Here is a 57,671-nt window from a genome sequence, read left to right as displayed (position 1 = left end):
GCCGCAACCTCGGCATGAATCCTGGTTGGACTTACTGATGCAGGATGAACGTCGCCAGGGTTTTCAGATCTTCCGGGCTTAGCTGTGCGAAAGGCGGCATGGGCATCTCCCCCCATTTGCCGGAACTGCCCTGTTGAATGCTCGCGGTAATCCGGGTCAGTGCCTGCGGGTCACTCCCGTACTTGGCCGCGACATCGTGATACGCCGGGCCTACTACCTTGTGATCAATCGCATGGCAGGCCAGGCACCCGTTGTTCTGCAGCAACGTCTTGGCGTCGACGTTGGCGACCTGTGCCGCCGAGGGCTGGGCCGCCGGCGGATTCGACGCGGTCTGCACCTCGGTGTCGCTGGCCTTGGCGCTGCCATACGTCACCGCAAGGTAAGCGCCGATCATGCTTACGTCCTGATCGCTGATCGGAGCGCCGTACACGTGTTGCATCTTGCTCGCCTCGGCAGTCCATTGTGCGAGGGTCATCCCGGGGGGCTGAAAGTTGATGTAATCGGCAGAGTGACAGGTGGAACATTTCTGCTGGGCCAATGCGTAGCCGGGCAGTTCACTGGGTTTGAATACGGCCGTTTCAGGCGGCAACTTGATCGCCAATGGCGCTGCACTGGCCAGGGTTGCCAGACACACTTGGGCGGCGCAGAGCAGGGTGGTCAAACGTTTCATGCGGGCCTCCTCAAGCGACGGTCAGGTGGTAGGTTTCTACGACGTGGCGGCGGTAGCCTCCAGGGTTCCAGTCGGCTTGCAGCGGTTGCGTCTCGCCGGCACTGTTACTGGCGCGCACCATCAACTGGGTGGCGCCCTTGCTGGAAAAAGTGATCGCCAGCGTCCACTCACGAAAGGAGAAACGGCCCAGGTCCTGCCCGAGTCGGGCTTCGCGCCAGCGCTGGCCACCGTCAATCGACACTTCCACCTTGTTGACCCCTACGCCGCCATCGAACGCTATGCCCTTGAGCTCCACGTTTTTCCCCAGCGGCAGAACGTCACCGTGCTGGACGCTGGTGACGAAGCTGCGCACCGGCAACCTGGATATCGGCAATGTCTTCGCCGCTGCGGTGCCAGGGGCGACGCAAAAGCAATCGTTGTCCGGCACGCGGTAACCCTTGGCCATGAAGAAGCCGTCGAACGTCGTGTCGACGACTTCGATCTCACTCAGGTGCTTGACCCAATACGTGCCGAAATAACCGGGTACCACCAAGCGTATCGGGTAGCCGTTGAGGAAGGGCAAATCAGTGCCGTTCATGGACCAGGCGATCATGGGTTCGCCATCCATGGCATGGCTGATGTCCAGGGCCTTGATGAACTCGGGGGTGCTCGGCAGGACTGGCTTGTCGAGCCCACGGAAGGTCACTTGCGCGGCGCCGGCCTTCACGCCGGCCTTTTCCAGCACCGTCTTCAGCGGCACGCCCACCCAGCGAGCATTGCCCATCGAACCGTTGCCCAATTGGGCACCGAACACGCGGGGCGAAAAATAGCCACGGCTGTTACCCGAGCATTGATTGACGGCTACGACCTCGACCGGTTCGGCAAGGGCTTTGAGCTCTGCAAGGGACAGTGACAGCGGCGTGTCGACCGAACCCTTGATCGCCAATCGATAGCTGTCCGGATCGATGCTCAGCGGAAAATTGGCCAGGTGGTAACGCACGAAAAAGGCGTCATTGGGCGTGATCGGCCCCTCGTTGAAAACAGGGAAGGGCGTCTCCAGGTGCGGCGGGCGGGTGGTCACCAGGGTCAACGGTCGTTTCTGCGGATATTGCACCAGCGGCCGCGGGCCGGCAGCAAAAGTCACTTCATCAGGGTTTGTATCGGTGGTTTCGGTGGCTGCCTTGGCCAGGCTCGCCAGCGGAGAGGCCGCCACTGCCAGGGTCAAGGCATCGCGTAGAACGCGTCGGCGGCTGGGATTGCTGTTTTCTACAAAATTGAACTTCATCCTGCACTCTCTTTGGTTTTATTAATGAGATGCAATTGACCGCTTCCCGTCAGGGCAGCGGAGCGTCGGGTCATTCCCCCTATTGGATATTCATCGGAATTTGAAATCAGGTAACCCGCGCAAGTTTAGGGAAGATCCCCCAGAAAGCTACCTTCGGGTCCCTGTGACTGAATGCATAGAGCCAGTTCATGCCCGGTTGCTGGTCCTCAGCGGCCTCGCTGTAAAAATGCCGGCGTTGGCGTTCGAAGATAATCCATCTGTCCGAACAGGCGCTGCACGGTCAACGTTTTTGCGGTGTCAGCGGGATCGGGTGAGGAGGCTGTATGGCCAATTACATGCTTCACTACGAAATATATTGCAACTTCCAGCCATAAAGAAAACAGGCAAGGATTAGCAAAGAACGGAGATGACTGTCACTATCGCCCGCCCTTCAAAATCCCATTGAGGCTCACCATAAGCGGCTCAAATACTGACATCTGGTTGAGTTTGCGAGCGCCGTTGCTGACAGCCTTTTTTCTCGAAATGACTGAGTTCTGATGCTAAATGAAATTACTCCTTCATCCCGCCAGAGTCGTCGCCTTGGTTTTCCTTGCCGCGATAATGGCGGGCACCGTGATTCTGATGCAGCCGGTATCCCAGGCCGAGGGTCTTGCCACTCCCTGGCTGACTGCGTTCTTTACCTCGGTGTCAGCTGTTTGCGTAACAGGGTTGGTAGTTGTTGATACGGGTACGTATTGGTCTACCTTTGGCCAGGCAGTGATCCTGGTACTTTTCCAGTTGGGTGGGTTCGGCATCATGACGGTGGCAACCTTGCTCGGCCTGATGGTCAATCGCAGCTTTCGTTTACGCTCCAAAATGGTCGCGCAGTTGGAGTCACGATCCTTGGGACTGGGTGACATTGCCAGTGTGGCCAAGCTAGTGCTGGTGGTGACGTTCGCCTTGGAACTCATTACGACTTTATGGCTTGCATCAAGGTTACATTGGGCCTACGACCTACAGTGGTCCGATGCCGCATGGAGCGGTCTGTTCCACGCGGTATCGGCTTTCAATAACGCGGGTTTCTCTCTTTATCCCGACAGCCTGATGCGTTTTTCCTCGGATGCCTGGATCCTGTCGCCAATCATGGCTGCCATCATTATTGGCGGCATAGGCTTTCCCGTGCTGCATGACTTGCGCAACAGGTTCAACCACCCGCAACGGTGGTCTCTGCATACCAAACTGACCTTGTCTGGCACGGCAATCCTGCTACTTGGGGGGTGGGCCACGCTGCTGTTGTTCGAGTGGTCCAACCCGGGCACCCTCGGTCCGATGGCGGTAACGGATAAAATACTCTCGGCGTCATCCGCATCCGTTTCTGCACGCACCGCTGGATTCAACGCCATCGATATTGGCGCTTTGACTCGTGAAAGCTGGGCCGTGCATTACTTTCTGATGTTCGTCGGGGGCGGCAGCGCGGGAACGGCGGGCGGCGTCAAAGTGGGGACTGTCGCCATCCTTGCCTTGTTGGTCATTGCCGAAATTCGTGGACACACTGACACCGAGGCATTTGGCCGACGGGTCGGGGCCCAGGCCCAACGTCAAGCGATCACGGTACTTGTTCTGGGCAGCGTCATGATTGTGCTGGCGACGCTCTTCATCTTGCGTGACACAAACATCCCCACCGACCAGGTGATCTTCGAGGTCATCTCAGCGTTTGGTACCGTCGGCTTGTCCACGGGTATCACCGCCGAACTCCCCACGTCGAGCCAGCTTGTGCTGACGCTGCTGATGTATGTCGGACGAGTCGGCACCATCACCCTGGCGGTGTCACTGGCGATGGGTGAACGTCGCATGCCCTACCGCTATCCAGAGGAGCAACCCATTGTTGGCTAAATTTCTGTTTACCGATCAGTTTGCCTATTCCAAGGGGGATAGCGTGGTCGTGATCGGCCTGGGCCGCTTTGGCGGTTCCGTGGCTCAGTCGCTGATGCGACTGGGTCACGATGTGATGGGTATCGATCGAGACGCTGCTCCTGTTCATGACTGGGCCGATTTATTGACTCATGCGGTACAGGCCGACTCCACCAACCTGATGGTCATGCGCCAATTGGGCGTTGCCGACTTTGCTCACGCCATTGTTGGGATAGGCACCGACATGGCGGCCAGTTTGCTGACCATCATGGCGCTGACCGAACTGGGCATTCCCGATATCTGGGTCAAGGCACGGACTGCCGAGCATGGACAGATAGCCCAGCGTATCGGCGCTCATCATGTGGTCTACCCGGAGAAGGAAATGGGGGAGCGTGTAGCTCATCTAATTACCGGACGGATGATCGATTTCATCGAGTTCGACGACGGCTTTGCCATTGCCAAGATTCACTCCCCCTTGCCAAGCCACAACACCACGCTCGCTGACGCCCAAATCCGTGAGAAATTCGGTGTGACGGTCGTGGGGTTGAAACGCGCCAGTCAAGACTTCCAGCACGCCACCCCTAAAACCCTGATCTTGCCAGGTGATCTGCTCATTGTGTCCGGCCCAACCCACCTGATCCAGAAATTTGCCGGTGTCTCAACATGACCTGAGAGTGAACCTTACCCAACTCAGGATGCCGTTCACCGGGTCCAAAGTTCCCGAGTGAGAGGGGGCGGTTTTATATCAGCGAGCCGACCCTGGTCCTGGACGCGACGACGTCAGGCGATGCGTGCGTTGGTACTGGCCTGCACCGGTATCTCTGTTCCCGCGTTGGCCATTTCCCAGGCATCACGGGGTTCGTCGAGGTCGCGGTTGAGGGTTTCCGGGGTCTTGAACGTGGCGTACAAGGTGATCAAAGTGAGCAGCGCCAGGTAGCAGGCAATGGGCAGCCAGGCGCCGACACCCGCAGCGGGGTCGCCGTCGTGGCTGGCCACCACCAGGGCGATGAGGCCGGCACCGATCATTGGCGCGATGCCCCCCGCGATCACCGCCGACACTTCACGGGCAATAGAAACCCCCATGTAGCGGTGACGCGAGCCGAACAGCTCGGGCAACAACGCTGCCTGGGTGCCGAACATGCCCCAGGTCCCGATGCCCAGTGCGATTGAAATCGCAATGATGCTCGCCACCACATTGCCCTGGCTGAGTACCCACCACACCGGGAACGCCAGTGCGAGCTGCACCAGCGCAAAGGCGCGATAGACCACCACTCGACCGAAGCGATCGCTGAGCTTGCCGGCAATCGGCACGGTCAGCGCGCCGAGGCTGGCGGCGCAGATCAGCGTCAGCACACCCACCGGTCCTTGCAGGCCGACCACCCCCACGATGTAGCTCACTGCCAAGGCCTGGTAAATCGACGAACCGCCGTTTTCCCCGAGGCGCAGACCAATGCCGATCAACAAGGTGGGCCTGGAGTGTTTCATCGCACTTTTCAGCGGGTTGTCGCAGACGCGCTTGAGCGCCTTGAGGCGGATGAAGGTCGGCGATTCCTTGAGCGACAGACGCATGTACAGGCCCAGTGCAACGATCACCACGCTGCTGAAAAACGGTACACGCCACAGCCCGCTTTCGATCACATTGTCATTGCCGCTCACCACCAGGAAATACACCAGCGCCGCGAGGATGGTGCCCAACTGGATACCGAGGAACGGCAGGGCCGCGTAGAAACCACGCCGGCCTTCGGGCGCGTACTCGGTCATCATCACGGCGGCGCCAGCCTGTTCGGCACCCGCGCCCAGCCCCTGGAGCAAACGCAGGATCACCAGCATCACCGGTGCCCAATAGCCCACTTGATGGAAGGTGGGCAGTGCACCGATGAGCGTGCTGGAAATGCCCATCAACAACACCGTCGACGCGAGCACGAACTTGCGTCCGACGCGGTCACCGATCATGCCGAACAGCACGCCGCCCAATGGCCGTATCGCAAAGCCCAGGAAGTAGGTGCCGAAACTGGCGATCAGGCTCATGGCCCGGGTCTGTTCGGGAAAGAACAGCGGCCCGAAAATCAATGCCGCCGCCAGGGTATACAGCGCAAAGTCGTAGTACTCCAGGGCACTGCCCAGAGAGCAGGCCCAGGCGGCGCGGTGCAGGTCTTTCTTGCGCTCTGGCGCGTCGGGGATCAAGGCGATATCGGGTGCTGAATGATCGTGAGTCATGGGGTGCCTCCAGGTGCCTTTATGGCATCTTGTTATTGACGGGTAGTTGGATGGCTTACAACTTCAACCGCTGTATTTCCTGGAGCATGGCCTGCTCCATGATGTCGATGGGTGCCGCCTTTGCGGTGTACAACTCGATTTGTCGACACGCCTGGTGCACCAACATGCGAGTGCCCGCGACGGTGCGACATCCCAGCGCTTTGGCTTGCAGCAGCAGAGCCGTCTGCACCGGCATGAACGCCACATCCATCACGATCAGGTGACTGGCCAGGCGGCCGTCCAGCGGGTTGCTGTCCGGCTGCTTGAAACCCACGGACGTCGCGTTGATGACGATGTCGAACGTCCCGGCCGTGAACGCCTCGACGCTGCCGCCCCAACGAGCGCCCAAATCCTCGGCCAAAGCAGCACCCCGTTCGATGCTGCGGTTGAACACCGTGACCTCGGCCGCTGCTTGCAAACAACCGTAAACCACCGCACGCGCCGCGCCGCCGGCACCGATCACGGCAACACGCTGGCCCTTGAGTTCGGTGACTTCCTCCAGGGCGCGGATGGCGCCCAGATAATCGGTGTTGTAGCCAGTGAGTACGCCGTCGACGTTATTGATGGTGTTGACCGCGCCGATCACCTGGGCCGCTTCGTCGATGGCATCCAGAAGCGCGATCACCGCCGTTTTGTAGGGCATTGAAACGTTCATGCCGCGCACGCCCAGGGCGCGAATCGCGGCCACGGCGGCCACCGGGTCTTCGACGCCAAAACAGACGAAGGTGTAGTCCAGGCCCAGCGCCGCGTAAGCCGCGTTGTGGATCTTTGCCGAGAGCGAAAACGGCGACCCCATGATGGAGCCGCAGAGGGTTGGCAGGGAGTGAGGCATGCTGGAGTCCTTGGCGTGAGAGTTAGACGACGCTGGTCAAGCCACCATCGACGAAAAGGGTCTGGCCGTTTACGAAGTCGGACGCTGAAGAAGCGAGAAAAACAGCGGCGCCGCACAGTTCTTCGACACGGCCCCAGCGCCCGGCGGGGGTGCGTTTCACCAGCCATTCACAGAAGGCCGGGTCGTCGACCAGTGCCTGGTTCAGCTCGGTCTGGAAATAGCCGGGGGCCAGGGCGTTGATCTGCAGGCCATGGCCGGCCCAGTCGGCACACATGCCACGGGTGAGCATGCGCACAGCGCCCTTGCTGGCGGCGTAGGGCGAGATGGAAGGGCGGGCCAGCTCGCTTTGCACCGAGCCGATGTTGATGATCTTGCCGCGCCGGCGAGTAATCATGTGCCGGGCCACCGCCTTCGACACGTTGAACACGCCATCGAGGTTGGTGCTCATCAACCGGTGCCAGTCTTCGGCACTGACGTCCTGGAGTGCCTGACGATGTTGCAACCCGGCGTTGTTGATCAGGATGTCGATGGGCCCCAGGCGGTTTTCCAGCGCTTCGATGGCGGTGGCGACGGCCTGGTGGTCGGTCACATCGAACACCGAGTAATCGACATCCAGGCCCTCATCGCGCAGCAACGCGCAAGCACCTTGGGCGCGTTCGGCATCGCGGCCATTGAGCACCACTTGGGCGCCAGCCTGTGCCAGTCCACGAGCCAGGGCCAGGCCAATGCCGCGTACCGAACCGGTGATCAGCGCTCGATGTCCGTTCAGACGAAAGCTGTCGATCATGGGTGTCTCCCTGTCCTGAATAAATGAATGGGCAATGGAGCCACTTTCAACCGCTATCGTGCTGACACGCCAATCGTTTATGGTGATGCCGTGATCACCCCTCGTGATCACCAGGAAGCGGTACGCAACGGGAGGAAGCATGGAACTCAAGCATTTACGGGCGTTTTCGGTCTTGGCTGAGGAGCTGCACTTCGGCCGTGCGGCGGCGCGACTGCACATTGTCCAGCCGGCCTTGAGTGCGCAGATCCGTGCGCTGGAAGACGATGTTGGTGCGCAGTTGTTCGAGCGTGACCGGCACGGGGTCGAGTTGACCGAGGAGGGCGCGCTGTTTCTGCCCGAAGCTCTCGCAACGTTGCGCCAGGCCGGGCGCGCCCGCGAGGTGCTACAGCAAGCCGCGGCCGGTGAGGTCGGGGTGTTGCGCCTGGCGTTTGTATCGTCGACGCTGTCGCATTTGTTGCCGATGCTTGTGCGCACCCTGGAGGAGCGCTATCCGCGCATCGAACTGGAACTCAAGGACATGCCTTCACTGCCTCAGGCCCGGGCGTTGCTGGACAATGCCCTGGACTTTGGCCTGGTTCGCTTGCCGCTGAACGTGCCCGGCGTGCACACCCGCATGCTCTTCGAAGAATCCCTGGTGGTGGCACTGCCTCAAGAAAACCCGCTGTGCGCCAAGCGTCGCATACAGCCCCAGGACCTGGCCGAATGCCCGGTGCTGGTACTGGCGCGCAAGTTCGCCCCCGGTCTGTACGACCAGATGCTGGCCGGTTTTCAACGACGCAAGATCACCCTGACGATCGCCCGGGAAATGGGCGAGTTCACGACGCAACTGGCCTTGGTGGCGGCCGGCCTCGGCATCGGCATCCTGCCCAGCGGTGCCGCATCGGCGCTCCCGGACGGCGTCGTGACGCGCCCCTTGGCACTGGCCATGAGCGGCGCCGGCATCGGCGTGGCCTGGACCGGCCTGGAAAACCCTCGCAAGCGTGCGCTGATGCAGGTGCTTGATGAGCTCTATCCAGTGAAGGGTACTGACGTCAGTTAGGGCAATGGTGGCAGGTTCAGAGGTGATTCAATCAGGCAGACTGGTCCAGGCAAACTGCCTGTTCACTTGAGCGGTACGCATACATTTGTGGCGAGGGGATTTATCCCCGTTGGGCTGCGCAGCAGCCCCAAAAGCTGCAACAGAGGTGTATCAGGTATGCCGCGTGCGATGGTTTTACGACTGCTGCGCAGCCGAACGGGGATAAATCCCCTCGCCACAGGATTTCGCTCGCCTATCCCCTCACCACAGGATTTCGCTCGCCTGAAGATCGTTTAAGTGAATAACAAGCCCGGCCACTGCGCCGGGCTTGTTCGTTGGGCTAAGGGACTGCTCATTTTCTTGCAAGTCTTGAAATCCCACATTATGGGTTTGTAATTCACATATTGAACTAAATTCGCCTCTGGTTTATGGTCAGCCGTAACCCAGTGACCCGACACCAGTCGGGCACCGAGAATAAAGACAATAAGAGGAATTCCCCCATGACTGGTCCTTCACTGGACGTCCGTCTGCATGCCAGCACCATGAAGAAGCTCAACCTGAAGCTGATTCCGTTCCTGATGCTGTTGTACATGGTGGCGTACATCGACAAGTCGAACATTTCGGTGGCGGCGTTGACGATGAATGCCGACCTTGGCCTCAGCCTGCGCATGTACGGCCTCGGCGTCGGACTGTTCTTCCTCACCTACATCCTGTTTGAAGTGCCGAGCAGCCTGATCCTGACCAAGGTCGGTGCGCGTCGCTGGATTGCGCGGATCATGATCACCTGGGGCATCATTGCTGCCGGCATGAGCCTGATCCAGAGCGCCAACCAGCTGTATGTCATGCGCTTGCTGCTGGGCGCCGCCGAAGCCGGTTTTACCCCCGGGATCATCTACTACCTGTCGCAATGGTTTCCCCGCAGCGACCGCGCCAGGGCCATGTCGTGGTTCTACATTGGCGCGGCATTGGCGTCGGTGATTGGTCTGCCGATGTCCGGCGCCCTGTTGCATCTGGACGGCGTGCTGGGAGTCAACGGCTGGCGCTGGCTGTTCCTGCTCGAAGGCATTCCGGCAGTGGTGCTGGGTGTCGTGGTCTTGCGCTACATGCCTGACTCGCCGACCACCACCCACTGGCTGGACAGCGCGCAGAAAGCCTGGCTCAGCCGCACGTTGCAGGCCGAACAGGCGACCACGGTTATCTCTCACAAAGACGCCTGGCACGTGGCCTTCCGCAGCCGTCAGGTGTGGTTGCTGAGCCTGTTCTGGTTGCTGCAAGCGTTCGGGACCATCGGCGTGACGCTGTTCCTGCCGCTGATCGTGCAGTCGGTCTCGAAACAGGGTTCGTTCGTCGTCAGCCTGTTGTCGGCGATGCCGTTTTTCCTGGCCTGCGTGTTCATGTACATCAACGGCCGTCATTCCGATCGAACCGGCGAGCGAGGCTGGCACCTGGGTGGGCCGCTGTTGCTGGCCGGGGTCATGCTGGGCCTGGCGGTGTTCACCGGCAACCAGTGGCTGGCGTACGTGCTGCTGGTGGTGGCGGTCGGTCTGAACTGGGCGGCGACGCCCGTGTTCTGGGCCACGACCACCGAATACCTGTCCGGCCCGGCGGCCGCCGTGTCGATTGCCTTGATCAACTCCATCGCCAACCTTGCCGGCCTCGGCTTGCCGCCGGTCATGGGTTGGATCAAAGACGCCACCCACAGCTACGACTACGCCTTGCTGATGGTGGCGGCCGCGCTGATTGCAGGCGGTGTGCTGGGCCTTTATCTGGGCGGTCAACGCATCCGCAAAATCACTACCGTTTCTGTCCAGGGGGGCATCGATGAAACCAACCGTGCTTAAAGTCGCGCGTCTGCCAGACATGCTCAGCGAGCGGCTGTATGCCGACTACGACGTGCTGGAAGGCAGTGAAAGCGGCGACGAATTGGAGGCGGACAAGGTCCAGGGTATCCGCGTCTTGATCGCCAATGGCGAGTCACGGGTGCAGGCCGGTTTGATCGAGCGCCTGCCGGATCTGCAAGTGATCGTCGTGTTTGGTGTCGGCTATGACGGCATCGATGTCGAGGCTGCCCGGGCCCGTGGCATTACCGTGACCCACACCCCCGATGTGCTCACCGACGACGTCGCCGATTTCGCCATGACCTTGATGCTGGGCACTGCCCGTCGTATTGCCCAGGCCGATCGCTTTGTGCGTGAGGGCCGCTGGCAACAGGGACCTTTTGCCTTCACGCGCAAGGTCAGCGGCAAGCGACTGGGCATTGTTGGACTGGGGCGGATAGGCCAGGCAATTGCCCGGCGCGCCGCGTCTTTCGACATGCACATCAGCTACCACGGTCGACGTCCGCAGGCGGTGGATTATCCGTACTACGCGTCGGTGACCGAACTGGCTGCGGCGGTGGATTTCCTGCTGATCGCCGTAGGAGGAGGGCTCTCGACCCATCATCTGATCGATGCCGGTGTGCTCGATGCCCTGGGCAGTCAAGGCATCCTCATCAACGTCGGGCGCGGCAGTGTGGTCGATGAAGCGGCGCTGGCACTGGCGTTGGCCGAGGGGCGTCTGCTGGGTGCCGGACTGGACGTGTTCGAAGATGAACCGAGGCCACACGCCGGTTTGCTGGACCTGGACAACGTGCTGCTCGCGCCGCATATGGCCAGTGCCACCTGGGATACGCGGCGGGCGATGTCGGCGTTGACCCTGGCCAACCTGGCCGCGCACTTTGCCGGTGAACCGTTGCCGACGCCGGTACCGGACTGATCGGTTGAGGTGACCGCCCATGCGGTCACCTCAACCCTTTGTCTTTACCGAGTGCCTGTTTTTTGCGTCTTCATCAGCTGTTGTTCGATCGCCTTACCCAATTCAACTGTGTTGCCGGTGCCCCCCAGATCGCGGGTCAAAGGCGCATTTTTCGTTCCCTCGGCCAGCACGGCCTCGATCGCTGCAACCACCGCAGCAGCCGCGTCAGCGTGCCCCAGGTGTTCGAGCATCATGGCGCCACACCAGATCTGTCCCACCGGATTGGCGATGCCTTTTCCAGCGATATCGGGCGCGGAACCATGCACGGGTTCAAACAGGCTGGGGAAATGCCGTTCCGGGTTGATGTTGGCAGACGGCGCTATGCCGATGGTGCCGGTGCAGGCGGGACCCAGATCGGACAGAACGTCGCCGAACAGGTTGCTCGCCACCACAACGTCGAACCAATCCGGGTGCAGGACGAAGTTCGCGGTGAGAATGTCGATGTGATACTTGTCGACGTTGACGTCGGGATACTGCTTGCCCATCTCGGCGACGCGCTCGTCCCAGTAGGGCATGGTAATCGCGATGCCGTTGGACTTGGTGGCAGAGGTCAGGTGCTTCTTCGGACGGCTTTGCGCCAGGTTGTAGGCAAACTTCAAAATACGGTCGACGCCCACGCGGGTCATGACGGTCTCCTGCATGACGATCTCGCGGTCGGTGCCGGGAAACATCTTGCCGCCTACGCTGGAGTACTCGCCTTCGGTGTTCTCTCGTACCACCCAGAAATCGATGTCGCCCGGCTTGCGATCAGCCAGCGGTGCTTTGACGCCGGGCATCAGGCGGCAGGGACGCAGGTTGACGTACTGATCGAACTCGCGACGAAACTGCAACAGCGAATCCCACAATGAAATGTGATCGGGGACAACGTCCGGCCAACCTACCGCGCCGAAGTAGATCGCGTCGTACTGTTTGAGAGTCTCGAACCAGTCATCCGGCATCATTTTGCCGTGGGCCAGATAGTAGTCGGCGCTGGCGAAGTCGAACCAGTCCCACTGCAGTGCGATATCGAATTCATTGGCCGCTGCCTGGATGACGCGCACGCCCTCGGGCATCACTTCCTTGCCGATTCCGTCGCCAGGAATGACCGCGATTTTGTAGGGGGAGGCAGGCATAAAAATACTCCGGTGATTGAAAGGGTCAGGCATATGCTGAATGCCTCGAAAGTCCTGTCAGGTGCTGATACGTGCGCCAGAGCAGGACAATGGGAATGACGATGGTGCAAGTGATCAGCAGCAGGGCGTAGCGCAACGATTCGTCGCCGAACATTGGCATCAGGGCATCACTGAGCAAACCGGTTGCCAGTGGACCAATCCCCACACCACACAAGGTCGAGATAATGGTTTGCAGCGCCACGGCCGTCGCTCGGCGATGCGCGGGCACCAACTGGGTCAACAGCGAGAACGAAGGCCCTACCCACCAGACCGAGAAGAAACTCGCCAGCGCACACCAGAGCATGGCACTGGGCACGGGCACCGCGCCCACCTGCAAGAGAATGTCTTGCGGCCAGAGCAGGTAGGTCAGCAACGCACAACTGCCGAGTACATGGCCGATCACCGGAATGCCGATCTGCCAATGGGCGTTCTTCACGGCCAGTCGGTCGGTCAGCCACCCGCTGAACAAGGCGCCGAGCCCGGCAAAAGTACCGCCCACCAGGCCCGCCAGGATCCCCGCGTACTGCAAGGGCAGGTCATGGGAGCGCACCAGGAAACTGGCGTTCCACATGGCATAAGCGTAGGCGCTGAACGTGGTGAGGCCGCAAGAAAGCACCAGGCAACGGTAAGCCGGTTGGGACAGCAGTTCACGGGCGCTGCCGAGCAGGCTTTGCACCGGGTGTGCGGCGTGCGCGTGGCTCAGGTCAAAACGTCCCCGTGGCGGGTCGCGCATCACAAAGGCGAACACGGCACTGAATACCAGGGCGGGCACGGCGACGGCGAAAAACGCGCTGCGCCAGCCATACTCGTCCACCACCCAGGCGCCGACGCTCAGACCGATAATCGTCGAAAACGTCGGCGCAGCGGTGTAGCAACTGATGGCAAACGAACGCCGGTGAGGCGGGTAAATGTCGGCGATGATCGACATGGAGGTCGAGGTGCTGGGCGACTCGAACACCGCCACCGCCATGCGCGCGATCACCAGCATCGTGAAGCTGGTGGACAGGCCGCAAGCCACTGTGGCCAGCGCCCACAAAGCGCAGGATATCGCCAGCAAGCGCGTGCGCGGCCAGTGATCAGCCAGGCGCCCCGCAGGCAGGCCCAGCAACACATAAACCGCCGCGAAGGCCAGGCCGGAGACCAGGCCCATGGCCGTATCGCTGGCGCCGAATTCCTGTTTGATCGGTTCGATCATCACGGCAATGATCTGCCGCCCGACAAAGCTGTCGGCGTACATCATCGCGAGCAGAAACAGCAGACCATGGCTGCGCCAGCCAATGGGTTGAAGGTGCGTACTGCTCATGGATGACTCCTGGTCAAACCGTGATTCCGGTCAAAGACCCAGGGTGTACCCGGGCCCTGTCGTGCGTTCAGGCGCTGGCTTTGCGTTGCCTGGCCAACGTCATGGCGGTGTCTTCGATCATGTCTTCCTGGCCACCAACCATGCCGCGCCGGCCCATCTCGACCAGAATCTCGCGCGCCGATACGCCGTATTTTTTCTCGGCGCGCTTGGCGAACAGCAGGAACGAGCCATAGACACCGGCATAGCCCATGGTCAGGGCATCACGATCACTGCGGATCGGGAAGTCCATGATCGGCACCACCAGATCCTCGGCAACGTCCTGGATACCGAAGACACTGACCCCTGTTTCGATACCCATGCGGTCGCACACAGCAACCAGCACTTCCATCGGTGTATTGCCCGCGCCAGCACCCAGCCCCGCGCAGGCGGCATCGATGCGGGTGGCGCCCGCAGCAATCGCCGCTATCGAGTTGGATACACCCATCGACAGGTTGTGGTGGCCATGGAAGCCGATTTCAGTCTCGGGCTTCAGTGCGGCGCGCAGTGCTGCCACGCGTGCGCTGACATCATGGGGCAGCAGGTAGCCCGCCGAATCGGTGATATAGATGCAGTTGGCGCCGTAGCTTTCCATCAGCTTGCCTTGGCTGGCCAGGCCTTGCGGGCTGTTCATATGGGCCATCATCAGAAAGCCCACGGTGTCCATGCCCAGCGTACGGGCCGCTTCAATGTGCTGCTCGGAGACATCCGCTTCGGTGCAGTGGGTGGCGACGCGAATGGTGTTGACGCCCAGTTCGTACGCCATCTGCAAATGATCGACCGTGCCGATACCCGGCAACAGCAGCGCCGACACCTTGGCCTTTTTCATCAGCGGGATCACCGCCGACAAATATTCCTCGTCACTGTGCGCCGGAAAACCATAGTTCACCGAGCTGCCGCCCAGACCATCGCCATGGGTGACTTCGATCAAGGGCACGCCAGCGGCGTCCAGGCCGCAGGCAATGTCTTTCATTTGCTGCAAGGTGATTTGGTGCCGTTTGGGGTGCATGCCGTCACGCAGGCACATGTCGTGGACGGTGATGGATTTGCCTTGAAGGTCCATGGCGCGCTCCTTAGACGATGGCAGGTTGTGGGGTGCTGGAGGCGCGCAGTGTCAGCGCGCCCTTGAGCATTTCTTCGGCAAACATCTCGGCGGTGCGCGCGGCGGCGGCAGTCATGATGTCGAGGTTGCCGGCATAGGTAGGCAGGTAGTCACCCAGGCCTTCGACTTCCATGAAAATCGACACCCGATTGCCATCGAAGACCGGGCCGTTGACCAGTCTGTAGCCGGGCACGTAACGCTGGACCTCGAGGATCATGGCGGCGATCGAGGCGCTGATGGCGGCCTGGTCGGGCTCGGTTTCGGTCAGGCAATGCACGGTGTCGCGCATGATCAGCGGCGGCTCGGCGGGGTTGACGATGATGATCGCCTTGCCTTTTTTCGCACCGCCGACCTGTTCCACGGCGGCGGCCGTGGTACGGGTGAATTCATCGATGTTCTTGCGGGTGCCCGGGCCCACGGATTTCGAGGCTGCGGTGGCGATGATTTCGGCATAGGCCACCGGTTGCACGCGGGACACGGCGGCGACCAGTGGAATGGTCGCCTGCCCGCCACAGGTGACCATGTTGACGTTCATCGCGCCGAGGCCGAGGTTGTGCTTGAGATTGACCGGAGGCACGCAGTAGGGGCCGATGGCCGCCGGCGTCAGGTCGATCATCAATACGCCGAGGGCGTTGAGCTTGCGGCTGTTCTCGGCATGCACATAGGCTGACGTCGCATCGAAAGCGATCTGGATACCGTCTTCCAGCACATGCGGCAGCAAGCCGTCGACGCCGTCGCTGGTGGTCTTCAGACCCATCGCCGCAGCGCGGGCCAGGCCCTCGGACGTGGCATCGATACCCACCATCCAGACCGGCTCCAGTACGTCGCTGCGCTTGAGCTTGTACAGCAGGTCGGTGCCGATGTTGCCAGGCCCGATGAGGGCGCATTTGATCTTTTTGCTCATGGCATTGTTCTCGATCAGAAGAAGGAAGGTCGGCGATTCAAGGCACGAAATTCAGGTGCATCTCGCCCAGGCCACTCAGTGACAGGCTGATGAAGTCGCCCGGAGCGACCGGCACCAGCGGCGCCAATGCACCGGACAGAATGATTTCGCCTTTGCGAAACGGGATACCCAGCTTGCCCAGGGTGTTGGCCAGCCAGGCTACGGCGGCGCAAGGGTGGCCTTGCACTGCCGAGCCCAGGCCGCTGCCCACGTGCTGGCCGTTCTTGAACATCTCCAATTGCACCTTGGCCAGGTCCAGGTCGCGAGGATTGACGCGCTGCTGGCCGAGGGCGAACACGCCACACGAGGCGTTGTCGGCAACGGTGTCCTGAATGCGGATTTGCCAGTTTTCGATCCGCGAATCGACAATCTCGAAGCACGGCAGGACCCACTCGCTGGCCGACAGCACATCGTCGGCGCTGATGTCGGTGCCTTGCAGGTCTTCACCGAGGACAAACGCAATCTCGCCTTCGGCCCGCGGTTGCACCAGACGGTGAGCGGCAAAACTGATGTCGCTGCCGTCAGGGACCTGCATACGGTCGGTGAGAAAGCCAAAATCCGGTTGATGGACATCCAGCATTTCTTGCACGGCGCGGCTGGTCACGCCGATCTTCTTGCCGATCACCTGCTCGCCCAAGGCTTCGCGCCGGGCCAGAAAACGCAGGGAAATGCGGTAGGCCTCATCAAGGCTGATGGCCGGGTAACGCTGGGTCAGCGGCGTCAGGCTCTGACGGGTGTGGAGGGCGTTGAACAGTTCGTCGCCCAGGGATTCAATCAGGTGCGCATCCATAAAGAGGTCGCTCGGTGGCAAGTGAACGAAACGCCGGACCACGTGCAGCGCGTCCGGCAACAAGGCCTCAACCCGGCCAGACGCTGGAATCGGCACCGCCATCGACATCAATGATTTTGCCGGTCACCCAGGCCGAGGCGGGGCAGGCCAGATAGAGGGCGGCGGCCGCGATATCCTCCGGTTGGCCCAGGCACTTGAGCGGGGTATTGGCTTCCATCGTGCTGCGCATGGCATCGGGCATGACCCCGGCCAGGGCGTCGGTGAGAATCGGGCCAGGCGCTACCGCATTGACCCGAATCTGCGGCGCGAACTCTTGAGCCAGCAGGCGCGTCAGGTGGGTCAGGGCGGCCTTGGCTGTGCCATAAGCGCTGAAATGGCGCTGGGCATAACGAGCAGCGACCGAGGTGATGTTGATGATGTTGCCGCCCCCGGCTTCGCGCATCAGCGGGACGCACTGCTGCGCCAGGGCGTAAGCGGCGGTGACGTTGAAGTTCATCACCCGCTCGAACGCTTCCGGGGTCATTGTCAGCGGGTCGTTCGGGCCACCGCCGCCGGCGTTGTTGACCAGGTGGGTAATGTGCCCCATCTGTTCGCGGGCGTGGCTGACCAGCGCGATGCGCTGCTCGCTGTCGGTGACATCGCAACTCAAGGCCAGCGCGCGACGCCCTCGGCTGCGCACGGCTTCAGCGACCTCCTCGATGTCCGCCAGCGAGCGGGCGCTACAGACCACATCAGCCCCGGCATCGGCGTAGGCCAGGGCAATGGCGCGGCCTATGCCGCGACCGCTTCCGGTGACAATGGCGACGCTGCCGGCGAGGTTGAAGCGTTGCAGAATGCTCATGGCTGTCCTTATTGTTCTAATGGGGCTGTCGGTGTCTCAAGCGTTGCGGCGAGGTGCCCTCAGCGCGGCCCCCACAGGTCCGGCAAGCCAGGGTCGGACGTGGCGATCAGACGCTTGAGCAACACCTTGAGGGCCTGGGCATCACCGGCACCCAGGCGTGCGGAAATATCTTCCTCGACGGCTTTGGCCAGGGCGACTTCCTGCAGCGATGCCTCACGCCCGTCGGCCGTCAGCACATAGCGCACCTGGTCGCCGCCAGGTTCACGGGCCACCAGGTTCTGGCGTTCCAGAAAGCGCATGCTCGAAGCGCTGACCACATGACCGGTGTAGCCGACGAAGGTGTTGATTTCGTCCAGGGTCAGGTTGTCGCGAATACACAGGGTCGAGAGGATGAAGAACGCATGCTCGTCGAGCTGTTGGTTCTTCAGCAGCAGCCGCAAGGCGAAGAGCATCTGATAGTGCGCGCGGCCCAGCAGGTAGCCGAGCAAGTCCTCGGTGTAGCTGCATTCGGGCGGTGGCGGGGTGGTTGCCAGGCGCAATTCGCTGCGTGGCTTACGCATCGCCAGGGCGTACTGGCCGCTCTGGAAGGCCAGCGGCGCGCGGTCGGTGTGATCGAAAGCGAGCACTTCACCGACAAAGATCACATGGTCGCCGCCTTCATACTGGAAGGCCGTGCGGCATTGAAAGCGCGCCGTGCAGTCCTGCAGCAGGGGGGCTCCACTGATCCCGGTGTCGAGCTGGATTTCGCCAAACTTGTCTTCACCCTGACGGGCAAAGCGGCCGGACAATGACTCTTGCTCGGTCGACAGAACGTGCACGTTCCAGTGGCGACCGCTGCTGAAGATCGGCAGACTGCGGGCATTCTTGGACAGGCTCCAGAGCACCAGCGGCGGGTTGAGCGAGACCGAGTTGAAACTGTTGGCGGTGATGCCAACCGGCGAGCCGTCTTCGGCCTGGGTGGTGACAATCGTCACTCCCGTGGTGAAGGTGCCGAGAGCGGCGCGAAACGCTTGAGGGTCGAAACTGCCGGGCGTTGCCATGATGGGCCTCATGGAATGAGTGTGCGTGCCGGCAGTATTCCCGGTGAAACAGGGCCCTGCATCGTCTCAACGGACTAACGTTTTTGGCCCACTCGTCCACTTGGACGAGGCGGCTGGCGGGGGCTGGGGCTAGTTTGCGGCTAGGGGCGTTGTCCAATGACGGCCATGGTGGGCACAGAGGGGTAGCGCTGGCCCTTGTACAGTTGAGGAGGCACCAATGAGTTGTGCAATTTCCAGCGTCGACGGTCTGTCGGCCTTGTTGCTTGAACAAAAAGCCGCGTTCAACGCCCAGGGTGCCGTCAGCGCGCCACAGCGGCGCGAGCGCATTCAGCGAGTGATCGACCTGCTGGTGGCGCACCACCGCGCACTCGCCGAGGCCATGGATGCCGATTTCGGCGGTCGCCCAAAAGGCTTCTCGCTCATGAATGACGTGCTGGGCTCCCTGGGCTCGCTCAAACATGCGCGTGACCACCTCGAAGGCTGGATGCAGGATGAGCCACGGTCAGTCTTCAGTCCTTACGATCAGCTCGGCGCCGAGGCCTGGGTGAGGTATCAACCCAAGGGCTCGGTCGGCATTCTGGGCACCTGGAACGCGCCGTTGTACACCTTGCTCAGCCCCCTGGCTTCGGCGCTGGCGGCGGGTAACCGGGCGATCCTCAAGCCTTCGGAAGTGGTGCCGCGTACCGCCGCGCTGGTAGCACAGCTATTTAGTGAATTGTTCGACCCGCTCGAAGTGGCCGTGGTCACCGGCGGCCCGGATCTGGCCCAGGCCTTCACGGCGCAACCGTTCGACCATCTGGTGTTTACCGGCAGCTCGGCAGTGGGCAAATCGGTGATGCGTAACGCCGCCGAAAACCTGGTGCCCGTCACGCTGGAACTGGGCGGCAAGTCGCCGGTCATCGTCGCGCGCAGCGCCGACCTGCAGACCGCCGCCTTTCGGATTGCCTTGTCCAAGACCACCAACAGCGGTCAGGTCTGCATCAACCCGGATCTGGTCTACGTGCCACGTGAGCAACTGGAGGGTTTTCTGGATGCCTTCGCCGGCGCTTACCGCGAATTCGTCCCTGAAGTGAGTGACAACCCGGATGTGGTGGCGGTGGTCAACGGCCACCATCTGGCCCGTGTTGAAAACCTGGTCCAGCAACCCCTTCAGGCCGGGGCCCGAGTGGTGAGCTTGCCTCACGCTCAACCGGCCGATTCACATAACCGCCGTCGTCCGCTGCAACTGGTGATCGACCCGCCCCAGGACAGCCTGATCATGCACGAAGAAATCTTCGGTCCGGCGATGGTGGTGCTGCCCTACGACGACGTCGATCAGGTCATTACCCATATCAACAGCCGCCCGCGACCCCTGGCCCTGTATTACTTCGGCAACGACGCCGGGGAGCAGGAGCATGTGCTGGCGCACACCTTGTCGGGCGGCGTCACCCTCAACGACGTGATGATGCACGCCGCTTTGCATGACGCGCCCTTCGGCGGTATCGGGGCGTCGGGCATGGGCCATTATCACGGCCGCGAAGGCTTCATCGAATTCAGCCATCTGCGCTCGGTACTCAAGGCACCCGAACACGATCCGCGCCGCGAATGGGGTTTGCTGCCTCCTTACAGTGAGCACTTTCTCGCGGCGATGGTGGAGCAAATTACGGCGGATTGACCGCAATTGCCTCCGTGAAATCAGTCATCGAAGTCAATCATCCGAATTGAAAAACACAATAAAAAACGGAATTCAGTACATGGAAAAAAATCCACTGTCACAGGGCGACACGGCTGTTGCTCCCCACACCGATGCTGTTGATGGATGGCCGCGCCGCCAGGTTCTCAAGGCTGGCGCCGTAGCGCTGGGGGTGGGGCTTCTGGGGCGATTTGCCGATGTCCGGGCGGCTGGCGGATTGTCGGCCAGCGACTATCAGAACCTTGATGCCTGGGCCATGGTCAAGGGGCTGCAGGCCGGTGACTTCAGCGCCGGCGACTTGCTGGCCGGAGCGATTGCCCGGTGCGAGCTGGTCAATCCGAAAATCAATGCGGTGATCATGCGTCATGACGATTACGCCCATGCGCTGCTGGCGGCCAGACGTCAGGCCGCGACCCTGGATAAGGGTTCGCTGGCAGGCGTGCCGATTCTGCTCAAGGACCTCAACACCTACCTGCAAGGCACGACCACCAGCAACGGCAGCCGTCTGTTCAAGGATGCACCGCCGGCGAGCGTGACCAGCACCCTTATCCGCCGTTATGAAATGGCCGGCGCGGTGCCTTTCGGCAAAGCCGCCAGCCCGGAATTCGGCCTGACCACCACCACCGAGTCGCTGGCGTGGGGACAAACCCGCAACCCGTGGAACCTGGCCTTGAGCGCGGGTGGCTCTTCCGGTGGTTCCGCTGCGGCGGTGGCGGCGGGCATCGTACCGGTCGCCCATGCCACCGACGGCGGTGGCTCGATCCGCATACCGGCCTCTTATTGCGGACTGGTCGGGCTCAAGCCGACGCGCTACCGCACCCCGAGCGGGCCAACGCGCCTCGAGGGCTCGTTCGGTGCCAGTGTCGCCAACGTGGTCTCGCGCAGCGTGCGTGATACCGCCCTGTTCCTCGATGCCGGGCAGGGCCATGAAATCGGCAGCCCCTACTGGACACAGCCACTGCAACGGCCCTACGTCGAGGAACTGGGCCGCGATCCAGGTCGTTTGCGGGTGGGCATGGTGCGTGAGTCGCTGACCGGTGCCCCGTTGGACCCGGCCATTGCCAAGGTCCTGGAGGAGACGATCAAGCAGTTGCTCGGCCTTGGTCATGAGGTCGATGAACTGCGCCTGCCGATTCAGGCCCAGCAATTGTTCGGTGCCCATGGCGTGGCGATCGGCAACTCTCTGCTGGCGTCGGTCAATGACCGTGAGAAGGCGCTGGGCCGCGCGTTGGGGCCGCAGGATCTGGAAATCATCACCTTCGGTGTGCTGGAACGAGCCAGCAAGGCCACGGGTGAGGGCGTGGTGCGCGCGCGGCATGCGTTTGAAGACATCAGCATGACCATGGAGCAGCAGTTCGAGCGCTTTGATGTGCTCCTCTCGCCGGTCACCGCCAGCCTGACGCCGGCCCTGGGCGAGTTGTCGCTCAACCAGCCGTACGAAAGCTATGCACGCAAGGCCATGGGCAGCGCCGCGTTTACCGTGCTGGCCAACGTCAGTGGACAACCGGCCATTACCTTGCCGCTGGGCATGAGTGACAACGGACTGCCCGTGGGCATGATGTTCACCGCACGCCTGGGCGCTGAAGACGTGCTGCTGCGCCTTGCTTCACAACTGGAACAGGACCGTCCCTGGGTCGCCAGACGCGCGGTCATTTAATCAGCCTGAAACGGCGCCAGGGATGGCGTCGCACGGCTGTTCTGCAAGTGCTCTCTAGTCCGCTTTGACGATGAATAATCGTTTGCTGCGTTCGATCATCAACCAAGGCTCGCGCAACCGCGCAACGAGATTGGGAGAACGAACGGATGGACAGCATGCGAGTAAAAACGCCGGAAGAAATCCAGCTGCTGGAACACGCTCGGCGCCTGGTGCCAGCACTCAAAAACCGCACCGCGCGAGCTGATCGCGAGTTCCGGGTACCGGACGAAACGATATTCGAGCTGCAAGAGACCGGCCTGTTGCGAGCGCTGCAACCCCGGGCATTCGGCGGCTACGAAGTCGACCCGCGCACCTTTTTCGAAATCCAGATGATCCTCGCCGAAGGCTGTATGTCCACCGCTTGGATCTACGGCGTGATGGGCGTGCACCCCTGGCAACTGGCGCGCTACCCGATCGAAGCCCAACGCGATGTCTGGGGCCAGGATCAGTCGACGCTGATTTCCTCCACCTACATGCCGGTGGCCAAGGTCACGGTGGTCGAAGGTGGCTACCGCATCAGCGGTCGCTGGGGTTTCTCCAGCGGCAGCGAGCACTGTCAGTGGTGTTTCCTGGGTGGCGTGCTGCCAGCCGATGGAGACCAGCCGGCCGAGCACGGGACCTTCCTGATCCCGCGCAGTGACTACCGTATCGAGCATAACTGGGACGTCCTGGGCCTGCGCGGAACCGGCAGCCACGACATCGTGGTCGAGGATGCCTTCGTGCCGGCACATCGCGTGCAACGCACCAACAACTGCACGATCGACGCCACGCCGGGGCGACTGGTCAACACCAACCCGATCTACGCCATTCCGTTTGCCCAGGTGTTTACCCGTGCGGTCTCCTCCTCGGCGATTGGTGCCTTGCAAGGGGCGATCAACGAGTTCCGCGCCAACGCCGCTGCGCACATCGGCAAACACGGGATGAAAACCGCGGACGACCCCGTGGCACAAACCACGGTGGCGGAGGCCACGATCATTGTCGACAGCCTGAGGCTGGTGCTGGAGCGCAATTATGCGCACCTGATGAAACTGGCCGAGGCGGGCGAGTACCCGGACGTGGAAACCCGTTTGCTGTACCGCTACCAGTCTTCTTACGTCACCAACATCTGCGCCGAGAAGGTCAACGAACTGCTGCGCTGCATGGCCGCGTCCGGGCTGTACAACACCAACCCGGTTGCGCGCCTGTTCCGCGACCTGCACCAGGCGCGCGGGCATATCGCCAACAACTACATGGCGTTCAGTCGCAGCCTCGGGGCAGTACAGATGGGCTTGCCCAATCCTGATCCATACGTTTGAGCCGTGCCCGGACTTGCGCGCAGGTCCGGGACTGCCAACCCCTGGCCGGCATGCCGGGATCTTTGCGATTACAGCCAAGGCACAAGAATAATGACAGCTAAAGCTCAGCCTGTTTCCCACTACGACGTGATCGTCGTCGGCTCCGGCGCCGGTGCAATGACCTCGGCGCTGTTTGCCGCCGAGCAGAATCTGTCGGTGCTGGTGGTGGAAAAAAGCGACAAGTTCGGCGGGACGTCGGCGATTTCCGGTGGCGGGATCTGGATTCCCAACAATCACTATTTTTCCGCCAAGGGCGGTCGCGACAGTTTTGAACTGGCCCTGCAATACCTCAAGGCGGCGACGGGTGAACATGGCGATGAAACGCGTTTGCGCGCCTACCTGAAACACGCGCCGAAGATGATTGAGGCACTGGAAAACAACAGCCATGTGCGCTACGCCGTGGCAGAGAAGTACCCGGATTATTACCCGCATCTGCCAGGCTCACTGGCGGGCGGTCGTACCCTGGACCCGGAGTTGTTCGACACCAGCCTGCTGGGTGATGAGCTGTCCAACCTGCGTGCCCCTTCACCGTCGACCCTGCTGATGGGGCGTATTGCCTGGACCGCCCGGCACGCGCACAAAGCCATGTCTCGCTCATTCGGTTGGCGCTTGCTGATTCTCGGCCTGATGCTGCGTTACAAGCTGGATTTCAAATGGCGTCGCAAGAGCCGTCGTGACCGCCGCGCCGCTTTGGGCAGTTCTCTGGTCGCCTCATTGCGTCGCTCGTTGATGGACCGCGACATTCCGCTGTGGCTGAACACCGATTTCCAGTCACTGCTGACCAACAACGGCCGCGTCACTGGCGTGCAGGTCTGCCGTGACGGTCAGACGCTGCAGCTGCAGGCGCGGCATGGGGTGATCTTCGGTTCGGGCGGCTTCGAGCAGAATCAGGCGTTGCGCGAGCGTTATCTGCCGCAGCCAACCCAGCGAGACTGGAGCGCCACGCCACCGGGCAACAACACCGGCGCCGCCCTGGAGGCCGGTACTGCACTGGGCGCGGCAACGGCCCTGATGGACTGGGCCTGGTGGGCACCGACCATTGCCGTGCCGGGTGAAGACAAGCCACGGGGTGTGTTCGCCGAGCGTGCTTTCCCCGGTGCCATTGTGGTCAACAGCCTGGGACGGAGGTTTGTCAACGAAGCTGCGCCATACCTGGAGTTTGTCGACGCCATGTACCGCGACAACCAGAGCACCGGCGGAAAGTCGATTCCGGCCTGGGTGATCTTCGATGGACACTTTCGCTTCAACTACGCCATGGGCCCGTTGATGCCGGCCCAGGTCATGCCCGACAGCCGCTTGCGCAAGGAATGGCTCAACGCCTTGTACTTCAAGGCGGACAACCTGTCGGCGCTGGCCGCGCAGATCGGGGTCGACAGCCTCGGGCTGGAACAGACCGTGACGCGCATGAATGAGTACGCCCGCAGCGGCGTCGATGCCGACTTCGGCCGTGGCGGGAACGTCTTCGACTGTTACTACGGCGACAGCAATGTGAAACCCAATCCATGCCTGGCGCCGCTGACCAAGGGGCCGTATTACGCGATGCGCCTGGATGCCGGCGATATCGGCACCAAGGGCGGTCTGCTCACCAACGAACACGCCCAGGTCGTCAGTCAGGACGGCGAAGCAATTCCCGGCCTGTACGCCATTGGCAACTGTTCGGCGTCTGTCATGGGCACCAGCTATCCCGGCGCGGGCGGGACCCTCGGTCCGGCCATGACCTTCGGCTACATAGCGGCCAATCACATCGCTGCTCAACGTTGAGGACCTGCCATGCCTGCCGCTGTCAACTCGACCTGTACCCCGATTCAGCCAGCATTGCAGGTGGCCGATGCCGACGCGCTGCACTGGGATGATTACTGTGATGTGCTGGTGATTGGCTGGGGAGCGGCGGGTGCCTGCGCCGCCCTTGAGGCCAGGGCCAGTGGCGCCGATGTGTTGGTGGCCGATCGCTTTACCGGCGGCGGTGCCAGCGCCAAAAGCGGCGGCGTCGTCTACGCCGGTGGTGGTACCCGCCAACAAAAGACGGCGGGCTTCGCCGACACCCCAGAGGCGATGTTCACCTACCTCAAGCACGAAACCCAGGGTGTGGTCGCTGACGCCACCTTGCAGCGTTTTTGCCGCGACAGTGCCGCCAACCTGGCGTGGCTGGAAAGCCACGGCGCGCCCTACGCCCATACCATGCCACCCGGTGGCAAGACCTCGTACCCGCCTGATGGCAAATTTCTTTATTACTCCGGCAATGAGCTGGTGCCTTCGCACCGCGATCAAATGGCACCTGCACCGCGCGGTCATCGCACGGTGGGCAAGGGTCAATGTGGCGCGGTGCTGTATTCACACCTCAAGTCCGCGTGCCTGCTCAAAGGCGTACGCACTCAACTCCAGGCGGCTGCCCGGCGACTGGTGATGGATCGCGCCGGGAACGTGTTGGGTGCCGAACTGTGGTGCTTGCCGGCCGGCAGTGAACAGGCGCAGTTGCATGCCAAATGGGCGGCGCGGGCCGAGCGCCTGCAAAACTTTGCCCCTCGCTATTGCGACAGTTTGCGCAAGCGCGTGCATCAGCTGGAGCGTGACTTCGCCCGCCCGCGCCTGGTGCGTGCCTGGCGCGGGGTGGTGCTGAGTACCGGCGGATTTATCTTCAATCGCGAGATGATCAGCGAGCATGCGCCGAAGTTTCGACGCAACTTCAAGGTCGGCGCGACGGGCTGCGACGGCAGCGGACTGCGTCTGGGGCTGAGCGCCGGCGCGGTGAGTGATCGGTTGCAGCGGGTCTCGGCCTGGCGCTTTATCAACCCGCCGCTGTGCTGGCCCAAAGGGATTGTGGTCAACACCCTCGGCCAGCGTTTCGTCAACGAAGAAGTCTACGGGGCGACGCTGGGCCAGCCCTTGTGCGAAGAGCAGGGCGGCAAGGCCTGGCTGGTGCTCGACGCACGTTTGCGGAAACAGTCGATCAAGCAGGCGCTGTTCGCCGGTTACTGGTGGTTCCAGAGTCTGCCGGCACTGGTGCTGATGCTGCGCGGTGTGCGCAAGGGTCAGAGCATCGAGCAACTGGCCCAGGTCACCGGCATGCGCGCCGATGTGCTGCGCAGCTCGCTGGTTGCCTACAACGCCGCCGCCCGAGGTGATGCCGAGGATGCCTTTGGCAAGTCCCCAGACAGTCGTCAGGTGCTCGATCAGGGGCCGTATTACGCCTGCGACATTTCTGTCGGCAACCGCCTGTTCCCCATGGGCGCGTTGACCCTCGGCGGCCTCAAGGTCAATGAAGACACAGGCGCCGTCGTGGACGATCAGGGGCAGCCGATCCCCGGCCTCTACGCGGCCGGGCGCACCGCCATTGGCATTCCTTCACACCTGTACGTCAGCGGCCTGTCACTGGCCGATTGCGTGTTTTCCGGACGGCGCGCCGGACGGTCGCTGACGACTGCCAGCGCCAACGTCAACGTCGAACTCAGCGAGCCATTGATATGAGCCTGGATTACCTGTCAGTGCGCGTGACGCACGTGATTGAAGAGACCGCCGACAGCCGCTCCCTGGCGTTCGAAGTGCCCGAAGAGCTGATCGAGCGTTTCCGCTATCGCCCCGGGCAGTTTCTGACCCTGCGGGTGCCGCACGAAGGTGGCTGGTTACCGCGCTGCTACTCGCTGTCGAGTACGCCGCTGCTCGACGAGCCGCTCAGGGTCACGATCAAACGGGTGCGTGACGGGCGCGCCTCGAATTGGCTCTGCGACAACGTGCAAGCGGGAGACCGTTTGCAGGTGCTGGTGCCTGCCGGGGTTTTTGTACCGCGCCATCTGGACGCCGACCTGCTGTTGTTTAGCGGTGGCAGCGGGGTGACCCCGATACTGTCGATCCTGCGTTCGGCGTTGTTGGCAGGTTCCGGACGAATTCTGCTGATCTACGCCAACCGTGACGAAGCCTCGGTGATCTTCCGCGACGAGCTCAAGGCCCTGGCCAGTGCGCACCCACAGCGCTTGCAAGTGGTGCATTGGCTGGACTCCGTTCAAGGCATTCCGGCGGTCAGTCAACTGACGGAGCTGGCTCGTCCGTTTGCCCAGGCCGAGGCGTTTATCTGCGGCCCCGGTCCGTTCATGGATGCCGCCGTAAGCGCCTTGCAGAGCCTGGATATGCCGGCCGCAAAGGTCCATGTCGAACGCTTCGTTTCGTTGCCCGAGGAGGGTGAGGTCCAAGCGCCGGTCGCCGTCGATACCAGCCGCCCGGGTAGTCAGCTTTCCGTGCGCCTGGACGGCGAAGAGTTCGAGGTGCCCTGCGCCGAAGGTGAAACCCTGCTCGATGCCATGCGCAGGGCGGGTCTGCAACCCCCGAGTTCCTGCCTGGTCGGCTCCTGCGCCACCTGTATGTGCACCGTCGAAAGTGGCGAGGTGCAGATGCTGCGCAACGATGCCCTCGATCAACACGAGATCGATCAGGGCTGGACGCTGGCCTGCCAGTCGCTGGCCCGCAGCGAGCACCTGCGGGTGCTCTTTCCCGAATAACCCGATAGCCGAGTTTGTCACTATGACTGCATGTTCTGCATTGCCGGGCACCTTGTCTGCCTGGAACCCTTTGCCCTTGTCGATTCCCGCCTTGCTGTTCGCCAGTGCCGAGCGCTTCGCTGGTCGGGCGGCCATCGAAGAAGACGGTCTGGCCACCGACTACCGGGATTTACCGGCACTGGCACTCGGCGTGTGCCGCAGCCTGATGGCGCTGGGTATCGGCGCTGGCGACCGAGTGGCGATCTGGGCGCCGAACTGCCGCGACTGGGTCATCGCGGCTCTGGGCGTGCATTGCGCAGGTGCTGTACTGGTTCCGATCAACACCCGCATGAAAGGCGCCGAGGCTGCGGATATTCTGGCGCGCAGCCATGCGCGAGTGCTGATGATGCAGGGCGATTTTCTGGGCCTGGACTACCAGGCGATGCTGGCGCCGCTGCGTCCGGCGAGTCTGGAGCACCTGGTGGTGTTCGGTACCACGCAACCGCAGTTGGCCACGGACCTGGGTTGGGAAGGTTTTCTCGCCAAGGGTGAATCGGTCAGCGAATTGCAAGCCCGCCAGCGTGCAGTCGCCGTCGATCCGCGGGACTTGTCCGACCTGCTCTTCACCTCCGGCACCACCGGCAAACCCAAGGGCGTGATGAGTGCCCATGGGCAAACCCTGCGGGCGTACAACGAATATGTCAGGGTCATCGGCCTGCGGCCGGGTGACCGTTACCTGATCATCAATCCGTTCTTCCATGCCTTTGGCTACAAGGCCGGCTGGCTGACCTGCCTGCTGGCCGGCGCAACCATCCTGCCCCATGCGGTGTTCGATGCCGAAGCGGTGTTCCAGCGCATCGCCGCCGAGCGCATCAGCGTATTGCCAGGGCCGCCGACGCTTTATCTGTCGATGCTCGCGCACCCGCGCCTGGCCGAGACCGACCTGTCGAGCCTGCGCATTGCCGTGACGGGATCATCGACCATCCCGCCGGTGCTGATCGAACGCATGCGCAAAGAACTGGGGGTCGCCGTGGTGACTACGGCCTACGGCCTGACCGAATGCGGCGGCCTGGCAACCATCTGCAACCCGGATGATCCCGCCGGCATCGTCGCGGCCACCAGTGGACGGGCGATCGAAGGCACTGAAGTGTGCATCCGGTCGACAGACAACCAACCGCTAGCGGCGGGTGAGTCAGGGGAAATCTGCCTGCGCGGTTTTCACGTGATGCGCGGTTACTTCAACGACCCCGAGGCCACGGCCCAGGCCATCGATGCCGACGGCTGGCTGCACACCGGTGATATTGGCAACCTGGACGCCCACGGCAACCTGCAAATCACCGATCGGCTCAAGGACATGTTTATTGTCGGAGGCTTCAACTGCTACCCGGCAGAGATCGAGGCCGGCTTGATCGAACACCCGGCCATCGCGCAGGTCGCGGTGATCGGCGTGGCGGATGAACGCATGGGGGAAGTGGGTTGCGCCTGCGTGGTGTTGCGTCAGGACCGGGAGCTGGACGAGCCATCGCTGATCGCCTGGGCGAGAGAACGCATGGCCAACTACAAGGTGCCGCGCCAGGTTCGTTTCTTCACGGCGCTGCCGGTGAATGCGTCGAACAAGGTCGTCAAAAGCGAGTTGCGCGACGCGGTGGCGGGCTAAGGCTGAATAGCCCGCCGCTGCACTCAGCGTCCCTCGAACTGCGCAGGCCTTTTATCGATAAAGGCCTGCATGCCTTCCTTCTGATCCCGCGAGGCAAACAACAAGGCATTGGCCTTGCGTTCCAGCGCCAGGCCCGTCTCCAGCGGAGCGTCCATGCCGGCGAGGATGACTTCCTTGATTTGCTCGGCGGCCAGTGGCGGCATGGCGGCAATGACCTGGGCCAGTTTCAAGGCATGGGCTTGCACCTGATCGTCCTCTGTCACCTCACTGACCAGACCGGAAATCCACGCTTCTTGCGCTGTGATCGGCTGACCGGTCAACGCCATGCGCATGGCTTTGGCCTTGCCCACCGCGCGTACCAGGCGCTGGGTGCCGCCAATGCCGGGCATGATGCCGATGCGGATCTCCGGCTGGCAGAAACGCGCACTGTGCCCGGCCACAATGATGTCGGCGAGCATCGCCAGCTCGCAGCCCCCGCCATAGGCATAGCCGCAAACCGCCGCGATCACCGGCTTCGGGCAATGCTGGATGGGCGCCCAGACCCGTTCGGTATGGCGCTGGTAAATATCGATCGGACCCACTCCTGCCAGGCTGTTGATATCGCCACCGGCGGCGAACACCTTGTCGCCGCCGGTCAGCAGGATGCAGCGCACCTCGGGGTTGTTCCCCAATTCAATGAAGTAGTGCGACAGCAGTGCCTGCAGTTCCAGGCTCAGGGCATTGGTGGCGTGCGGGCGGTTGAGCCGCACCAGGGCGACTCCAGGGGCCGGGTACTCCAGCAGCACGGGCGCGGTCAGTGAGTCAGACATGATCAACCTCAGGTAATAGGCACCGCAGAGCCGGCGCCATTTGGCGGATTGTTGCGAGCGTGGCGCTGCACTTCATCGTCCGTTCAGACGACGTGGCCGAGCGGTTTTGTCCCTAGAGTGACCCTCAACACAAGCATGAGGAGCGTGCCATGAGTGGTCACTCGGGGCTGGATTACAACGGCAAGGTGGTATTGGTCACCGGCGGAACCAAGGGCATCGGTGCGGGTATTGCCCGCAGCTTTCTCGCCGCGGGTGCCAGGGTCATCGTGTGTGGGCGCAATGAGCCTGAGCAAGTGCCGGGCGTGGCGGATGCGCAGGCGGATTTCATGGTCGCCGACGTGCGTGACCAGGCTTCCTTGCAAGGCCTGTTTGAACGTATCCGCAGCGAATACGGGCGCCTCGATGTGCTGATTAACAACGCCGGCGGAAGCCCGTCAGCGGATGCCGCCAGCGCCTCTCCACGGTTTCATGAGGGGATTATCCGCCTCAATCTGATTGCCCCGCTCAACGTCGCCCAGCAAGCCAACCTGCTGATGCAAAGCCAACCCGAGGGCGGTTGCATCGTCTTTATCGGCAGCATCAGCGGTCTGCGTGCCTCGCCGGGGACTGCGGCTTACGGCGCGGCCAAGGCCGGCGTGCTGGCTCTGGTCCAGTCGCTGGCGGCGGAATGGGCGCCCAAGGTTCGGGTCGTGGCCGTGAGCCCGGGGCTGGTGCGTACCGAATTGGCCCACGTGCACTACGGCGATGAGGCCGGAATCGCCGCCGTCAGTGCCGGTATCCCGGCAGGGCGCATGGCGGTGCCGGAAGACATCGGCAACGCCTGCCTGTACATCGCTTCCGCGCTGGCCACATACGCCAGCGGTTGTAATTTGTTGCTCCACGGTGGCGGTGAACGCCCGGCTTATCTCGGTGCTGCGCAGGTTGCGCCGCACTGATCGACCCACGTCGGCGTTGCAATACCGGGCGCCACTTTGAACACGCAGGAGACGAACTTGGCTGATCCAGAATTGCTATCCAAAGTACGCGCCCTGGTTGGGCGCCAATACGGTCGCGTGAACGCCTGGGACGAAGTCAATGCGCCGATGATTCGCCAGTGGTGCGAAGTCATCGGCCTTGAAAACCCGCTCTACACCGACCCCTTGACGGCCGCCACCAGCTGCAATGACGGCATTATCGCGCCGCCCCCCATGCTGCAGATCTGGTGCATGGAAGGCTTTCACATCAACAACTACGCGCCGGGCTCGACCACCGACAATCCCTATGAGGTGCTCGTCCTGATCGAGAGCTACGGCTACCCGTCGGTGGTGGCGGTGAACTCGGAGCTGACCTTCGAACGCAATGTGCGCCTGGGTGAAAAGCTCTACTACACCACGCGACTGGATTCCGTCGGCGAGGAAAAAACCACCGGCCTGGGGACCGGCTTTTTTGTCACTCTGGTCATGACCTACTACTCGCAACAGGCCTCGGGCGACGAAAAGGTCGGCGAGCTGTTGTTCCGGGTCTTCAAGTTTCGCCCGGCCAACGTGGCAAAAGTCGAGGCGCCAGCACAGGCCAGCGTCGAGCCCGTAGTCGCCAAGCGGCCAGCTCCCGGCATGAGCGACGACACCCGGTTTTTCTGGGACGGCTGCAAGGAAGGCAAGTTGTTGATCCAGCGCTGCACTCAGTGCGCCACCTTGCGTCATCCGCCGGCACCGGTGTGTATCGAGTGTCACTCCTTTGACTGGGACACCCTTCAGGCCAGCGGCAAGGGGCGGTTGTATTCCTTCGTCGTCATGCACTACCCGCAAGTGGCGCCTTTCGATCATCCCAATCCGATCGGTCTGATCGAGCTGGACGAAGGCGTGCGCCTGATCGCCGGCCTGGCGGGCGTCAAGTGTGAAGACATTAGCATCGGTCAGCGTTTGCAGGTCGAGTTCCAGACCTTCGACGACGATCTGGCGTTGCCTTTGTTCCGGCCGTTGGCAGAGTAGGGGGCGGTATGGATTTTGAACTCAATGAAGACCAGCGTGCCATTGCCGAAATGGCGGGCAGCCTGATGAGCGACTACTGCACCGACGAGCGCCTGCGTGACTGGGATCTTTCGGGGCAGGCCTATATGCAGGACCTTTGGACCAGTTGTGTGGAAACCGGCCTCCATGCCCTGGCCATCCCCGAAGCGGCCGGTGGCAGCGGGCTGGGAATGACCGAGCTGATGCAAATCCTCGATGCCCAGGGCGGTGCTCTGGCGCAGGTTCCGCTGTGGCGGCACCAGCTGGCGGCGGCCACGCTGGCCGAATTCGGCGATGCCTCATTGGCGCCGTGGGTCGAGCAGGCCGTGGCAGCCACCGGTTTGCTGACCTTGACCCTGAATGGCCTGACGAGCGTGCGCGGCATCGAACTTCAGGCCAGCGCCGAGGCCGACGGCTGGCGCCTCAACGGACGGATTGCGGCGCTGGCCCTGGCCGAACAATCGATGGCTGCACTGGTGTTGGCCCAGGTCATGGGCCAGCCACGGCTGGTACTGATTGACCTGCTTCAGGCGGGAATCAGCAGCGTGCCAGGGGTCATGACCCATGGCGAAGCCGTGGCTGACCTGAGCTTTGAAGGCGTTGCCCTGAACAAGCATCAGGTGCTACCCGTGGCCGCGCTGGACTGGCTGGCACCGCGTGCCATTGCCGCCCTGGCGTCGCTGCAACTGGGCGTCAGCGCCGAGCAGGTTCACCGCACCGTGGCCTATGTCAGCGAGCGCCAGCAGTTCGACCGCAGCATCGGCAGTTTTCAGGCCGTGCAAATGAGCATGGCCGACACACACGTCCACCTTGAAGTGCTGCGCAGTGCGCTGTGGCAATTGTGCTATCGCCTGGACGCCGGTCTGCGGGCACCTTCCGAGGCCCTGGCGACAGCGTACCTGGCGTGCGAAGCCGGGCACCGCATCGGGCACAACGCACAGCATGTGCACGGCGGTATCGGCGTCGACCTGACGTACCCGATCCACCGGTTCCTGTATTGGAGCCGGGCATTGAGCAGTGCATTGGGAGGATCGTCGGTGATCCTGGAACGTCTCGGCGACTGGCTGAGCGATAACGACACCTTGGGATGGAAATATGACCTCGATGAACACCAAGCGCTTTGAAGATGTACGCACCGGCGAACAACTGCCCGAGCTGACGATTCCGATCACGGTCGGCCTGATTGCTGGCGGAGCGATTGCCACCCGTGACTACTTTCCCGGCCACCATGACCTGGAGGCGGCTCGCGAACTGGGCTCGCCGAACATCTTCATGAACATCCTGACCACCAACGGCCTGGTGCAACGCTTCATCGAGCAATGGAGCGGTCCGCAGGTGCAGTTCCGTTCGCTGAAAATCAAGCTGGGCGCGCCGAACTATCCCGGCGACAGCATGATCTTCAGCGGCGAAGTGACCTATCAGGATGCCGCTACACGCAGCCTGGTCGTGACCCTCAAGGGCAAAAATTCCATGGGCAATCACGTGACCGGAACGGTCGCGCTGGTTCTGCCCTAATTCGCGGGAGACATCAAAGATGACGAATTCGTCGATTTCCGGGCGCGCCGCCATTGTCGGGCTGGGCGCGACCGAGTTTTCCAAGAATTCCGGACGCACTGAGCTGCGCCTGGCCATGGAAGCGACCCTGGCAGCACTCAAGGACGCCGGGATCGATCCCAGCGAGGTTGAGGGCTTTAGCTCCTATTCGGTCGACAAGGTGCCGGAGTACGAAATTGCCCGCCTGCTGGGCTGTAAAGACGTGAAGTTCTTCTCCCAGGTGCCCCACGGTGGCGGCGCCGCCTGCGGACCGGTGATGCACGCCGCGATGGCGGTGGCCACCGGCGTGGCGAAGGTGGTGGTGGTTTATCGGGCGATGAACGAACGCTCCTGGTACCGCTTCGGCACCGGCAGTTACGGCTTCGCCTCGACGCCGACATTCGAGAATGTCAATTACGGCTGGTACATGCCCCACGGCTTTCACACACCGGCGGCCTGGGTCGGGATGTTCGCTCAGCGTTACATGCACACCTACGGCGCGACCTCCGAGGACTTCGGCCGGGTTGCAGTTGCGGTACGTGATTTCGCCGCGACCAACCCCCAGGCGTTTTTCTATGGCAAGCCGATCACCCTTGAAGAGCACCAGGCCTCGCGCTGGATCTGCGAGCCGCTGCACTTGCTTGACTGCTGCCAGGAGTCGGATGGCGCGGTGGCCATGGTCATCACCTCGGCGGAGCGAGCCAAAGACCTGCCGCAAAAACCGGTGATCATCAAGGCCGGCGCCCAGGGCATCGCCGCCGGGCAGCAAGTGATGACGTCTTACTACCGGGATGACATCACTGGCCTGCCGGAAATGGGTGTGGTCGCCAAGGAGCTGTACAGCCAGTCGGGTCTGGGCCCGGACGCTTTTCAAACTGCGGTGATCTATGACCACTTCACGCCATTTGTACTGGCGCAACTGGAAGAGTTCGGCTTTGCCGAGCGCGGCGAAGCCAAGGAATTCATTCGTGCCGGGCACCATGCCCGTGGCGGAAAACTGCCGATCAACACCCATGGCGGACAGTTGGGCGAAGCCTACATTCACGGCATGAACGGCATCGCTGAAGCGGTGCGTCAGGTCCGTGGTACGGCGGTCAACCAGGTGGACAGTGTGGAAAACGTGTTGGTGACCGCCGGAACCGGCGTGCCGACCAGTGGCCTGATTCTCGGCGCGGTATAAGGAGCGTCCCATGTTCGTCGATCTCACCCCCGAACAACGTGCTCTGCGGCTCAAGGTCCGGGACTATTTCCAGAACCTGATGACCCCCGAGCTACGCCTGCAAATGCGTGGTACCGAAGGCGGCGAACTGTTCCGCCGCACCATCGCCCAGATCGGCCGTGATGGCTGGCTGGCCGTTGGCTGGCCCAAGGCCTATGGCGGCCAGGGTTATGCCGCCACCGAGCAGTTGATTTTCTTCGAAGAAGCCAACATTGCCGGCGCGCCGTTGCCCTTCGTGACCATCAGCACCGTCGGCCCGGCCTTGATGGCGCATGGCTCGGCGCTGCAAAAAGAAAAATTCCTGCCCGGCATCGCCGCCGGTGACATCAACTTTGCCATCGGCTATTCCGAAGCCAGCGCCGGCAGCGACCTGGCGGTGCTCAAAACCGCTGCGCGCGAAGATGCCGACGGCTTCCTGGTCAATGGCAGCAAGCTCTGGACCTCGGGCGCCGACTCGGCCGATTACATCTGGCTGGCGGCACGTACCGACCCGGAACAGGCGCGGCACAAAGGTATCTCGATCCTGATTCTTGATACTCAGGCCGAAGGCTTCTCCAGCACCCTGATTCCGACGTCCGGTAACCCCACGGCCGCCACGTATTACGATAACGTGCGGGTGCCCCGGAACATGCTGGTGGGGGAGTTGCACGGCGGCTGGAAACTCATCACCGCACAACTCAATCACGAACGCCTGGGGCTGGGAGCGTGGTCCGACAAAGTCGTCAGCCTGTTCAGCCGGGTCTACCTGTGGGCACGTTGCGCCGATGAGCAGGGCCATCGCGCCACCGACCATAGCTGGGTCAGGCGCGACCTGGCCGAATGTTATGCAAGGCTTGAAGCCATGCGCCTGATCAACTTTCGCATCGCTGCCGATCTCGAACGCGACCGTGTCGACGTCGCCCTGGCTTCCACCACCAAGGTCTTCGGCTCGGAGTCGGCGATCGAGATCCTGCGCAAGTTGTCGGCCATCGTCGGTGCCAGTGGCCTGACCCGTGCAGGTTCGGCGGCCGCCTATTTACTCGGGGAACTTGAATACGAAGTACGGGCGTCGGTTAACCTGACGTTCGGTGGCGGTACCAATGAAATCCAGCGCGAGCTGATCGCCCAGTTTGGCCTGGGAATGCCGCGCACCAGACGTTGAACCACAGACGTTGAGCCTAGCGGTACCCTTGAAACGAATAACAATAACGTCCCTTTCAGGTGAACGAATGAGTGCAATCGAACAATTCCGGCAAGCGACGCGCCAATGGCTGGAAGCCAATTGCCCACCGTCGCTGCGCACCGCCACTCCCGAGGGCGAACTGGTCTGGGGTGGAAGTCAGATCACCTTCCCCAGCGACGACGCCCGCGTCTGGTTCGAACGCATGCGCGACAAAGGCTGGTTCTGTCCGCAGTGGCCCAGCGAGTATGGCGGTGGCGGACTGAGTGCCGAATACAACGCAGTTCTGGAAAGCGAACTGCGTCGGCTCAAATGTCGGCCGGCGCAAATCAATCTGGGTATCTGGATGCTCGGCCCGGTGCTTCTGGAGTTCGGCAGCGAAGCGCAGAAACAGGCGTTGTTGCCGCCGATGTGCCGTGGCGAAGTGCGCTGGTGCCAGGGCTTTTCCGAGCCCAATGCCGGCTCTGACCTCGCCAGCCTGAAAACTTCGGCGGTCGCCGATGGCGATGACTTCGTGGTCAACGGCACCAAGATCTGGACCTCCTACGGCGATAAATCCGACTGGATGTACGCCCTCGTACGCACCGACCTCAAGGCGGCCAAGCACCAGGGCATCAGCCTGATTGTGCTGGACATGAAAAGTCCGGGCGTCAGCGTCTCGCCGATTGATCTGATCAGCGGCAAGTCGGCGTTCTGTCAGGTGTTCTTTGACAACGTCCGGGTTCCGCAGAGCCAGTTGATCGGGCCACTCAATGGTGGCTGGAACCTGGGCAAGAGCCTGTTGCAGCACGAGCGCAAGGCGATGTCCAAGTTCGGCGAATTCAGCCTGCCGACGCACTTTCATCTACTGCCCTTGATCGAGCGCTACTTGCCAGACAGCCCGTCACCCGCTGACCAGGCCCTGCGTGCCCGCGCCCAGGCCTGTGCAATGGATGAGCATGCCTACAACCTCACCGTGCAGCGCATGGGCGAGGAGGCCAGGGCGGGCCTGGACATCAGCGCGATCATGGCGATCATGAAGCTGGTGCACACCGAGCAGGAGCGCGACAAGTTCGAGATCCTTCTCGATGCCCTCGGCTACCGCGCATTGGGCGTTGAAGGCGAGCCGTTCAGCAGCCAGGAACTGGCCATCACCCGAGGCTGGCTCAACAGCTATGCCTTGACCATCTCTGGCGGTTCGTCGGAGGTGCAGTTGAATGTCATCGCCAAGCGGGTCTTGAACCTGCCGAGTGTTTAAGGGGAAATTGACCATGAGTCTGGTGTATAGCGAAGAGCAACGCCTGTTGGCGGACAGTGCCCGCGAGTTCCTGGCGGCGCGCAGCCCGGTGACGGCACAGCGACGCCTGCGAGACGAGGCGTGCGCGCCTGGTTACGATCTGCAGCTGTGGCAAGACGCCGTGGGCCTGGGCTGGAGCGGCATCCCGTTCCCCGAGGCGCTCGGCGGACTGGAATTTGGCTGCATGGGCCTGGGGCCGATTTTCGAGGCCATGGGGAGAAATCTTTCCGCCTCACCGCTGCTATCCAGCGTGGTGCTCGGTGGCTCGCTGATTCATCTGGCGGGGTCTGCCGCGCAGCAGGATCAATGGCTGAGCGCGTTGATAAGTGGTGAACGGCGTCTGGCCCTGTCTCTGGAAGAAAAACCGCGTCACGGGCCGGTGTACACGGCGTTGACGGCGACCGCCGAGGCCGGTGGTTATCGCCTGGACGGTGAGAAGTTTTTCGTCATCGATGGCCTGGGTGCCGATGCCTATCTGGTTGCTGCACGCACCAGCGGCCAGGCGGGCGAAGAGCAGGGCATCAGTGTGTTTCTGGTGCCGGCAGACGCGCCGGGTCTGGAGGTCAGTGCGCTGTCGTTGATCGACTCGCGCAATTGCGCGCAGCTGCGTTTGCGTGGGGTACAACTGGGCAGCGACGCCTTGCTCGGTGCAGTGGGAGCCGCGTGGCCAGCTCTGGACGAAGCGCTGGATCGCGGCCGTGCGTGCCTGGCTGCAGAGCTGCTGGGCGCTGCCGAGCAGTTGTTCGCTCTGACCCTGGATTACCTCAAGACCCGCGTCCAGTTTGATGCTCCCATCGGCTCGTTCCAGGCCTTGCAACATCGTGCGGCGCGCTTGCACGTGGAACTGCAACTGGCCCGTAGCACGGTGATGGCGGCATTGTCGGCCCTCGACGACGGCGCCTTGACCGCAGCCGAACGGGGTCGCCTGGTGAGCCTCGGTAAATGGAAAACGGGCGAAGTCGCGGCCCTCGTCAGCAATGAAGCGGTGCAGATGCACGGCGGTATCGGTGTCACTGACGAACTGGACGTAGGCCTTTATCTCAAGCGAATTCGCGTGGCCCAGACGTGCCTGGGCGACAGTGATTTCCACTGTGCGCGCTACGCCGCTTTCGAGTCTTTGGAGAAGTAAAAAATGAAGCTGGAACAGTGGCGCAACGCCTGGCAGCAGTTGATTGGCCCGGGATCGCCGTACGAGGTAGTGACTTCGCCTGACGATAGCCTGCGGTATTTTCGCCATGCACCGCGTAACTTGCTCGATGCCATCGACGCAGGCCGCGTGCACGGTGAGCGTGAGTTTCTGGTGTGGGAGCAGCAACGGCTCACGTTCGCCGGTTTTTTCGATCAGGTCGACCGGCTGGCCGCACAACTGTCCCATCGTTTTGACGTGAAGCAGGGCGATCGCGTGGCCATTGCCCTGCGTAACCAGCCGGCCTGGCTGGTGGCTTTTGTGGCGGTGCAAAAATGCGGTGCGGTGTGTGTGCCCCTGAACAGTTGGGGCCTGCGCGACGAGCTGTTCCATGGCCTGCAGGACAGTGGCGCGCAAGTGTTGGTGTGCGACGAGCCGCGCCTGCAATTGCTGGCGGGCGACTTGCTCAACGAAGGGCTGGTGAGCATTGTGGTCGGCGTGCCCCAAGGGCAAACGCTGCCCGCCAGCTGCCAGCGTTTCGAGGCATTGATCGAGGCCCCAATGCTGACGTTGCCGGCCATTACCATCGAGCCCGAAGACCCGGCGCTGATCCTCTATACCTCGGGCACTACCAGTCGGGCCAAAGGTGTGCTGTCGACCCATCGCGCCATCTGTCAGGCGCTGACAGCCCTGGAGTTCCAGTCAGCGTTCTGTGCCATGAGTTCGCCCGAGCGGATCCAGGCAGTGATCGACAGCGGCCTGTCGCCGACCAACCTGATGGCGGTGCCGCTGTTCCATGTCAGCGGTCTGCACGCGCAGTTTTTGCTGGCGCTGCGCAGCGGGCGACGCTTGTTGCTGATGTACAAGTGGGACGTCGACAAAGCCTTCGACCTGATTCGCGATGAGCGCTGCACCCAGTTCAACGGTGCGCCGGTGATGATGCAGCAATTGCTTGGCTCGCCACGCTTTGACAGCGCCGACAGCGACAGCCTCTACGGTCTGGGCCTGGGCGGTGCGCTGGCACCCAGCCGGCTGTTGGCGCAAATCAGCAAGCGCAAACCCAAGGCCATCGGCGGCAGTGGTTACGGCCTGACAGAGAGCAATGGCATCGGCGCTGCGGTGGGCGGGGACCAGTTCGTGTACAAGCCGGATTCAGTAGGCTGGCCGCTGCCAATCGTCGATGTGTGCATCGGGCCCGATCCATACTCGCCGTTGCCCGCCGGGCACAGTGGCTTGATCTGGCTGCGCTCGTCGACACTGATGAGCGCCTATTGGCGGTTGCCCGAAGCCAGTGCCCAGACCCTGCAGGATGGCTGGCTGGACACCGGTGACATCGGCCTGCTGGACGAGGAGGGTTTTCTCTACATCACCGACCGGGCCAAGGACCTGATCAACCGGGCCGGTGAAAAAATATCCGCCAGTGAAGTGGAGTCGTGCATCTGCGAAATGCCCGGGGTCATTGAGGCCGCCGCCTTTGCGATGGCCGATGAGGAACTGGGCGAGCGCCTGGTCCTGGTGCTGCGCAGCGAATGTCATCCACCACCCAGCCACGAGCAGGTGTGTGCCTTTATCGGCCAGCGCCTGGCTGCCTACAAGGTACCGGGCGAGGTGCACACGCAACACGAGCCACTGCCGCGCAATGCCTCTGGCAAATTGATCAAGGCGCAACTTAAGGAATTGTTGGTCAGTGCCTGACTGATTAGTCTTTCCGGACGATGTTCTCCCCAGCAGATCAGGAACAATGGAGTACCCCAGTAGTCCTGGTCTGCGAAGGAGCCAATCGATGAAAATAACAACAAGAGGCGTGATGTTCGTAGCGGCGGTGGCCGTCAATGTCGGCCTGCAAGGCAACGCACTTGCGCAAGTGTCGCCCGAAGAGGCGGCCAAGCTTGGCAAGGAGCTGACCTGTGTTGGTGCCGAGAAAGCCGGAAACGCCGAAGGCACCATCCCCCCTTACACCGGCAAATACCTGGGCGAAGTTCCAGGCTGGAAGCATGTGAGGTTTTCCGGCGATCAACCGGTTGACCCGTATGCCAGCGAAAAGCCGATCCTGGTGATCACCGCGCAGAACATGAGCCAGTACGAAAGCCATTTGACCGAAGGTCAGAAGGCACTGCTCAAGCGCTATCCGACGACGTACAAGATGAACGTCTACCCAGGTCACCGTGATTTCCGTTACCCGGATTACGTGTGCGACCGGGCGATGAAAAACGCTTTGAGCGCCAAACTGGTCGACGACGGCATGGGCATCGAAGGAATTGGCCAGATACCGTTCCCGATCCCGAAAAACGGTATGGAACTGCTGTGGAACCACCAGTTGCCTGCGCGTGCCTACACCGAGGAAAAGGTCAGCGACCTGGCGTCCGTACTGCCTAACGGCAGCATCGGTTGGGGCCGCGCTTATGCGCGCAACCTCTCGCAAGCCAACTCACCGACGGTCGAGCCAAAAACCGCCGGCGCGGTGCAGGCCATGAGCTGGAACACCACGCTGAAACCGGCACGGGACAACGGTGTCGTGAGTATTTCCCAGGAACCCTACAACTTCCTCACCAACCCGCGTCAGGCCTGGAGCTACAGCCCGTCCACCCGGCGTGTGCGGCAGTTGCCGGGCTACGGTTACGATCAACCGATGATCGGCACCAACGGCACCATGACCGTCGACGAAGACCGTCTCTACAACGGCTCGCCCGAGCGCTTCAACTGGACGCTGGTGGGCAAGCGTGAAATCTACGTGCCGGCCAACGCGTTCAAACCGAATGCCGGCGACATCAAATACGCCGACATCCTCACCCCTAACCACCCAAACCCCGATTACATGCGCTATGAGCTGCGTCGTGTCTGGGTGCTCGAGGCCAAGTTGAAAGAGGGGTACCGCCATGTCTATGGCAAGCGTGTGCTGTTCATCGATGAAGACACCTGGAACTCGGTGGTTTCGGACAACTATGACAGCCGTGGCGCGTTGTGGAAGCACGCGATGATCAACTACTACTACCACCCGGACATGAGTGCCTGGCAGGCCGGTTCGCAGTTTTTCATGGACCTGAACTCAGGGCAGTACACCGGCTACGCCATGACCAACGAATCGAAGAAGGGACCGATTCTCAACGAAGCAAAATTCACCCCGGACATGTACACCGCCGATGCGGCACGTGCGATGGGACGCTGATTGCACTGATCGTTTGAGCCAAAAAAAACCCAGGTGAAAACCTGGGTTTTTTTTCATCTATACACACCATCCCTGGATACGAATTGAATGACACCACCCATTCCTTGTGGGAGCGAGCCTGCTCCCACATTGTGAACTTGCCGAGCCCAAAACATGTGTGCATCGCCGATCCCCGGTAGGAGCGAGCCTGCTCGCGATGGCGGTGGATCAGGCAATGATGATGTCGACTGACCAGACGCCATCGCGAACAGGCTCGCTCCTACATCGGGATTTCTGCCGAGCACAAAACATGTGTGCATCGCCGATCCCCTGTAGGAGCGAGCCTGCTCGCGATGGCGGTGGATCAGGCAATGATGATGTCGACTGACCAGACGCCATCGCGAACAGGCTCGCTCCTACATCGGGATTTCTGCCGAGCACAAAACATGTGTGCATCGCCGATCCCCTGTAGGAGCGAGCCTGCTCGCGATGGCGGTGGATCAGGCAATGATGATGTCGACTGACCAGACGCCATCGCGAACAGGCTCGCTCCTACATCGGGATTTCTGCCGAGCACAAAACATGTGTGCATCGCCGATCCCCTGTAGGAGCGAGCCTGCTCGCGATAGCGGTGGATCAGGCAGTCATGATGTCGACTGACCAGACGCCATCGCGAGCAAGCCCGCTCCCACATTGTTTTGTGTCGACTGAAACTTATCGGGACGCCACGAACCCTGTGGGAGCCGGGCATGCCCGCGATGGCGGTGGTTCAAACAATGATGATGTCGACTGACCAGACGCCATCGCGAGCAGGCTCACTCCCACATTGGGATCTTTGCCGAGCACAAGTAAGTGTGCATCGCCGATTCCCTGTGGGAGTGGAGTACTGATCTGTAGAGGCATGTGCGTCCAGAAGATCAGCAGCCTCAGGCCTCTCGTCCCGCGCGATGGCCGGCGGCGATGGCGCCTTCGATGTAGCCCAGGCTTTGGCAGTCACCAATGCTGACGACCTTGAGCCCGGCACTGCTCAGCGCATCGCCCAGGGTGGTATCTGGCGTTGCTCCGCTGGCCAGTACCACCGAGTCACCCGGTACTTCGGCGGCTTCGCCGTCGGCGGTTCGATAGCGCACGCGATTGCCCTCGATGGCGGTGACGGTTACGCCGGTCAACAGCTGACCGCCATGCACGCGGATGCCGTGCAGCACGCGCCAGCGACGCACGATCGCCAGTTCCCGGCCCAGGTGATCGGTGCTTTCAAGCACACACACCTGACGCCCGCGGGCGATCAGGAATTCCGCCAGTTCCAGCCCGACCAATCCACCTCCGACAATGGTCACGCGCTTGCCCAGCGGCATCCAGACGCGTGACAACTTCTGCATCGCCTCGGTACTGTCGGTGACGCCGATCAGGTTGCCGGCCTTCATCAAGGTGCGTTGCGTCAGCGACAGCTTGCGTTTGGCGATCTCCTCGGCGCGGTCACCGGTCATCAGGCGGCGCAGTTCATCACCGCTCCACACGTGATTCTGATCGGCGCCGGGAATATCCGGAGCCGCGCGCTGGGCGCCGGTGGCCACAATTACTTGATCGACGCCCCGGTCGCGCAGCAAGGCCGCGTCCACGCTGGTTTCCAGCTGCACATCAATGGGCAACTGCCGGACCTGGTACAGCAGATTGTCCAGCAGGCGTCCATTCTCGGGGTAAGCCAGGGCGGCAAAAAACAGCGTGCCACCCAAACGGTCACTGCGCTCGAACAGCGTCACCCGGTGCCCGCGCAAAGCCGCCACACGTGCCGCTTCAAGGCCCGCCGGGCCGCCACCGATGACCGCTATATGTTGCGCAGTGCTCACCGGGCCGATGATGCGCTCGGCTTCATGCCCGGTTTGCGGATTGACCGCGCATTTGACCCGCTCATTGATAAAGATCTGGCTGACGCACACATAGCAATAAATGCACGGACGAACAGCCTGCACCTGACCGGATAGCAGCTTATTCGGCAACTGCGGATCGGCCAGCAATTTGCGGCCCATGGCGATGAAATCACAGTGTTGCGCGGCAATCGCCGACTCGCCGACCTCCGGTTCGATACGCCCGACGGCAATCACCGGGATGCTCACGCACTGCTTGATTGCAGCGGTCCATTCGAGAAAAGCGCCGGGCTTTTGTACCAGCGGTGCCTCGGTAAACGCCACGCCACTGGTGGTCGCGGCATAGGCCGAGACACTGACCGCATCGGCGCCAGCGATTTGCGCCAGTCGTGCTACCGCCTTGGCATCTTCGAGGGTGATGCCACCGGGGGTGAGCATCTCTTCGGCATCCAGACGCAGCCACACGCCAAAGCCTGCACCCACTCGCGCACGCACGGCGGCCAGCACTTCAACCAACAGGCGCGCACGGTTTTCCAGCGAGCCGCCATAGGCATCCTCGCGGCGGTTGTAATAGGACGACAGAAACCCGGCGATGATGTAGTTGTGCGCGGCATGAATCTCCACGCCATCGAAGCCGGCGCGTTGCGCCCGTTCGGCGGCAGCAGCGAACCACTCGACCATCTGTGCGATGTCGTGCTGCTCCATCACCTGCATCTGTATTCCACCCTTGCGCCCACGCACCGCGCTGACAAACGAGGCCAGCTCTTCGGGTGTCAGGGCTTGCATCATGTCCGAGCTGCTGGCCGGGGGAATCGACGGCACCCACAGCGGCCGACCCGCGGCCATGTCGCGTATGGCGTTCTTGCCGGCGTGCTGCAGTTGCATGGCGATTTTCGCGCCGTGCTTGTGCACCCGCTCGGCCAGGCGGCTGAGGCCAGGAATGAACTCATCGGAAGAGACTCCGACCTGGTACGGTTCGGCAGTACCGGCGGGAAAAGCGATGGCGCACACGCCCATGATCAACAGCCCGGCGCCGCCCTCGGCACGCGCTTCGTAGTAGGCCTGGATACGTTCGCCACAGTGACCATCGGCTTCGGCAAAGTTGGAGCCCATGGGCGCCATGATGATGCGGTTACGCAGTTGGATAGGACCAATGCGGCCAGGGGCTAGCAAGTGGGAAAATTTTGTCATTGTTATGTTTGCCCTTAGTGGAGGCCTGTTCGTGCAACAGCGGCGCGGCTGCCGCTGTCGCAGGGCGCTTAGGCCTGGAGCAGGAACTCGAGGCAGGAACGGTTGAACAGCTCGCGGTGTTCCACCTGCACCCAGTGTCCGCATCGATTGAGCACAATAAAGCGGGCGTCCGGTGCGTTGTCGAGCACTTTCATGACGCCGCCGACCGGGTTGAAGTTGTCGTTGGTGCCCCAGAAACCGAGAATCGGCACGCGCAACTCTTCGAGGCGTTCGGTCATGTTCGGCACCATCATGGTCGAGAACAGACAGTGCGGCTGGTGACGGGCGACGGCAACGCGCTCGGCCAGCAGGCTGTCGGGCAGCTGCGAGGCATCGAACAGTTGCAGGCTCATGATCTGGCGCATCTTGTCGATGTCGAGCGGGCCAGCATTGAACAATTCGACCATGCGCTGAATGCCGATCTTGGCGAAGTAGGTGGCACGCTCTTCGACACCACCTGGTGCCATCAGGATCAGTTTTTCGATGAGTTGCGGTTCTGCCAGGCCCAGCCCGATCGCGATGGCGCCGCCCAGTGAGTTACCCAGCAAGGTGCATCGCTGTACGTCGAGGGCCTTGAGCAGACCGGAGACGGCACTGACGAAGAAATCCAGGTCGTAATTGATGTTGTCGGGTTTGTCCGAACGGCCGAAGCCGGGCAGGTCGATCACCAGGTTGCGAAAGCCTGCGGCGATGAAGTCGGGGTAATTGCCCTTGAAATTGCTGTAGCCACTGGCGCCTGGTCCACTGCCGTGCAACCACACCACGACGGGGCCGCTGCCTTCATCGAGGTAGTGCAGGCGCAGGCCACTGTCGAGGGTGACGAAATGGCCAATGGGCAACGGTAGGTCTTGTTCTGACATCTTCGAATCTCCATTCATCAGGCAGTTACTGCAGTTTCAGGGGCGGCAATCGGAGGTGCCGATCGCAAAATTTGAGCGCGGTAGCGGGGCAGGGCCATGCCCAGGAATACCGTCGAGAGCACCAGCATCGAGATTGAACTGGCCAGGGCATAGCGCAAGGCTTCGGCGCCCAGCACCGGTGCGAACAAATCACTGAGGACACCGATTAGCAGCGGGCCCACGCCAACACCCAGCAGGGTCATGGCCATGACGAAGATCGAGGTGGCTTGTGCCAGGCGGGCAGCCGGGAACAAATGGGTCACCGCGCCAAGGCACGGCGTCGCCCACCAGGTGCCGAAAAAAGCGAAGCCCGCATAGAACAGGAATGCGGTTGGCACCGGGGTGCTGCCCAGATGAAACAGAATGCCGGTTGGCCAGAGGAAATACGCCAGCCCGAACGGGATGCTGACTAGAGTGGCGAGCAGTGGCACGCCGATCTGCCAGCCAGCATCACGGCGGGCCATGCGATCAGAAATGATCCCGCAGGCCAGGGTGCCGAACGTGGCGCCCGTACCGCCGACCACGCCAACCAGAAAACCGGCGTCCTGCAGGCTCAAACCATGGGAGCGAATCAGGAAACTGGGGCTCCAGGTGCCGATTGCATAACCGGCAATAGCGCTGGAGGCACCGGTCAGTACCAGCCACAGAAATGACGGGGTTTCCATCAGCTTGGCCATGGTTTTGGCCCAGCCGTCCTGGATCACTTCAACCTTGATTTGCGGCTGGCTCGGCACTTTGGGGGCGCGCACCGTGAAGCTCAGCAACAGGCCGAGCAAGATCCCCGGTACGCCGATGATCAGGAACGCCGAACGCCAGCCGTACTGCTGGGCGATCCAGCCGCCTAGGCCGAGGCCGAAAATCGCGCCGAAACTTGATCCCAGCATGAGGATGGAGAGGGCGGTCGAGCGGTTTTTCGCCGGGTACAGCTGCGAAATCATCGCCACCGAAGGGGCCGTGCCGCCGGCTTCACCGATCGCCACACCGATGCGCGCCAGCACCAGTAGCCAGAAGCTGGTGGCCAGGCCGCAAGCCATGGTCATGAAGCTCCAGACGATGCAGCAGACGGCGATGACTGGTTTGGGCCCGATACGGTCGGAGAGCCGTCCCAGGGGAAATCCGAACAGGGTGTAGAAGACCGCAAAGGTCACCCCCGAGAGCAGACCGATGCCGGTGTCAGAGATGCCGAACTCTGCCTTGACCGGCTCGATCAGGATCGCCATCAACAGCCGATCGATGTAGTTGAAGATGTAAATCACGGCCAGCACGAACAATGCGTAATGGGTATGCCAGGTAACGCGGATGGAAGAGTTCACGACGGGTGCTCCCGGTTTTGTTCTAGTGAGCAGGATTCTGGCCCGGTTCAAGGTCAGGCACATCGTCCGTTCAGACCACTCGTTGGCGGCGCGTCGAGCAACCACAGCGGCGTAGTCTTATCGGACGATGTTGCGCTTTTGTACAGGGTTAATGATTCGTCCCGTGCTCGATCACCCGGCCAACAGTGCCGGCGATCGGGGTAGCCCAAGGCGTGCGGGAGAACAACGATGAAGTTAGCGAACAAAGTGGCCCTGATCACGGGTGCCGGGCAAGGCATGGGCCGGGCGATTGCCCAGTGCTTTGCCCAGGCCGGCGCACGGGTGGTGGCGGCCGACATCAACCTGCAGGCAGCGCAGCAGACGATCGAAGGCCTCGGTGAACAGGCGCTGGCGCTGGCTTGCAACGTCGCCGACAGCGCCTCGGTGGCCGCGGCCATGGAAATGATCGAGGCGCGTTTTGGCGGTCTCGACATCCTGGTCAATAACGCGGGCGTCGGCTCGGTCGATGCCTTTGTCGACACCCCGGACGAGCATTGGCAGCGGGTCATTGGCGTCAACCTCACGGGCACCTTTCTGTGCAGCCGTGAAGGTGTGCGCCTGATGCAAAAACACGACAGCCGGGGCGCCGTCATCAACATTTCCAGCACTGCAGCCATGACCGGAGAAGGCCCAAGTCATTACTGCGCTGCCAAGGCCGGGGTGATGGGGCTGACCCGCAGCATGGCTCGCGAGTTGGCGGCCAGCGGCATCCGCGTCAACACCCTGGTACCGGGGCCGACCAACACGCCAATGATGGCCGGCATCCCCGATGACTGGATGCAAAGCATGCTCAAGGCCATCCCGCTGGGCCGTATGGGCGAAGCAGACGAGATCGCTCGCGCCGCGGTGTTTCTGGCAAGCGAAGACGCCAGCTTCATCACCGGTCAGAACCTTGCCGTCAACGGCGGCATGGCCTTCATATGAACCGGGAGCAGCGAATGAGCAAGCGAGTGCAAGGCAAGATCGCTTTTATCACCGGTGCCAGTTCCGGCATCGGAGCAGCCACGGCCTGGCGCTTTGCCGAAGAGGGCGCGACCGTGGTCCTCTGCGGGCGCACTGAGGCGCCTTTGGAAGCAATGGCGAGCGCTATCCGCGACGCCGGCGGCCAGGCGCACTGGTGTGTTGCCGATGTCAGCGACGAACACGCGTATGTCGGCGCGATTGAAGCGGCAGCCCGCCACCACGGACGTCTGGACATCCTCGTCAACAACGCCATGGCCTACACCTGGGGCGCCATCGACACCACCAGCACCGCCGACTGGCACGCCAACTTCAGTACCACCGTGGACGGCACGTTCTGGGGTACCCGCACAGCCATGTCGCTGATGAAAGCCCAGGGTGGCGGTGCCATCGTCAACATCAGTTCCATCTGCGGATTGTTCGGTACGCCCTGGATGGCCGGCTATTCGGCGGCCAAGGCGGCGGTGATCAACTTCAGTCGCGCCGCCGCCAGTGAAGGGGCCGCGAACAAGATTCGCTGCAATGTGGTGGTCCCCGGCGTCATCGAAACTCCGGCCACGGCGGGCATGCTGTCGGACGAAAAGGCGCGCGGCAATACCGAAAAGTTGATCCCGCTGCGGCGCATCGGCCAGGCGCGGGAAGTGGCCAATGCGATTTTGTTCCTGGCCAGTGACGAGGCGTCCTACATCACCGGCGCGTGTGTGCCGGTGGATGGCGGGCGCAGTTCGGAACTTTATACGGTGCTGGAGTGATGAGCATGGAGCCGAACGCTTTACTGGCCCGTATCGACCGGCTTGAATCGATTGAAGAAATACGTCAGCTGGCGGCGAAATATTCGCTGTCCCTGGACATGCGCGACCTCGATGCCCACGTCAACCTGTTCGCCGAAGACATTCGCGTGGGTCGCGAAAAGACCGGCCGCGCGCACCTCAAGGCGTGGGTCGACGCCACGTTGCGCGATCAGTTCAGCGGCACGTCGCATCACCTGGGCCAACACATCATTGAGCTGCTCGACGCCGACAACGCCGTGGGTGTGGTGTATTCCAAGAACGAGCATGAGACGGGCCCGGAGTGGGTCACCATGCAGATGCTCTATTGGGATGACTACCAGCGCATCGATGGCCGCTGGTATTTCCGCCGCCGCCTGCCTTGCTACTGGTACGCCAGCGACCTCAACAAGCCGCCCATCGGCGAGCGAAAAATCCGCTGGCCGGGACGCGAACCCTACGCCGGCAGCTTCCATGACCTGTTCCCGTCCTGGGCCGAATTCTGGGCCAAACGCCCGGACAAGGATCAGTTGCCCGACGTCGCCCCTGCCGCGCCCCTGGAACACTTTCTAGCCACCCTGCGACGCGGTGCTGCGGCACCGAAGATCCGTGTGCGCTGAGGATATGCAATGAGCATTTTGTTTGAACCCCTGCGTCTGGGCGAGCTGGAGCTGGGCAACCGTATTGTCATGGCGCCGATGACCCGCAGCCGCGCCAGCGCGCAAGCCGTGCCGACGGCAGAAATGGTCGACTACTACCGCCAGCGCGCCAGTGCCGGGCTAATCATTGCCGAAGGCACGGCGCCGTCGGCTGATGGCCTGGGCTATTGCCGCACGCCGGCCATTTATGACCGCGAGCAGATCGAGGGATGGCGCCAGGTCACCCGTGCGGTCAACAACGCCGGTGGGCAGATGGTGCTGCAGCTGATGCACGTGGGCCGTGCCGCCAGTTGGCAAAACAAACCCACCGGCGCCCGAACCGTCGCGCCGTCGGCACTGCGCGCGCGGGTGCAGTTGTACAGCGATGGAGCGTTCTGTGACGGCGCCGGGCTGGTCGACACCGATGAACCGCAAGCGTTAAGCCTGGAAGGCATTGCCGAGGTCATCGAGCACTACCGGCGCGCTGCCTTGAATGCCCGCGAAGCCGGCTTCGAGGGAGTCGAGCTGCATTGCACCAGCGGCTACCTGCCCATGCAGTTCATGGCGTCCGGCAGCAACCGACGCAACGATGGCTATGGCGGCACGGTGGAGAACCGGGTGCGCTTTGCCGCCGAGGTGCTGGCGGCGATGGCCACGGCCATCGGGCCTGGACGCGTGGGACTGCGACTGTGCCCAGGCAACCCGTACAACGACATCAGCGACGCTGACCCGGCCGGTACCGCGCAAGCCCTGTGCCGGCAGATCGAGCCGCTCGGCCTGGCGTATCTGCACATCATGCGCTCGCCGCTGGCGGAGCTGGATGCCTTTGCCCTGGCCCGCAGTCACAGCCGCAGCGCACTGATTCTCAACGACGGATTCGACGGCCCTTCAGCCATCGCTGCACTGGAAAGCGGGCAGGGCGCGGCGGTGTCGTTTGCCCGGCATTTCATCGGCAACCCAGACCTGGTCGAGCGTCTGCGCGCGGGCCTGCCATTGGCCGGTTTCGACCGCAAAACACTTTATACCAAGGGATCGCGTGGCTATTCGGACTATCCGAATCGAACCCAGGCGACTGCATGAACAATCGGTTTTATCGGAGGTAGGGATGAACAATTTCAATAACGCCAGCCTGCTGTCCAGTGACGATCGCGGGGTCGTGCCGCGCGAGCAGACTCAGGCCATCCTTGATCGCCGGGCCGAAGCCAGCGCGCGGATCAAACCGGCGGACCGCTATACCCTGGCCGATCGCCTTGAAGAACAGGCCCGGCGCCACGGCGAGCGGCCTTTCATTATCTATGGCGAGCAGCGGCTGAGTTTTGCCGACATCAACGCCCAGGCCGACCGATTGGCCCACGTCTTTTATGCGCGCGGTTTGCGTCCTGGCGATGTCTGCGCGCTGGCCATGGAAAACCGCCCGGCGTTTTTCTGTTGCTGGTTCGGCCTGGTCAAACTGGGTGTGGTGGTGGGGTTCGTCAACACCCAGGTCAGCGGACAGCCGTTGGTGCATGCCCTGGAGGCGATTACCGCCAAGGCCGTGATCGTTGGTGAAGAAGTGCTGGGCAATTTTCTCTCCACTGAAGGCTTGCCGCCGTTGCCGTTGTGGCTGGTGGAGGATCCCGAGCAACCGTATACGAGCGCCACGCCTGCGCAGGTTGATACACGCTTGGGTGAAGCGCTGGCGGTGGCACCGGCCACGCCATTTCCACGAGACCTGCGCGCCGACCTCAGCGCCGAGACCCCGAGCCTGCTGATTTTTACCTCGGGCACCACGGGCCTGCCCAAAGCGGCGCGTTACAGCCACATGCGCTGGATGTCGACCGGCGACATCATGGAAATCACCCTGCAGACCACGCCGCAAGACGTGTTCTATTGCTGCCTGCCGCTGTACCACGGTGCCGCCGCCACGTCCGTGACCTCCACGGCGCTGAAAACCGGCGCGGCAATTGTGGTGCGACGTAAATTCAGTGTCCGCGAGTTCTGGAGCGACGTGCGCAAGCACCACATCAGCGTGTTCCAGTACATCGGGGAAATCTGTCGCTACCTGCTCAACCAGCCTGAAGTTCCCGGCGAGCGTGAGCACGGTCTGCGCTGCATGCTAGGCGCCGGCTTATCCCGTGAAACCTGGCAGAACTGGGTTCATCGCTTCGGGCCGATCCAGGTGTTCGAGGGCTGGGGTTCGACCGAGTCCAATACCAATGTAGTCAACGTCGACAACTACATCGGCGCCTGTGGGCGTATTCCGTTCTGGGAAAAGAGCAACCTGCGGCTGGTGCGCTACGACGTTGAAACCGACACCCATCCACGGGACGAAAACGGCTTCTACCAGTTGTGCGAGGAGGGAGAAGTCGGCGAAGCCCTGGGCTTCATCATCAGCCATCCCGAGATCGGCGGCGGACGCTTCGAGGGCTACACCTCGGCGGCGGCCACCGACAGCAAAATTCGCCGCAATGTGTTCGTCCAAGGGGATGCCTGGTGGAGCTCGGGTGACCTGCTGCGTTTCGACGAGGACGGCTACCTTTATTCCATCGACCGCATCGGCGACACCTTCCGCTGGAAGAGCGAAAACGTCTCCACGCTGGAAGTAGTGGCGGCGCTGGGAGACTTCGCCGGGCTCGAACTGATCAACATTTATGGTGTGCAGGTGCCTGGGCAAGAGGGGCGCGCCGGTATGGCGGCGGTCTTGATGCAGCCGGGCCACACCTTCGATCCCGAAGCGTTTTACGCGCTGACGCAGGCGCGTTTGCCACGCTATGCCGCGCCGGTTTTTGTGCGCGTATCAGCGGCTGCCGATCTGACCAGCACTTTCAAGTTGCGCAAGGTGGACCTGCAGCGCCAGGGCTATTCGCCGACGGCGTTCAGCGATCCCATGTTCGTCCGCGACGAAAGCAGTGGCAGCTACGTGCCGTACAGCCCGGAAGTTCTCGAGCGGGTTGGCCTGGCCGCCTTCGCGGGTGACGCCAGTGAGTAACCTCGACGCCCACGGGCACGAATGGCGCGCGGGCCTGCGCTTTCCCTGGCCCCAGCCGCCGGAAAACGGCGCGGTTCAGCAGGTCGCCGAGGGACTGCTGTGGCTGCGCATGCCGCTGCCGTTCGGCCTCGACCATATCAACCTGTACCTGTTGCGCCATGGCGATGGCTGGGTGGCGGTCGATACCGGGCTGAACAACGATCAGACCCGTGAAGTCTGGGAAGCGCTATTCGACACCGCGCTGGGTGGCTTACCCCTGGTCGCGGTGATTTGCACGCACTTTCACTCGGATCATGTCGGGGTACTCGGCTGGTTGAGCGAACGCTTCCAGTGCCCGGTGTTCATGAGTGCCAGCGAATACCAGGCCATGCATCAGTTGGGCAACCAGAGCGATGACGGCAGCCGCTGGGCCTTTCACGAGCACTATCGGCGTGCGGGTTTCACCACCGAGCAGACCGAGGCGTTGTTTCCGCTGTTGGGATCAGCCCATTTTCGCCCACAGGTGCCGACCAGCTTTCGGCGCCTGAGCGAAGGCAGTCAGTTGACCATAGGCGGGCGCAGTTGGGAGGTGCGCATTGGTCGCGGCCATTCACCGGAACATGCCTGCCTGTACTGCGCTGAAGACAACCTGCTGATCTCCGGCGATCAGGTGCTGCCACGCATCACGTCCAGTGTCTGCGTCCAGGTGACCGAGCCCGATGCCGATCCATTGCGCGACTGGCTGGAATCGGTCGAAAGCCTGCGCTCTGTGCCCGATAGCGTGCTGGTGCTGCCGGCGCATGAGCGTCCGTTTTTCAATCTGCATCTGCGCCTGGACCAGCTCCGCGACCATCACCAGGTGCACTTGCAGCGCATGCTCGACGCCTGCGCGGAACCGCGTACGGCCATGCAGTTGATGGCGGTGCTGTTTCCGACGGTCAAAGGGCGCTTCGACGAATTGATGGCCATTGGCGAAACCCTGGCCCACGTCAATTACCTCATCGCGCAAGGCCAGTTGGTGCGTGAAGAAACAGCGGGCGTGTTCCGTTACGGACGCACGCCTGAAGGGGTCACCGCTCAGTCCGTGCTAGGGCAGCTCTGAGCGGGCCACAGGTAGTAACGAAGAAGTGAAGCAGTGACGTTCCAGCACTTTGCGCGGCCAACAGGTCGTTAATCGGGAGAGGCAGTGTGACTAATAAAAACAACAAAAATGGTGCGGGCCCAGGTGTATCGGGCTTCGAAGTATCGGGTCTGGTGGCGGCGATCGCACTGGTGTCCACGCCCGCATGGTCAGGTGAAACCATCGAGTTCGATAACGGGGCGACGATCGACTGGACCGTGACCACCAGCTATGGGCTGGGGGTGCGTTTGTCCGACCCGGATAACGCGCTGTTGACGCGCAACGCCGATGACGGCGACCGCAACTTCGACAAGGGCAGCCTGGTCACCAACCGCGTGGGTGCCCTGGCCGAGATGATCGTGCGCAAGGACACCTACGGCGCGGTGCTGCGTGCCAGTACGTTCTACGATGATGTTTACCACCGCTCCAATGACAACGATTCACCGTCCACGGTCAACAAGACCGGAGATCACAATGAGTTCACCAGCGACACCAAATACTACAGCGGTGGCCGCAGCAAATTCCTTGACGCCTACGTGTTCAACGGCTGGCGCTTCGACAATGATTCGATGCTCGACGTCAAGGCCGGGCGCCACATCGAGTCGTGGGGTGAAAGCCTTTTCTACCCAGGTGTCAGTGGCGTGCAGAACCCGTCCGATGCGGTCAAGGCAGCGCAACCAGGGGTCGAGGTCAAGGAAGTGCTGTTGCCGGTCGGGCAGGTTTCGGCTTCCTACCGGTTGAACCCGCAGCTGACCTTTGGCGCGTATGTGCAATACGAATGGATGGGCACTGAACTGCCGCCAGTCGGCAGCTACCTGTCGACCAGTGATGTGGTCGGGCCAGGACGTGAATTCATCCTCAACGCCAACGGCACGCGGATCAACTACAAAGGCACTGATGAACCCCGCGACAGCGGACAGTGGGGGGTTCAAGTACGTTTTCGTCCGGTGCCGGCCCTTGAGTTGTCGCTGTTCCACGTCAATTATCATGACAAGAATCCGGCCACCGCACTGGTCGGTTATCAGGCCGTCCCCGCAGGTCCTGGCGCGTTTTTCGGGACGCCGGATGGCTATCGCATTACCTACTTTGAAGACATCAAACTGACCGGGATCAGCGCATCGACCAAGATCGGCGAAACCCAGATCGGCGGCGAATGGTCCTATCGCGACGGTGCCCCGGTGATGGTCAATACCGGCCTGGGGGCGACGCCGACCCGTGGCAAGGGCCAGCAGATGCAACTGTCGGCTATCCGTATCCTCGGTGACCGGCCATGGGCGAGCCAGACCTCGCTGACAGCCGAAATCGTGCATGTCCGCGTCGACAGCGTGGATGAAGCCTCGGCGGCGCCGAACCTGCAAGCGCTGGGCAACAGCCTGATTCCGTCCATGCGGCCGTTGGTGCAACCGTCCGATGACTACACCTACAAGAACGCCTCGGGCTGGCGCAGCAAGACGTCCAGCGCCTACACCGTGGGCGCCTCCTTCAGCTACCCGGGCGTGTTCAGAGGCTGGGACCTGGAAGTACCGGTCAACTTCTCCAACGTGTTCAGCGGCGCCACGCCGATGGCCGGGACCATCTCCGGGTTGCAGGGCGATCGCCGGCTGAGCCTGGGCACTACCTTCAAGTACCTGGGCAACCTGGAAGTCGCCCTGCGGGTCACCAGTTACCTGGGGGACGCGGACCCGGTCAAGCGCATGCTGGCCGACCGTGACTACGGCACGTTCTCGGTGAAATACAGCTTCTGATGACTGTGCTGGCGCCAGGGTTGAGTCAACCCTGGCGTCGCAGGCGCCTAGTCAAAATGGACGATCACTTGCCGCCGCAGTTGTGGCATGGTCGCAAGACAAAAAACCTGAAGCACACAGCCTTCGAATGGGGGATACATGGGTCTCAAAGGTCATGCGGCGATTGTCGGCGCCGCTCAATACAAACCGGAAAAGTACGCCACTGCACCGAGAATGTTCCACCTCGAACAGGTGGCCGACCTGGCGGCGCAAGCGCTGCGGGATGCGGGCTTGCGTGCCGAAGACCTAGACGGTCTGGTAATCAACGGCCCGCATTTCCATGAAGCTTCGGTGTTCGTGCCGGCCATGGCCGCCGAGTACCTGGGCTTGAACCTGAATTTTGCCGAAGTGGTCGACCTGGGTGGTTGCACCTCGGTGGGCATGGTCTGGCGCGCGGCTGCGGCGATCGAGCTGGGCTTGTGCCAGGCCGTGCTGTGCGTGCTACCGGCGCGTCTGGCGCCGATGGGGCCTGATGAAGATCCTGGCGCGATGGCCCGTGCCATGCGCTACGGCGGCCACAGCACCGCGTTCGGCGCCCCGGAGGCAGAGTTTGATTTGCCTTACGGGCACATGGGCCAGAACACCGGCTACGCGATGATCGCCCAGCGCTATGCCGCGCAGTACGGTTACGACCCGGTGGCCATGGCCAAGATTGCGGTGGACCAGCGCACCAACGCCTTGGCCAACCCGCAAGCCATGTTCTACGGTCAGCCCCTGACCATCGAACAGGTGCTGGCGAGCAAGCGCGTTGCCGATCCGTTGCACATTCTCGAAATCGTCATGCCCGTGGCCGGCGGTGCTGCCATGATCATTGCCTCCAAAGAGGTCGCGGCCCGTGCGCGCAAACGGCCGGCATTCATCACTGGCTTCGGCGAGCACCTGGCGTTCAAGTCGCCCTCGTACGCAAAAGACATGCTCAACACCCCGATTGGTCCAGCCTCGCGTCGTGCCTTCGACATGGCCGGCCTCAAACCTGCGGATGTCGATGCGGCGCAAATCTACGACTGCTACACCATCACCGCGTTGTTGACCCTGGAAGATGCCGGCTTTTGTACCAAGGGCGAAGGCATGCATTTCGTTCGCGAGCATGACCTGACCTGGCGCGGCGATTTCCCGATGAACACCCACGGTGGCCAGCTCAGCTTCGGCCAGGCCGGCGCCGCCGGGGGGATGTCACAGGTGATCGAAGCCGTGACTCAGATCAGTGGTGAAGCGGGTGAGCGCCAACTCAAGCGATGCGACGCCGTCTACGTCTCCGGGACCGGTGGCGTGATGAGTGAGCAGGCCGCGTTGATTCTTCAGGGAGCATGACCAGCATGTCGAACAACAAACCAATGCCGGTGCCGACCGAAATATCTGCCCCGTTCTGGGAAGGACTCAAAGCGCAGCGGCTGTTGATCCAGCAGTGCAACGCTTGCGACCACTGGGTGTTCTACCCGCGCCGGCACTGCCCGATTTGCCTGGCCCACGACCTGGCCTGGCGCGAGGTCAGCGGCGGCGCGAGCCTGTACAGCTTTACCATCGCCCGCGTCGCCACGTTGCCGGACTTCGCCGATGAAATGCCGCAGAAACTGGCGGTTATCGAGCTGGATGAAGGGGTGCGCATCAACACCACGCTGGTGGGGCTTGAGGAGGATCAGATTCGCATCGGCATGCGTCTCAAACCGGTGTTTGCCGAGGTCGACGCAAAGGGAACCCGCTTGCTGCGCTTTACCGGACTGGAGCAGGACAGCGACGCGTTGCAGCGCTGGACCGGGGCGCCTCAAACACAAGCAGTGGAGCCATCTGAGGTTGCGCCTGCGCGCCTGATTGCCATGGATGATGAGGCGGCGCTGCAGAGCCTGGTCAGCGAAACGTTCAGCGACTGGAGCAACGAAATTGTTATCGATCAGGCCTTGATCGATGCCTTTGCTTTGTTGTCGGGCGATGACTACTGGATTCACACCGACCCTGAGCGTGCGCGCAAGGACAGCCCGTTCGGCGGCACCATCGCCCATGGTGCGCTGGTGCAAATCCTGCAGTCGCGGCTCAAGCTGAAGCTGGGTTATGAGATCACCGGCTACGGCACCATGGTCAACTATGGCTCGGATCGCTTGCGTTTCCCGGCGCCGGTACCCGCCGGGTCGCGGATACATGCACGTGCCAGGGTCAAGCAGGTGGCGCAGGTGAAGCGTGGTACGCAGCTTACGCTGGAAGTGAACACGCATGTGGTGGGCAGTGATCGTCCTTCGGTCATTAATGACCTGGTGATCCTGTACATGTGATTTCGCCATCTCGAAAGGTGGTGAAGGAGTTGCGTGTGCAGGAGCT

The 57,671-nt window shown here is 62.1% G+C and carries 48 protein-coding genes (1 of these 48 only partly in view); 32 read left to right on the top strand and 16 right to left on the bottom strand.

What is annotated here, in order from left to right; all coding sequences use genetic code 11:
- Window positions 1–18, top strand: partial view of a TSUP family transporter gene (locus tag AC3ZVB_RS05040; protein ID WP_162440485.1) — the 3' portion only. The gene continues 756 nt to the left of window position 1, outside the view; the window shows 18 of its 774 coding nt (coding positions 757–774); its start codon lies off the left edge, out of view; its stop codon occupies window positions 16–18.
- 13 nt (window positions 19–31) lie between these two features.
- On the opposite strand, the gene sorB is transcribed toward AC3ZVB_RS05040, so the two are convergent.
- Window positions 32–670 (bottom strand): SorB family sulfite dehydrogenase c-type cytochrome subunit, encoded by a 639-nt coding sequence (sorB, locus tag AC3ZVB_RS05035; RefSeq protein WP_490145933.1) that lies wholly within the window; start codon window positions 668–670, stop codon window positions 32–34.
- A gap of 10 nt (window positions 671–680) precedes the next feature.
- Window positions 681–1,934, bottom strand: coding sequence for a SorA family sulfite dehydrogenase catalytic subunit (sorA, locus tag AC3ZVB_RS05030; protein ID WP_490145932.1), 1,254 nt, complete (start codon window positions 1,932–1,934; stop codon window positions 681–683).
- 543 nt (window positions 1,935–2,477) lie between these two features.
- Between sorA and AC3ZVB_RS05025 the strand changes: the two genes are divergently transcribed.
- Window positions 2,478–3,806, top strand: a complete 1,329-nt coding sequence (locus tag AC3ZVB_RS05025) for a TrkH family potassium uptake protein (protein WP_490145931.1) — start codon at window positions 2,478–2,480, stop codon at window positions 3,804–3,806.
- Window positions 3,796–4,491, top strand: a complete 696-nt coding sequence (locus tag AC3ZVB_RS05020) for a potassium channel family protein (protein ID WP_208525557.1) — start codon at window positions 3,796–3,798, stop codon at window positions 4,489–4,491. Before AC3ZVB_RS05025 ends, AC3ZVB_RS05020 begins: the two co-directional genes overlap by 11 nt.
- Window positions 4,492–4,604: 113 nt before the next feature.
- Here the strand turns inward: AC3ZVB_RS05020 and AC3ZVB_RS05015 are convergent, their stop codons facing one another.
- From AC3ZVB_RS05015 to AC3ZVB_RS05005, 3 genes are read right to left on the bottom strand one after another with little or no spacing between them, the layout of a single operon-like run.
- On the bottom strand, window positions 4,605–6,041 hold the full coding sequence (locus AC3ZVB_RS05015; RefSeq protein WP_490145930.1) for an MFS transporter: 1,437 nt from the start codon (window positions 6,039–6,041) through the stop codon (window positions 4,605–4,607).
- 55 nt (window positions 6,042–6,096) lie between these two features.
- On the bottom strand, window positions 6,097–6,912 hold the full coding sequence (aroE, locus tag AC3ZVB_RS05010; protein ID WP_490145929.1) for a shikimate dehydrogenase: 816 nt from the start codon (window positions 6,910–6,912) through the stop codon (window positions 6,097–6,099).
- A gap of 22 nt (window positions 6,913–6,934) precedes the next feature.
- Window positions 6,935–7,699, bottom strand: coding sequence for an SDR family oxidoreductase (locus AC3ZVB_RS05005; protein ID WP_490145928.1), 765 nt, complete (start codon window positions 7,697–7,699; stop codon window positions 6,935–6,937).
- A 139-nt stretch (window positions 7,700–7,838) separates the two neighbouring features.
- Here AC3ZVB_RS05005 and AC3ZVB_RS05000 point away from each other — a divergent pair, with 139 nt between their 5' ends.
- From AC3ZVB_RS05000 to AC3ZVB_RS04990, 3 genes are all read left to right on the top strand, one after another.
- The gene (locus AC3ZVB_RS05000; RefSeq protein WP_490145927.1) at window positions 7,839–8,738 is read left to right on the top strand and encodes a LysR family transcriptional regulator; all 900 of its coding nucleotides are present in this window, start codon (window positions 7,839–7,841) and stop codon (window positions 8,736–8,738) included.
- A gap of 479 nt (window positions 8,739–9,217) precedes the next feature.
- On the top strand, window positions 9,218–10,558 hold the full coding sequence (locus AC3ZVB_RS04995) for an MFS transporter (RefSeq protein ID WP_490145926.1): 1,341 nt from the start codon (window positions 9,218–9,220) through the stop codon (window positions 10,556–10,558).
- On the top strand, window positions 10,539–11,471 hold the full coding sequence (locus AC3ZVB_RS04990; RefSeq protein WP_490145925.1) for a 2-hydroxyacid dehydrogenase: 933 nt from the start codon (window positions 10,539–10,541) through the stop codon (window positions 11,469–11,471). The genes AC3ZVB_RS04995 and AC3ZVB_RS04990 overlap by 20 nt, the downstream gene beginning before the upstream one ends.
- 44 nt (window positions 11,472–11,515) lie before the next feature.
- Here the strand turns inward: AC3ZVB_RS04990 and AC3ZVB_RS04985 are convergent, their stop codons facing one another.
- The 7 genes from AC3ZVB_RS04985 to AC3ZVB_RS04955 form a co-directional block, all read right to left on the bottom strand.
- Window positions 11,516–12,622 (bottom strand): tartrate dehydrogenase, encoded by a 1,107-nt coding sequence (locus AC3ZVB_RS04985; RefSeq protein WP_490145924.1) that lies wholly within the window; start codon window positions 12,620–12,622, stop codon window positions 11,516–11,518.
- Window positions 12,623–12,647: 25 nt separating this feature from the next.
- Window positions 12,648–13,964 (bottom strand): spinster family MFS transporter, encoded by a 1,317-nt coding sequence (locus AC3ZVB_RS04980; protein WP_490145923.1) that lies wholly within the window; start codon window positions 13,962–13,964, stop codon window positions 12,648–12,650.
- Between the two features lie 67 nt (window positions 13,965–14,031).
- Window positions 14,032–15,063: a 4-hydroxy-2-oxovalerate aldolase gene (gene dmpG, locus AC3ZVB_RS04975; RefSeq protein ID WP_490145922.1), complete on the bottom strand. Its 1,032-nt coding sequence runs from the start codon at window positions 15,061–15,063 to the stop codon at window positions 14,032–14,034.
- 10 nt (window positions 15,064–15,073) lie between these two features.
- On the bottom strand, window positions 15,074–16,006 hold the full coding sequence (locus AC3ZVB_RS04970; RefSeq protein WP_194690317.1) for an acetaldehyde dehydrogenase (acetylating): 933 nt from the start codon (window positions 16,004–16,006) through the stop codon (window positions 15,074–15,076).
- 37 nt (window positions 16,007–16,043) lie between these two features.
- Entirely contained in the window at window positions 16,044–16,835 is a 792-nt protein-coding gene (locus AC3ZVB_RS04965) for a fumarylacetoacetate hydrolase family protein (RefSeq protein WP_194690761.1), read from the bottom strand.
- Between the two features lie 67 nt (window positions 16,836–16,902).
- Window positions 16,903–17,676 (bottom strand): glucose 1-dehydrogenase, encoded by a 774-nt coding sequence (locus tag AC3ZVB_RS04960; RefSeq protein ID WP_490145921.1) that lies wholly within the window; start codon window positions 17,674–17,676, stop codon window positions 16,903–16,905.
- 59 nt (window positions 17,677–17,735) lie between these two features.
- Window positions 17,736–18,716 carry a flavin reductase gene (locus AC3ZVB_RS04955; protein ID WP_194690315.1) on the bottom strand — a complete coding sequence of 327 codons (981 nt, stop codon included), beginning with the start codon at window positions 18,714–18,716 and terminating at the stop codon, window positions 17,736–17,738.
- Between the two features lie 217 nt (window positions 18,717–18,933).
- On the opposite strand from AC3ZVB_RS04955, the gene AC3ZVB_RS04950 reads away from it, so the two are divergent.
- The 7 genes from AC3ZVB_RS04950 to AC3ZVB_RS04920 all read left to right on the top strand — a co-directional run bounded on the left by AC3ZVB_RS04950 (window position 18,934) and on the right by AC3ZVB_RS04920 (window position 29,544).
- Window positions 18,934–20,370: a coniferyl aldehyde dehydrogenase gene (locus AC3ZVB_RS04950; RefSeq protein WP_490145920.1), complete on the top strand. Its 1,437-nt coding sequence runs from the start codon at window positions 18,934–18,936 to the stop codon at window positions 20,368–20,370.
- 79 nt (window positions 20,371–20,449) lie between these two features.
- Window positions 20,450–22,045 carry an amidase gene (locus tag AC3ZVB_RS04945; RefSeq protein ID WP_490145919.1) on the top strand — a complete coding sequence of 532 codons (1,596 nt, stop codon included), beginning with the start codon at window positions 20,450–20,452 and terminating at the stop codon, window positions 22,043–22,045.
- A gap of 146 nt (window positions 22,046–22,191) precedes the next feature.
- A complete protein-coding gene (locus tag AC3ZVB_RS04940) occupies window positions 22,192–23,379 on the top strand; it encodes an acyl-CoA dehydrogenase family protein (RefSeq protein WP_194690312.1) in 1,188 nt (395 codons plus the stop codon).
- A gap of 90 nt (window positions 23,380–23,469) precedes the next feature.
- Window positions 23,470–25,179, top strand: coding sequence for an FAD-dependent oxidoreductase (locus tag AC3ZVB_RS04935; RefSeq protein ID WP_490145918.1), 1,710 nt, complete (start codon window positions 23,470–23,472; stop codon window positions 25,177–25,179).
- 9 nt (window positions 25,180–25,188) lie between these two features.
- Window positions 25,189–26,883, top strand: a complete 1,695-nt coding sequence (locus AC3ZVB_RS04930; RefSeq protein WP_490145917.1) for an FAD-binding protein — start codon at window positions 25,189–25,191, stop codon at window positions 26,881–26,883.
- Window positions 26,880–27,908, top strand: a complete 1,029-nt coding sequence (locus AC3ZVB_RS04925; protein ID WP_194690309.1) for a ferredoxin--NADP reductase — start codon at window positions 26,880–26,882, stop codon at window positions 27,906–27,908. Before AC3ZVB_RS04930 ends, AC3ZVB_RS04925 begins: the two co-directional genes overlap by 4 nt.
- Window positions 27,909–27,930: 22 nt before the next feature.
- Window positions 27,931–29,544 carry a FadD3 family acyl-CoA ligase gene (locus AC3ZVB_RS04920; protein WP_490145916.1) on the top strand — a complete coding sequence of 538 codons (1,614 nt, stop codon included), beginning with the start codon at window positions 27,931–27,933 and terminating at the stop codon, window positions 29,542–29,544.
- Window positions 29,545–29,567: 23 nt separating this feature from the next.
- Here the strand turns inward: AC3ZVB_RS04920 and AC3ZVB_RS04915 are convergent, their stop codons facing one another.
- Entirely contained in the window at window positions 29,568–30,353 is a 786-nt protein-coding gene (locus AC3ZVB_RS04915) for an enoyl-CoA hydratase (RefSeq protein WP_194690307.1), read from the bottom strand.
- 149 nt (window positions 30,354–30,502) lie between these two features.
- Here AC3ZVB_RS04915 and AC3ZVB_RS04910 point away from each other — a divergent pair, with 149 nt between their 5' ends.
- The 10 genes from AC3ZVB_RS04910 to AC3ZVB_RS04865 all read left to right on the top strand — a co-directional run bounded on the left by AC3ZVB_RS04910 (window position 30,503) and on the right by AC3ZVB_RS04865 (window position 41,820).
- A complete protein-coding gene (locus AC3ZVB_RS04910) occupies window positions 30,503–31,288 on the top strand; it encodes an SDR family oxidoreductase (protein ID WP_194690306.1) in 786 nt (261 codons plus the stop codon).
- 57 nt (window positions 31,289–31,345) lie between these two features.
- Window positions 31,346–32,323 carry a bifunctional MaoC family dehydratase N-terminal/OB-fold nucleic acid binding domain-containing protein gene (locus AC3ZVB_RS04905; protein ID WP_490145915.1) on the top strand — a complete coding sequence of 326 codons (978 nt, stop codon included), beginning with the start codon at window positions 31,346–31,348 and terminating at the stop codon, window positions 32,321–32,323.
- Between the two features lie 8 nt (window positions 32,324–32,331).
- Window positions 32,332–33,465, top strand: coding sequence for an acyl-CoA dehydrogenase family protein (locus AC3ZVB_RS04900; RefSeq protein WP_490145914.1), 1,134 nt, complete (start codon window positions 32,332–32,334; stop codon window positions 33,463–33,465).
- Window positions 33,437–33,856 (top strand): MaoC family dehydratase, encoded by a 420-nt coding sequence (locus AC3ZVB_RS04895; RefSeq protein ID WP_194690303.1) that lies wholly within the window; start codon window positions 33,437–33,439, stop codon window positions 33,854–33,856. The genes AC3ZVB_RS04900 and AC3ZVB_RS04895 overlap by 29 nt, the downstream gene beginning before the upstream one ends.
- A gap of 19 nt (window positions 33,857–33,875) precedes the next feature.
- Complete coding sequence (locus AC3ZVB_RS04890; RefSeq protein WP_194690302.1) at window positions 33,876–35,054, top strand: lipid-transfer protein; 1,179 nt, start codon at window positions 33,876–33,878, stop codon at window positions 35,052–35,054.
- A gap of 10 nt (window positions 35,055–35,064) precedes the next feature.
- Window positions 35,065–36,234: an acyl-CoA dehydrogenase family protein gene (locus AC3ZVB_RS04885; protein WP_490145913.1), complete on the top strand. Its 1,170-nt coding sequence runs from the start codon at window positions 35,065–35,067 to the stop codon at window positions 36,232–36,234.
- Between the two features lie 67 nt (window positions 36,235–36,301).
- Window positions 36,302–37,489 carry an acyl-CoA dehydrogenase family protein gene (locus tag AC3ZVB_RS04880; RefSeq protein WP_490145912.1) on the top strand — a complete coding sequence of 396 codons (1,188 nt, stop codon included), beginning with the start codon at window positions 36,302–36,304 and terminating at the stop codon, window positions 37,487–37,489.
- Window positions 37,490–37,502: 13 nt separating this feature from the next.
- Window positions 37,503–38,657, top strand: coding sequence for an acyl-CoA dehydrogenase family protein (locus tag AC3ZVB_RS04875; protein WP_490145911.1), 1,155 nt, complete (start codon window positions 37,503–37,505; stop codon window positions 38,655–38,657).
- A gap of 3 nt (window positions 38,658–38,660) precedes the next feature.
- Complete coding sequence (locus AC3ZVB_RS04870) at window positions 38,661–40,349, top strand: class I adenylate-forming enzyme family protein (protein ID WP_194690298.1); 1,689 nt, start codon at window positions 38,661–38,663, stop codon at window positions 40,347–40,349.
- A gap of 88 nt (window positions 40,350–40,437) precedes the next feature.
- Complete coding sequence (locus AC3ZVB_RS04865; RefSeq protein WP_235992664.1) at window positions 40,438–41,820, top strand: DUF1329 domain-containing protein; 1,383 nt, start codon at window positions 40,438–40,440, stop codon at window positions 41,818–41,820.
- Between the two features lie 905 nt (window positions 41,821–42,725).
- Here the strand turns inward: AC3ZVB_RS04865 and AC3ZVB_RS04860 are convergent.
- The 3 genes from AC3ZVB_RS04860 to AC3ZVB_RS04850 all read right to left on the bottom strand — a co-directional run bounded on the left by AC3ZVB_RS04860 (window position 42,726) and on the right by AC3ZVB_RS04850 (window position 47,106).
- A complete protein-coding gene (locus AC3ZVB_RS04860) occupies window positions 42,726–44,855 on the bottom strand; it encodes an oxidoreductase (RefSeq protein ID WP_194690297.1) in 2,130 nt (709 codons plus the stop codon).
- A 68-nt stretch (window positions 44,856–44,923) separates the two neighbouring features.
- Entirely contained in the window at window positions 44,924–45,754 is an 831-nt protein-coding gene (locus tag AC3ZVB_RS04855; protein ID WP_490145910.1) for an alpha/beta fold hydrolase, read from the bottom strand.
- Between the two features lie 17 nt (window positions 45,755–45,771).
- On the bottom strand, window positions 45,772–47,106 hold the full coding sequence (locus AC3ZVB_RS04850) for a spinster family MFS transporter (protein ID WP_194690295.1): 1,335 nt from the start codon (window positions 47,104–47,106) through the stop codon (window positions 45,772–45,774).
- 228 nt (window positions 47,107–47,334) lie between these two features.
- Between AC3ZVB_RS04850 and AC3ZVB_RS04845 the strand changes: the two genes are divergently transcribed.
- From AC3ZVB_RS04845 to AC3ZVB_RS04805, 9 genes are all read left to right on the top strand, one after another.
- On the top strand, window positions 47,335–48,069 hold the full coding sequence (locus AC3ZVB_RS04845) for an SDR family NAD(P)-dependent oxidoreductase (RefSeq protein ID WP_490145909.1): 735 nt from the start codon (window positions 47,335–47,337) through the stop codon (window positions 48,067–48,069).
- A gap of 14 nt (window positions 48,070–48,083) precedes the next feature.
- Entirely contained in the window at window positions 48,084–48,857 is a 774-nt protein-coding gene (locus AC3ZVB_RS04840; RefSeq protein ID WP_490145908.1) for an SDR family NAD(P)-dependent oxidoreductase, read from the top strand.
- 5 nt (window positions 48,858–48,862) lie between these two features.
- Entirely contained in the window at window positions 48,863–49,492 is a 630-nt protein-coding gene (locus tag AC3ZVB_RS04835; RefSeq protein ID WP_194690292.1) for a nuclear transport factor 2 family protein, read from the top strand.
- Window positions 49,493–49,501: 9 nt separating this feature from the next.
- Window positions 49,502–50,590, top strand: a complete 1,089-nt coding sequence (locus tag AC3ZVB_RS04830) for an alkene reductase (protein ID WP_490145907.1) — start codon at window positions 49,502–49,504, stop codon at window positions 50,588–50,590.
- A gap of 25 nt (window positions 50,591–50,615) precedes the next feature.
- Window positions 50,616–52,478 (top strand): long-chain-acyl-CoA synthetase, encoded by a 1,863-nt coding sequence (locus AC3ZVB_RS04825; RefSeq protein WP_490145906.1) that lies wholly within the window; start codon window positions 50,616–50,618, stop codon window positions 52,476–52,478.
- A complete protein-coding gene (locus AC3ZVB_RS04820) occupies window positions 52,471–53,559 on the top strand; it encodes an MBL fold metallo-hydrolase (RefSeq protein ID WP_490145905.1) in 1,089 nt (362 codons plus the stop codon). The genes AC3ZVB_RS04825 and AC3ZVB_RS04820 overlap by 8 nt, the downstream gene beginning before the upstream one ends.
- Before the next feature lie 86 nt (window positions 53,560–53,645).
- On the top strand, window positions 53,646–55,322 hold the full coding sequence (locus tag AC3ZVB_RS04815; RefSeq protein WP_490145904.1) for a DUF1302 domain-containing protein: 1,677 nt from the start codon (window positions 53,646–53,648) through the stop codon (window positions 55,320–55,322).
- Window positions 55,323–55,460: 138 nt separating this feature from the next.
- Window positions 55,461–56,672 (top strand): thiolase family protein, encoded by a 1,212-nt coding sequence (locus AC3ZVB_RS04810; protein WP_490145903.1) that lies wholly within the window; start codon window positions 55,461–55,463, stop codon window positions 56,670–56,672.
- Between the two features lie 5 nt (window positions 56,673–56,677).
- Window positions 56,678–57,625: a bifunctional OB-fold nucleic acid binding domain-containing protein/MaoC family dehydratase gene (locus tag AC3ZVB_RS04805; protein WP_490145902.1), complete on the top strand. Its 948-nt coding sequence runs from the start codon at window positions 56,678–56,680 to the stop codon at window positions 57,623–57,625.
- Window positions 57,626–57,671: the final 46 nt, after the last annotated feature.

The organism is Pseudomonas sp. MDV22-iso1, from assembly GCF_058145095.1.
Note: the sequence above shows the minus strand (reverse complement) of the source record. Positions and strands in the feature narration are given on the sequence as shown.

Bases quoted from the DNA above. Each gene is read 5' to 3' on its own strand.
- sorB (WP_490145933.1), bottom strand. From the start codon at position 670: ATGAAACGTTTGACCACCCTGCTCTGCGCCGCCCAAGTGTGTCTGGCA.
- sorA (WP_490145932.1), bottom strand. From the start codon at position 1,934: ATGAAGTTCAATTTTGTAGAAAACAGCAATCCCAGCCGCCGACGCGTT.
- AC3ZVB_RS05025 (WP_490145931.1), top strand. From the start codon at position 2,478: ATGAAATTACTCCTTCATCCCGCCAGAGTCGTCGCCTTGGTTTTCCTT.
- AC3ZVB_RS05015 (WP_490145930.1), bottom strand. From the start codon at position 6,041: ATGACTCACGATCATTCAGCACCCGATATCGCCTTGATCCCCGACGCG.
- aroE (WP_490145929.1), bottom strand. From the start codon at position 6,912: ATGCCTCACTCCCTGCCAACCCTCTGCGGCTCCATCATGGGGTCGCCG.
- AC3ZVB_RS05005 (WP_490145928.1), bottom strand. From the start codon at position 7,699: ATGATCGACAGCTTTCGTCTGAACGGACATCGAGCGCTGATCACCGGT.
- AC3ZVB_RS05000 (WP_490145927.1), top strand. From the start codon at position 7,839: ATGGAACTCAAGCATTTACGGGCGTTTTCGGTCTTGGCTGAGGAGCTG.
- AC3ZVB_RS04995 (WP_490145926.1), top strand. From the start codon at position 9,218: ATGACTGGTCCTTCACTGGACGTCCGTCTGCATGCCAGCACCATGAAG.
- AC3ZVB_RS04990 (WP_490145925.1), top strand. From the start codon at position 10,539: ATGAAACCAACCGTGCTTAAAGTCGCGCGTCTGCCAGACATGCTCAGC.
- AC3ZVB_RS04985 (WP_490145924.1), bottom strand. From the start codon at position 12,622: ATGCCTGCCTCCCCCTACAAAATCGCGGTCATTCCTGGCGACGGAATC.
- AC3ZVB_RS04980 (WP_490145923.1), bottom strand. From the start codon at position 13,964: ATGAGCAGTACGCACCTTCAACCCATTGGCTGGCGCAGCCATGGTCTG.
- dmpG (WP_490145922.1), bottom strand. From the start codon at position 15,063: ATGGACCTTCAAGGCAAATCCATCACCGTCCACGACATGTGCCTGCGT.
- AC3ZVB_RS04970 (WP_194690317.1), bottom strand. From the start codon at position 16,006: ATGAGCAAAAAGATCAAATGCGCCCTCATCGGGCCTGGCAACATCGGC.
- AC3ZVB_RS04965 (WP_194690761.1), bottom strand. From the start codon at position 16,835: ATGGATGCGCACCTGATTGAATCCCTGGGCGACGAACTGTTCAACGCC.
- AC3ZVB_RS04960 (WP_490145921.1), bottom strand. From the start codon at position 17,676: ATGAGCATTCTGCAACGCTTCAACCTCGCCGGCAGCGTCGCCATTGTC.
- AC3ZVB_RS04955 (WP_194690315.1), bottom strand. From the start codon at position 18,716: ATGGCAACGCCCGGCAGTTTCGACCCTCAAGCGTTTCGCGCCGCTCTC.
- AC3ZVB_RS04950 (WP_490145920.1), top strand. From the start codon at position 18,934: ATGAGTTGTGCAATTTCCAGCGTCGACGGTCTGTCGGCCTTGTTGCTT.
- AC3ZVB_RS04945 (WP_490145919.1), top strand. From the start codon at position 20,450: ATGGAAAAAAATCCACTGTCACAGGGCGACACGGCTGTTGCTCCCCAC.
- AC3ZVB_RS04940 (WP_194690312.1), top strand. From the start codon at position 22,192: ATGGACAGCATGCGAGTAAAAACGCCGGAAGAAATCCAGCTGCTGGAA.
- AC3ZVB_RS04935 (WP_490145918.1), top strand. From the start codon at position 23,470: ATGACAGCTAAAGCTCAGCCTGTTTCCCACTACGACGTGATCGTCGTC.
- AC3ZVB_RS04930 (WP_490145917.1), top strand. From the start codon at position 25,189: ATGCCTGCCGCTGTCAACTCGACCTGTACCCCGATTCAGCCAGCATTG.
- AC3ZVB_RS04925 (WP_194690309.1), top strand. From the start codon at position 26,880: ATGAGCCTGGATTACCTGTCAGTGCGCGTGACGCACGTGATTGAAGAG.
- AC3ZVB_RS04920 (WP_490145916.1), top strand. From the start codon at position 27,931: ATGACTGCATGTTCTGCATTGCCGGGCACCTTGTCTGCCTGGAACCCT.
- AC3ZVB_RS04915 (WP_194690307.1), bottom strand. From the start codon at position 30,353: ATGTCTGACTCACTGACCGCGCCCGTGCTGCTGGAGTACCCGGCCCCT.
- AC3ZVB_RS04910 (WP_194690306.1), top strand. From the start codon at position 30,503: ATGAGTGGTCACTCGGGGCTGGATTACAACGGCAAGGTGGTATTGGTC.
- AC3ZVB_RS04900 (WP_490145914.1), top strand. From the start codon at position 32,332: ATGGATTTTGAACTCAATGAAGACCAGCGTGCCATTGCCGAAATGGCG.
- AC3ZVB_RS04895 (WP_194690303.1), top strand. From the start codon at position 33,437: ATGACCTCGATGAACACCAAGCGCTTTGAAGATGTACGCACCGGCGAA.
- AC3ZVB_RS04890 (WP_194690302.1), top strand. From the start codon at position 33,876: ATGACGAATTCGTCGATTTCCGGGCGCGCCGCCATTGTCGGGCTGGGC.
- AC3ZVB_RS04885 (WP_490145913.1), top strand. From the start codon at position 35,065: ATGTTCGTCGATCTCACCCCCGAACAACGTGCTCTGCGGCTCAAGGTC.
- AC3ZVB_RS04880 (WP_490145912.1), top strand. From the start codon at position 36,302: ATGAGTGCAATCGAACAATTCCGGCAAGCGACGCGCCAATGGCTGGAA.
- AC3ZVB_RS04875 (WP_490145911.1), top strand. From the start codon at position 37,503: ATGAGTCTGGTGTATAGCGAAGAGCAACGCCTGTTGGCGGACAGTGCC.
- AC3ZVB_RS04870 (WP_194690298.1), top strand. From the start codon at position 38,661: ATGAAGCTGGAACAGTGGCGCAACGCCTGGCAGCAGTTGATTGGCCCG.
- AC3ZVB_RS04865 (WP_235992664.1), top strand. From the start codon at position 40,438: ATGAAAATAACAACAAGAGGCGTGATGTTCGTAGCGGCGGTGGCCGTC.
- AC3ZVB_RS04860 (WP_194690297.1), bottom strand. From the start codon at position 44,855: ATGACAAAATTTTCCCACTTGCTAGCCCCTGGCCGCATTGGTCCTATC.
- AC3ZVB_RS04855 (WP_490145910.1), bottom strand. From the start codon at position 45,754: ATGTCAGAACAAGACCTACCGTTGCCCATTGGCCATTTCGTCACCCTC.
- AC3ZVB_RS04845 (WP_490145909.1), top strand. From the start codon at position 47,335: ATGAAGTTAGCGAACAAAGTGGCCCTGATCACGGGTGCCGGGCAAGGC.
- AC3ZVB_RS04840 (WP_490145908.1), top strand. From the start codon at position 48,084: ATGAGCAAGCGAGTGCAAGGCAAGATCGCTTTTATCACCGGTGCCAGT.
- AC3ZVB_RS04835 (WP_194690292.1), top strand. From the start codon at position 48,863: ATGGAGCCGAACGCTTTACTGGCCCGTATCGACCGGCTTGAATCGATT.
- AC3ZVB_RS04830 (WP_490145907.1), top strand. From the start codon at position 49,502: ATGAGCATTTTGTTTGAACCCCTGCGTCTGGGCGAGCTGGAGCTGGGC.
- AC3ZVB_RS04825 (WP_490145906.1), top strand. From the start codon at position 50,616: ATGAACAATTTCAATAACGCCAGCCTGCTGTCCAGTGACGATCGCGGG.
- AC3ZVB_RS04810 (WP_490145903.1), top strand. From the start codon at position 55,461: ATGGGTCTCAAAGGTCATGCGGCGATTGTCGGCGCCGCTCAATACAAA.
- AC3ZVB_RS04805 (WP_490145902.1), top strand. From the start codon at position 56,678: ATGTCGAACAACAAACCAATGCCGGTGCCGACCGAAATATCTGCCCCG.